The 57,671-nt window shown below is 44.2% G+C and carries 55 protein-coding genes and 1 tRNA gene (2 of these 56 only partly in view); 28 read left to right on the top strand and 28 right to left on the bottom strand.

Going from position 1 to position 57,671, the window contains the following annotated elements; all coding sequences use genetic code 11:
• The 3 genes from AC0VYA_RS12630 to AC0VYA_RS12640 form a co-directional block, all read right to left on the bottom strand.
• Nucleotides 1-934, bottom strand: the 5' end (the start) of a protein-coding gene (locus AC0VYA_RS12630) for a DUF294 nucleotidyltransferase-like domain-containing protein (RefSeq protein WP_473481112.1). Its footprint begins 953 nt before the window's first position; only the first 934 of its 1,887 coding nucleotides appear in the window; the start codon lies at nucleotides 932-934; its stop codon lies off the left edge, out of view.
• 130 nt (nucleotides 935-1,064) lie between these two features.
• A complete protein-coding gene (locus AC0VYA_RS12635; protein WP_473481114.1) occupies nucleotides 1,065-2,690 on the bottom strand; it encodes a BCCT family transporter in 1,626 nt (541 codons plus the stop codon).
• Nucleotides 2,691-2,846: 156 nt separating this feature from the next.
• Nucleotides 2,847-4,199 (bottom strand): porin, encoded by a 1,353-nt coding sequence (locus tag AC0VYA_RS12640; protein WP_473481115.1) that lies wholly within the window; start codon nucleotides 4,197-4,199, stop codon nucleotides 2,847-2,849.
• 1,165 nt (nucleotides 4,200-5,364) lie between these two features.
• Here AC0VYA_RS12640 and AC0VYA_RS12645 point away from each other — a divergent pair.
• The 5 genes from AC0VYA_RS12645 (at nucleotide 5,365) to AC0VYA_RS12665 (ending at nucleotide 8,631) form a co-directional block, all read left to right on the top strand.
• Complete coding sequence (locus tag AC0VYA_RS12645; protein WP_475488481.1) at nucleotides 5,365-6,744, top strand: tyrosine-type recombinase/integrase; 1,380 nt, start codon at nucleotides 5,365-5,367, stop codon at nucleotides 6,742-6,744.
• Complete coding sequence (locus AC0VYA_RS12650) at nucleotides 6,744-7,427, top strand: hypothetical protein (RefSeq protein ID WP_475488482.1); 684 nt, start codon at nucleotides 6,744-6,746, stop codon at nucleotides 7,425-7,427. The genes AC0VYA_RS12645 and AC0VYA_RS12650 overlap by 1 nt, the downstream gene beginning before the upstream one ends.
• A 112-nt stretch (nucleotides 7,428-7,539) precedes the next feature.
• The gene (locus tag AC0VYA_RS12655) at nucleotides 7,540-7,812 is read left to right on the top strand and encodes a hypothetical protein (protein WP_475488483.1); all 273 of its coding nucleotides are present in this window, start codon (nucleotides 7,540-7,542) and stop codon (nucleotides 7,810-7,812) included.
• Entirely contained in the window at nucleotides 7,812-8,207 is a 396-nt protein-coding gene (locus tag AC0VYA_RS12660; RefSeq protein ID WP_475488484.1) for a hypothetical protein, read from the top strand. The genes AC0VYA_RS12655 and AC0VYA_RS12660 overlap by 1 nt, the downstream gene beginning before the upstream one ends.
• Before the next feature lie 28 nt (nucleotides 8,208-8,235).
• Nucleotides 8,236-8,631, top strand: a complete 396-nt coding sequence (locus AC0VYA_RS12665) for a hypothetical protein (protein WP_475488485.1) — start codon at nucleotides 8,236-8,238, stop codon at nucleotides 8,629-8,631.
• A gap of 655 nt (nucleotides 8,632-9,286) precedes the next feature.
• Here AC0VYA_RS12665 and AC0VYA_RS12670 read toward each other — a convergent pair.
• Nucleotides 9,287-9,472, bottom strand: a complete 186-nt coding sequence (locus AC0VYA_RS12670; RefSeq protein ID WP_475488486.1) for a DUF3950 domain-containing protein — start codon at nucleotides 9,470-9,472, stop codon at nucleotides 9,287-9,289.
• Nucleotides 9,473-9,569: 97 nt separating this feature from the next.
• Here AC0VYA_RS12670 and AC0VYA_RS12675 point away from each other — a divergent pair, with 97 nt between their 5' ends.
• From AC0VYA_RS12675 to AC0VYA_RS12700, 6 genes are all read left to right on the top strand, one after another.
• On the top strand, nucleotides 9,570-9,854 hold the full coding sequence (locus tag AC0VYA_RS12675; protein WP_475488487.1) for a hypothetical protein: 285 nt from the start codon (nucleotides 9,570-9,572) through the stop codon (nucleotides 9,852-9,854).
• Nucleotides 9,855-9,925: 71 nt separating this feature from the next.
• On the top strand, nucleotides 9,926-10,186 hold the full coding sequence (locus AC0VYA_RS12680; RefSeq protein ID WP_475488488.1) for a hypothetical protein: 261 nt from the start codon (nucleotides 9,926-9,928) through the stop codon (nucleotides 10,184-10,186).
• A gap of 428 nt (nucleotides 10,187-10,614) precedes the next feature.
• Nucleotides 10,615-11,064, top strand: a complete 450-nt coding sequence (locus AC0VYA_RS12685; protein ID WP_475488489.1) for a hypothetical protein — start codon at nucleotides 10,615-10,617, stop codon at nucleotides 11,062-11,064.
• 1 nt (nucleotide 11,065) lies between these two features.
• Nucleotides 11,066-11,791, top strand: a complete 726-nt coding sequence (locus tag AC0VYA_RS12690; protein WP_475488490.1) for a head maturation protease, ClpP-related — start codon at nucleotides 11,066-11,068, stop codon at nucleotides 11,789-11,791.
• Nucleotides 11,784-12,110 carry a hypothetical protein gene (locus AC0VYA_RS12695; protein ID WP_475488491.1) on the top strand — a complete coding sequence of 109 codons (327 nt, stop codon included), beginning with the start codon at nucleotides 11,784-11,786 and terminating at the stop codon, nucleotides 12,108-12,110. The genes AC0VYA_RS12690 and AC0VYA_RS12695 overlap by 8 nt, the downstream gene beginning before the upstream one ends.
• Before the next feature lie 2 nt (nucleotides 12,111-12,112).
• Nucleotides 12,113-13,129 (top strand): phage major capsid protein, encoded by a 1,017-nt coding sequence (locus tag AC0VYA_RS12700; RefSeq protein WP_475488492.1) that lies wholly within the window; start codon nucleotides 12,113-12,115, stop codon nucleotides 13,127-13,129.
• A gap of 746 nt (nucleotides 13,130-13,875) precedes the next feature.
• Here AC0VYA_RS12700 and AC0VYA_RS12705 read toward each other — a convergent pair.
• The 3 genes from AC0VYA_RS12705 to AC0VYA_RS12715 form a co-directional block, all read right to left on the bottom strand.
• Nucleotides 13,876-14,214 carry an HIRAN domain-containing protein gene (locus AC0VYA_RS12705; RefSeq protein ID WP_475488493.1) on the bottom strand — a complete coding sequence of 113 codons (339 nt, stop codon included), beginning with the start codon at nucleotides 14,212-14,214 and terminating at the stop codon, nucleotides 13,876-13,878.
• Between the two features lie 76 nt (nucleotides 14,215-14,290).
• Complete coding sequence (locus tag AC0VYA_RS12710; protein ID WP_475488494.1) at nucleotides 14,291-14,815, bottom strand: hypothetical protein; 525 nt, start codon at nucleotides 14,813-14,815, stop codon at nucleotides 14,291-14,293.
• 202 nt (nucleotides 14,816-15,017) lie between these two features.
• A tRNA-Val gene (locus AC0VYA_RS12715) sits at nucleotides 15,018-15,094 on the bottom strand.
• A 326-nt stretch (nucleotides 15,095-15,420) separates the two neighbouring features.
• On the opposite strand from AC0VYA_RS12715, the gene AC0VYA_RS12720 reads away from it, so the two are divergent.
• The 3 genes from AC0VYA_RS12720 to AC0VYA_RS12730 all read left to right on the top strand — a co-directional run bounded on the left by AC0VYA_RS12720 (nucleotide 15,421) and on the right by AC0VYA_RS12730 (nucleotide 17,850).
• Complete coding sequence (locus AC0VYA_RS12720; protein WP_011575290.1) at nucleotides 15,421-16,470, top strand: patatin-like phospholipase family protein; 1,050 nt, start codon at nucleotides 15,421-15,423, stop codon at nucleotides 16,468-16,470.
• A 491-nt stretch (nucleotides 16,471-16,961) separates the two neighbouring features.
• Nucleotides 16,962-17,345, top strand: a complete 384-nt coding sequence (locus tag AC0VYA_RS12725) for an ACT domain-containing protein (protein ID WP_473481142.1) — start codon at nucleotides 16,962-16,964, stop codon at nucleotides 17,343-17,345.
• Nucleotides 17,323-17,850 carry a PTS sugar transporter subunit IIA gene (locus AC0VYA_RS12730; RefSeq protein ID WP_475488495.1) on the top strand — a complete coding sequence of 176 codons (528 nt, stop codon included), beginning with the start codon at nucleotides 17,323-17,325 and terminating at the stop codon, nucleotides 17,848-17,850. The genes AC0VYA_RS12725 and AC0VYA_RS12730 overlap by 23 nt, the downstream gene beginning before the upstream one ends.
• Nucleotides 17,851-17,857: 7 nt before the next feature.
• Here the strand turns inward: AC0VYA_RS12730 and AC0VYA_RS12735 are convergent, their stop codons facing one another.
• Genes AC0VYA_RS12735 through AC0VYA_RS12765 form a run of 7 tightly spaced genes read right to left on the bottom strand, consistent with a single transcriptional unit; the run spans nucleotide 17,858 to nucleotide 25,788 of the window.
• The gene (locus AC0VYA_RS12735) at nucleotides 17,858-20,113 is read right to left on the bottom strand and encodes a molybdopterin cofactor-binding domain-containing protein (protein WP_475488496.1); all 2,256 of its coding nucleotides are present in this window, start codon (nucleotides 20,111-20,113) and stop codon (nucleotides 17,858-17,860) included.
• Nucleotides 20,110-20,610, bottom strand: coding sequence for a (2Fe-2S)-binding protein (locus AC0VYA_RS12740; RefSeq protein WP_011575294.1), 501 nt, complete (start codon nucleotides 20,608-20,610; stop codon nucleotides 20,110-20,112). Before AC0VYA_RS12740 ends, AC0VYA_RS12735 begins: the two co-directional genes overlap by 4 nt.
• A 30-nt stretch (nucleotides 20,611-20,640) precedes the next feature.
• Entirely contained in the window at nucleotides 20,641-21,276 is a 636-nt protein-coding gene (locus AC0VYA_RS12745) for a nucleotidyltransferase family protein (RefSeq protein WP_475488497.1), read from the bottom strand.
• Nucleotides 21,277-21,302: 26 nt separating this feature from the next.
• Nucleotides 21,303-22,394: an XdhC family protein gene (locus AC0VYA_RS12750; RefSeq protein ID WP_475488498.1), complete on the bottom strand. Its 1,092-nt coding sequence runs from the start codon at nucleotides 22,392-22,394 to the stop codon at nucleotides 21,303-21,305.
• A 4-nt stretch (nucleotides 22,395-22,398) separates the two neighbouring features.
• A complete protein-coding gene (locus AC0VYA_RS12755; protein WP_475488499.1) occupies nucleotides 22,399-23,760 on the bottom strand; it encodes an RDD family protein in 1,362 nt (453 codons plus the stop codon).
• A 13-nt stretch (nucleotides 23,761-23,773) separates the two neighbouring features.
• Complete coding sequence (locus AC0VYA_RS12760; protein ID WP_475488500.1) at nucleotides 23,774-24,952, bottom strand: vWA domain-containing protein; 1,179 nt, start codon at nucleotides 24,950-24,952, stop codon at nucleotides 23,774-23,776.
• The gene (locus tag AC0VYA_RS12765) at nucleotides 24,952-25,788 is read right to left on the bottom strand and encodes an AAA family ATPase (RefSeq protein ID WP_475488501.1); all 837 of its coding nucleotides are present in this window, start codon (nucleotides 25,786-25,788) and stop codon (nucleotides 24,952-24,954) included. Before AC0VYA_RS12765 ends, AC0VYA_RS12760 begins: the two co-directional genes overlap by 1 nt.
• A 412-nt stretch (nucleotides 25,789-26,200) precedes the next feature.
• Here AC0VYA_RS12765 and cysK point away from each other — a divergent pair, with 412 nt between their 5' ends.
• The 4 genes from cysK (at nucleotide 26,201) to AC0VYA_RS12785 (ending at nucleotide 29,420) form a co-directional block, all read left to right on the top strand.
• The gene (gene cysK, locus AC0VYA_RS12770) at nucleotides 26,201-27,166 is read left to right on the top strand and encodes a cysteine synthase A (protein ID WP_475488502.1); all 966 of its coding nucleotides are present in this window, start codon (nucleotides 26,201-26,203) and stop codon (nucleotides 27,164-27,166) included.
• A gap of 126 nt (nucleotides 27,167-27,292) precedes the next feature.
• Nucleotides 27,293-27,745, top strand: coding sequence for a hypothetical protein (locus AC0VYA_RS12775; protein ID WP_475488503.1), 453 nt, complete (start codon nucleotides 27,293-27,295; stop codon nucleotides 27,743-27,745).
• A gap of 100 nt (nucleotides 27,746-27,845) precedes the next feature.
• Nucleotides 27,846-29,015: a winged helix-turn-helix domain-containing protein gene (locus AC0VYA_RS12780; protein ID WP_475488504.1), complete on the top strand. Its 1,170-nt coding sequence runs from the start codon at nucleotides 27,846-27,848 to the stop codon at nucleotides 29,013-29,015.
• 36 nt (nucleotides 29,016-29,051) lie between these two features.
• The gene (locus AC0VYA_RS12785; RefSeq protein WP_475488505.1) at nucleotides 29,052-29,420 is read left to right on the top strand and encodes a DUF3703 domain-containing protein; all 369 of its coding nucleotides are present in this window, start codon (nucleotides 29,052-29,054) and stop codon (nucleotides 29,418-29,420) included.
• A gap of 27 nt (nucleotides 29,421-29,447) precedes the next feature.
• On the opposite strand, the gene AC0VYA_RS12790 is transcribed toward AC0VYA_RS12785, so the two are convergent.
• Nucleotides 29,448-29,879 carry a CBS domain-containing protein gene (locus tag AC0VYA_RS12790; RefSeq protein WP_475488506.1) on the bottom strand — a complete coding sequence of 144 codons (432 nt, stop codon included), beginning with the start codon at nucleotides 29,877-29,879 and terminating at the stop codon, nucleotides 29,448-29,450.
• 386 nt (nucleotides 29,880-30,265) lie between these two features.
• On the opposite strand from AC0VYA_RS12790, the gene rrtA reads away from it, so the two are divergent.
• Entirely contained in the window at nucleotides 30,266-30,853 is a 588-nt protein-coding gene (rrtA, locus tag AC0VYA_RS12795) for a rhombosortase (RefSeq protein WP_475488507.1), read from the top strand.
• A gap of 64 nt (nucleotides 30,854-30,917) precedes the next feature.
• On the top strand, nucleotides 30,918-31,349 hold the full coding sequence (locus tag AC0VYA_RS12800; protein WP_011575305.1) for a GFA family protein: 432 nt from the start codon (nucleotides 30,918-30,920) through the stop codon (nucleotides 31,347-31,349).
• Between the two features lie 120 nt (nucleotides 31,350-31,469).
• Here the strand turns inward: AC0VYA_RS12800 and efpL are convergent, their stop codons facing one another.
• Together efpL and AC0VYA_RS12810 are read right to left on the bottom strand one after the other, a co-directional pair.
• On the bottom strand, nucleotides 31,470-32,042 hold the full coding sequence (gene efpL / locus AC0VYA_RS12805; protein ID WP_475488508.1) for an elongation factor P-like protein EfpL: 573 nt from the start codon (nucleotides 32,040-32,042) through the stop codon (nucleotides 31,470-31,472).
• A 210-nt stretch (nucleotides 32,043-32,252) separates the two neighbouring features.
• Complete coding sequence (locus AC0VYA_RS12810) at nucleotides 32,253-34,805, bottom strand: S9 family peptidase (RefSeq protein WP_475488509.1); 2,553 nt, start codon at nucleotides 34,803-34,805, stop codon at nucleotides 32,253-32,255.
• 183 nt (nucleotides 34,806-34,988) lie between these two features.
• Between AC0VYA_RS12810 and AC0VYA_RS12815 the strand changes: the two genes are divergently transcribed.
• On the top strand, nucleotides 34,989-35,531 hold the full coding sequence (locus tag AC0VYA_RS12815) for a glutathione peroxidase (protein WP_475488510.1): 543 nt from the start codon (nucleotides 34,989-34,991) through the stop codon (nucleotides 35,529-35,531).
• A 60-nt stretch (nucleotides 35,532-35,591) separates the two neighbouring features.
• Here the strand turns inward: AC0VYA_RS12815 and AC0VYA_RS12820 are convergent, their stop codons facing one another.
• From AC0VYA_RS12820 to nirB, 8 genes are all read right to left on the bottom strand, one after another.
• Nucleotides 35,592-36,200, bottom strand: coding sequence for an FMN-dependent NADH-azoreductase (locus tag AC0VYA_RS12820; RefSeq protein ID WP_475488511.1), 609 nt, complete (start codon nucleotides 36,198-36,200; stop codon nucleotides 35,592-35,594).
• Between the two features lie 101 nt (nucleotides 36,201-36,301).
• On the bottom strand, nucleotides 36,302-37,414 hold the full coding sequence (locus AC0VYA_RS12825) for a CmpA/NrtA family ABC transporter substrate-binding protein (protein WP_011575310.1): 1,113 nt from the start codon (nucleotides 37,412-37,414) through the stop codon (nucleotides 36,302-36,304).
• Nucleotides 37,407-38,045: an ANTAR domain-containing response regulator gene (locus AC0VYA_RS12830; protein WP_011575311.1), complete on the bottom strand. Its 639-nt coding sequence runs from the start codon at nucleotides 38,043-38,045 to the stop codon at nucleotides 37,407-37,409. The genes AC0VYA_RS12825 and AC0VYA_RS12830 overlap by 8 nt, the downstream gene beginning before the upstream one ends.
• A 432-nt stretch (nucleotides 38,046-38,477) precedes the next feature.
• Nucleotides 38,478-39,563 carry a glycosyl transferase family protein gene (locus tag AC0VYA_RS12835; protein WP_475488512.1) on the bottom strand — a complete coding sequence of 362 codons (1,086 nt, stop codon included), beginning with the start codon at nucleotides 39,561-39,563 and terminating at the stop codon, nucleotides 38,478-38,480.
• 163 nt (nucleotides 39,564-39,726) lie between these two features.
• On the bottom strand, nucleotides 39,727-40,755 hold the full coding sequence (gene cobA / locus AC0VYA_RS12840) for a uroporphyrinogen-III C-methyltransferase (RefSeq protein WP_475488513.1): 1,029 nt from the start codon (nucleotides 40,753-40,755) through the stop codon (nucleotides 39,727-39,729).
• Nucleotides 40,752-43,655, bottom strand: coding sequence for a nitrate reductase (locus tag AC0VYA_RS12845; RefSeq protein WP_475488514.1), 2,904 nt, complete (start codon nucleotides 43,653-43,655; stop codon nucleotides 40,752-40,754). The genes cobA and AC0VYA_RS12845 overlap by 4 nt, the downstream gene beginning before the upstream one ends.
• A 49-nt stretch (nucleotides 43,656-43,704) precedes the next feature.
• Nucleotides 43,705-44,049 carry a nitrite reductase small subunit NirD gene (nirD, locus tag AC0VYA_RS12850; RefSeq protein WP_473481177.1) on the bottom strand — a complete coding sequence of 115 codons (345 nt, stop codon included), beginning with the start codon at nucleotides 44,047-44,049 and terminating at the stop codon, nucleotides 43,705-43,707.
• A gap of 10 nt (nucleotides 44,050-44,059) precedes the next feature.
• A complete protein-coding gene (nirB, locus tag AC0VYA_RS12855) occupies nucleotides 44,060-46,645 on the bottom strand; it encodes a nitrite reductase large subunit NirB (RefSeq protein WP_475488515.1) in 2,586 nt (861 codons plus the stop codon).
• A gap of 576 nt (nucleotides 46,646-47,221) precedes the next feature.
• On the opposite strand from nirB, the gene AC0VYA_RS12860 reads away from it, so the two are divergent.
• The 5 genes from AC0VYA_RS12860 to AC0VYA_RS12880 all read left to right on the top strand — a co-directional run bounded on the left by AC0VYA_RS12860 (nucleotide 47,222) and on the right by AC0VYA_RS12880 (nucleotide 53,146).
• A complete protein-coding gene (locus AC0VYA_RS12860) occupies nucleotides 47,222-48,103 on the top strand; it encodes a TraB/GumN family protein (RefSeq protein ID WP_475488516.1) in 882 nt (293 codons plus the stop codon).
• A 35-nt stretch (nucleotides 48,104-48,138) separates the two neighbouring features.
• Complete coding sequence (moeB, locus tag AC0VYA_RS12865; protein ID WP_475488517.1) at nucleotides 48,139-48,909, top strand: molybdopterin-synthase adenylyltransferase MoeB; 771 nt, start codon at nucleotides 48,139-48,141, stop codon at nucleotides 48,907-48,909.
• 142 nt (nucleotides 48,910-49,051) lie between these two features.
• On the top strand, nucleotides 49,052-50,296 hold the full coding sequence (gene moeA / locus AC0VYA_RS12870) for a molybdopterin molybdotransferase MoeA (protein WP_475491070.1): 1,245 nt from the start codon (nucleotides 49,052-49,054) through the stop codon (nucleotides 50,294-50,296).
• Nucleotides 50,297-51,661 carry an MATE family efflux transporter gene (locus AC0VYA_RS12875; RefSeq protein ID WP_475488518.1) on the top strand — a complete coding sequence of 455 codons (1,365 nt, stop codon included), beginning with the start codon at nucleotides 50,297-50,299 and terminating at the stop codon, nucleotides 51,659-51,661.
• A 147-nt stretch (nucleotides 51,662-51,808) separates the two neighbouring features.
• Nucleotides 51,809-53,146, top strand: a complete 1,338-nt coding sequence (locus AC0VYA_RS12880; protein WP_475488519.1) for a serine hydrolase domain-containing protein — start codon at nucleotides 51,809-51,811, stop codon at nucleotides 53,144-53,146.
• 46 nt (nucleotides 53,147-53,192) lie between these two features.
• Here AC0VYA_RS12880 and AC0VYA_RS12885 read toward each other — a convergent pair whose 3' ends face one another.
• Both AC0VYA_RS12885 and AC0VYA_RS12890 read right to left on the bottom strand, forming a co-directional pair.
• Nucleotides 53,193-53,990, bottom strand: coding sequence for a substrate-binding periplasmic protein (locus AC0VYA_RS12885; RefSeq protein ID WP_475488520.1), 798 nt, complete (start codon nucleotides 53,988-53,990; stop codon nucleotides 53,193-53,195).
• Between the two features lie 280 nt (nucleotides 53,991-54,270).
• On the bottom strand, nucleotides 54,271-55,788 hold the full coding sequence (locus AC0VYA_RS12890; RefSeq protein WP_011575323.1) for a DUF3360 family protein: 1,518 nt from the start codon (nucleotides 55,786-55,788) through the stop codon (nucleotides 54,271-54,273).
• Nucleotides 55,789-55,952: 164 nt separating this feature from the next.
• Between AC0VYA_RS12890 and AC0VYA_RS12895 the strand changes: the two genes are divergently transcribed.
• Nucleotides 55,953-56,561: a LysE family translocator gene (locus AC0VYA_RS12895; protein ID WP_475488521.1), complete on the top strand. Its 609-nt coding sequence runs from the start codon at nucleotides 55,953-55,955 to the stop codon at nucleotides 56,559-56,561.
• Between the two features lie 103 nt (nucleotides 56,562-56,664).
• Here AC0VYA_RS12895 and AC0VYA_RS12900 read toward each other — a convergent pair whose 3' ends face one another.
• Entirely contained in the window at nucleotides 56,665-57,075 is a 411-nt protein-coding gene (locus AC0VYA_RS12900) for a hypothetical protein (RefSeq protein WP_475488522.1), read from the bottom strand.
• A gap of 169 nt (nucleotides 57,076-57,244) precedes the next feature.
• Between AC0VYA_RS12900 and AC0VYA_RS12905 the strand changes: the two genes are divergently transcribed.
• Nucleotides 57,245-57,671, top strand: the beginning of a protein-coding gene (locus AC0VYA_RS12905; RefSeq protein WP_475488523.1) for an ATP-binding protein. The gene runs 1,292 nt beyond the window's last position; only the first 427 of its 1,719 coding nucleotides appear in the window; the start codon lies at nucleotides 57,245-57,247; its stop codon lies off the right edge, out of view.

Consider the following 57,671-nt stretch of genomic DNA (forward strand, 5'->3'; position numbering starts at 1 on the left):
GTGAAAAGCATGTTTGCACTTCATCCTTAAGCGCTGCGAGTTCATCAACGTTTTGCGCATTGAAAATACTTTTGACCACAAACAAACTGTTTTGTGATTCGTAACGCAGTATGTCTTGATGGCTTATTAAGCCAATGGGTTTCGATTTTCTGAGTACAGGTAAGTGCGTCACCTTGTGTTTTAACATCAGCATCATGGCTTCAAACACGTATTGGTTGCTTTGCACTATGGTGAGTTGCGTCGTCATGATGTCCGTCACCGGAGTGGATAAATCAAGTCCGTTAGCCACAAGTCGGCTTCGAATATCCACATCAGTAACGATCCCAATGACCGGCTCGTCATCTGAACTTGTATTATCGTTTAGGTACTCATTTGAAATGAGCAGAGAGGAGACCCCCTCTTCGGTCATGCGTAGTGCAGCATCTTGCACACTGGTATGCGGTGGCAAGATCAGCGGCAATTGCTCAATGAGCTTTTCCACCTTTACCGTTAACAACGCATTATTGTCTTTTTTATCTGGGCTGGATTCACGTAATCGGCTGCGATCTTCAACTTCTACGAAGTCAGCGAACTGCTCATCGTTGTCGAATAGATTATTAAATGTATCAGCGTCTATGAGGTAAACCAAGGTATCTTCAAGGGCAACGACAGGAAAACGCACCGGGCGGTTGCGCATTAGGGCCAATTCGCCAAAAAAGTTTCCTTCACCTAAACGGTTGTATAACTCGCCGTCACGACGGAACACCTCAACAGCACCGCTTCTGATCACAAACCAATGCGTGTTGTCTTGGCCAAAGGTGAGAATGGGTGAGCCTGCTTTGTAATAGGCGATTTCTACCCCAGACGCCACATGAGATAACTCAGGCGCCGCTAAGTCAGAAAACGGTTTATGTCGTTGCAAGAAGTCGGTAACTTCAACTTGTTCAGTGGCCATAGAGCAGCAATTCCTGTTGGAAATAGGCAATGAATAACAACTAACTGAGGCAGATTATACCGGTTAGTTGTATCGTGTAAAAACAACAAATCCAGCCTGATAGCTGGATTTGTATAATCAGATAAGCGACTTATCTTGGTTCAGACATCAAGCCTTTGACCATAGAGAATGCCGCAATGAGCAACACAATGGTGAACGGAAATCCCGTGGATACCGCCATCGCTTGAAGTGCAATGAGTCCGCCACCAAGTATCAGTGAAACAGCGACTAAACCTTCAAACACACACCAAAATACGCGCTGAGGTGTCGGCGCCTCTACCTTGCCACCAGCCGAGATAACATCAATCACCAAAGAGCCAGAGTCGGATGATGTCACAAAAAACACGATGACTAACACAATGGCCACAAACGAGGTGATATTGGCTAAAGGAAGCCCCTCCAGTACAGCAAACAATTGTAACGGTAGGTCAGCGTTTACCGCCGCTTGATAACCATCAACAACAACCTGCTGAATAGCAGTTCCGCCGAACACTGTCATCCAAAATACACAGGCAACTGATGGCACAAGCAGTACTGAAATAATGAACTCGCGAACCGTACGGCCTCGAGAAACCCGTGCAATAAACATCCCCACGAAAGGACTCCAGGAAATCCACCACGCCCAGTAAAAGGCAGTCCATCCCGTTGCGAAACCCGTATCCTCACGCCCTACTGGATTCGCCAATTCAGGTAAGTAACGAATATAAGATACCAAGTTGTCAAAAAAGCCCGTCAGGATGGCTATTGTCGGCCCAACAACAAGCACAAAGATAACCAGCAGCACCGCTAAGATCATATTGATTTCTGACAGTTTTTTCACGCCGGCATCAAGGCCTGCTACCACTGAAAACAATGCAAGTCCCGTTATGCCTAGTACCAACAATATTTCAGTGGTTTCACCTAAAGGTAAACCAAAAACCGAATGTAGGCCTGATGCGGCTTGAGATGCCCCTAGCCCCAATGATGTCGCTAAACCAAACAAGGTTGCCAAAATCGCTAAAATATCAATGATATGCCCAGGCCATCCCCATACTCTCTCGCCTAAAATAGGATAGAAGACCGAGCGAATGGTCAGCGGCAATCCCTTATTAAAAGAGAATAATGCCAAGCCTAATGCCATGATGGCGTAAATCGCCCATGGGTGGAGTGCCCAGTGATAAATCGTGGCAGCCATCGCCAGTTTTTGTGCTGCAACCGCGTCGCCGGCTGCACCTCCTAGCGGAGCGTAATCGGTCCGAACGCCATTCTCTAGCGTCGGTCCAGCAAAAGCAGTCCCGAAATGCCCCAATGGCTCACTAACGCCGTAATACATCAAACCAATGCCCATGCCTGCAGCAAACAGCATGGAGAACCAACCTAAGTAACTGTAATCAGGTTTCGCTTCGGTGCCGCCCAAACGGACTCGCCCTAAAGGCGAAATAACCAAGACCAAACATAGAATGACGAATATATTCGCCGCCCCCATGAAGAAGCCATCTAAATTACCCGTTAGCCAATTTCGAATGTTACCGAAAAAGGGTTCGGCTTCCGCTTGAAATAATAATGTCAGCGCCACGAATGCGATAATCATTACCCCTGACACTGCAAAGACGCGGTTGTGGATGTCTAATCCAAATGGACCAACACTGACCACGATATTGTCTTGTCCCACTTGATAATCAGTATCAATGGGGTTGACCTGTCCGTCCGGTATCATCGGATCTTTATTCTCTTTCATCGAAATGTCCTTTTTATTAACCTGTGTTTCAAAATATTTTGGAGTATGTGTAACTTATTAATATGCTTAAAATTTAATGCGTTTATCATCGTATTGATAAAAATAAACATAAACATAAACACCATCGCGCAATTATCTGTTAGATGAAATTATCTATTAGAAATAGTAGCCAATATTGATATTAAAGCGTTGCTCCGTTTCATCGGTATCACCCGCAGCGCTGCCCCCCACAAAAGGCTGATTCTTTGCGTGCACCAAATCGAAATAGGTAAATAACCCACCTGCCGCCACTGACATGCCCAACACATTCATCATGGTATCTTCGCTGTTGTCAGACTTGTCGTATACCAAACCAAAATTGTTGTAGAACTGCAGATCAGTTACAGGTCCGAAATCAACAGCCATGTCATAGGCAATGTTGAGTGTGGTTGATTTAGCATCAGCAGCAATTGAATCATAAAACGAATACGCGCCAACGGCTAAGCGGTCAGCCTCACCAATATCATAGTCGTATTGACTGTGTTGAAATTGTAAATGCCAATTTCTGTATTGACTGCTGGTATGAAACGCCCACGCCTGATAATCCCCAGCGCGATTTTCACCGTTATGAATACCGCCTTGTAACGCAGACACACCGACCTCAGTTTTCACCTCCCCGGTGGTAAAATGATAAGCAAAGCGACCTGCTAAGGTATTGTATTCCCCTAATCCTTCGGTCGGTTCATCGTAGATGCCATCACCTTGTGCTCGAATACCAACAATATCATATGAATAGCGGTCTGATCGATTGTCTACGTAGCCATCAACTCCGCCGAGCTCATCATTTTTAAAGAACCCCACATCTAGCTGCCAATTGTCAGCTACACTACGTTTAAAAACCACGCCCAAATCAAAATCATCCTCTAAACCCAAGTAATAGTTAGTGCTAAAGAAATAGTTCTGCGAATTATAAGCCTGATTACCAAATGGCACTTGAGTAATACCAGCTTGTACTTGCCAGTTCTCGCTGAATTGATAACCAGCATAGGCATATTTAACAGCTGTCATATAATCAAAAAAGCGAATTTCACCATTTAAAGTGACCCCCCCGACTTCGCCACTCATGTTGATGCGGAAAATATCAAAATCGAAGTCGCCACCTCGGTTCTTATTACCGTCATCATAAGAGGTATAACTGTAATTCGTTCGAATGGCACCGCCAAAGGTGATCCCATCGGTCGATTCAGGCTCTTCACGTTCGGTTTCAGCAGTGTTTGTTTCGACTTTCTTATCTTGCTGGGCTAAATCAACTGATTGAGTAGATTTTGCGTTGGATGATAGAGAGGGATTTGCCGCAGTATTAGTGGGCTTATTTTGGTTTTCCAGCTGTTCTAAGCGAGCTTGCAACGCTGAAATTTGTGCTTTTAGTGTCGCCAGTTCTTGTTCACTAACTTCTACAGCCGATGTGCTGAAAGAGCTCGCTATTGCACCTGATAATAGGGCTGGTCCGATACACTGTGTGAGTTTCATATTATGTCCTTTCACTATAAAAATAAATATATGTTCCTCTTTGCTAATTTTATTTTCGACGACAATTAAGCGCTGATGACCTTGTAAAGGCTGGTAATTACGAGTTCTAAGCCCTATTGCGGGTCACGCCAGAGCGGCCCAACTTTGGTCTTACCCATAACCAAGCACACGGGTTCTTTGCTTTTGTCATTTCTTATTATCGAGTGAGAGCCGCCTGCGCGGCATTTCTCTTTGTATCACTGGTCTCGCACTTTTATCGTTATTGGCCACACTACGCAGTGACCCTTAGCGATATTTACTAAACGCGAAATCCCTTTTGGCTATTCTCCTACGCCCCATTGCTTCACTGCTAGATTCCAAATAGTAGGCTTCAAGCACGAAGCTTTAAGTACTGGGCTTTTGAGAATTTTGTAATTAAAAGCTGTGCGCCATGCATTGAACGAGCAAGATATACACCACATGCTTTTGTGCTTAAATCGACCAAGGAAAATACATTGAGTTAGATCTATTAATTGAAAAAAACATGAAGTAACAAATGAGACCCCGGAAAAAATAACACTTAGTAGCAATTTAAACAGTATGATGAAAGTAGCATATCTACTTCATCCTTTTCACAGACCATATCAAAATTTCAAGTGAAATTGAAATTAAACCCTTTTAAAACAAGACTATATTCAGGTTCTCTATATTGCGTCTTATGAGGATGTGAATTTTGTTATGAACTAATGAAAGGCTATAGTGCTAATTGTAACAATAATGAAAACGTTAATACTGGAGAAATAAATTAATTAGAGCACAAATTAATATTACGAAATTAATGGCTAACAAAGTGCAGTAACCCATACAGAAAGGGCTATAACAAAATCTTACTCGGTAATAATGAAACGCGATTGTAAAATATACAAAGAAGAGAGATATAAAAACTGGAACATAAAGAAGTGGTGCGTCCGAGATGACTCGAACATCCGACCCCTACCATGTCAAGGTGGAAAACACCCCAATCAATTACAATCCACAATTACTATAAAAAACAAGATAATCGCCGAAAAGCCTTTTAAATAGGCTAAACCAGCTTAACCAAACCTCAGTCAGTTGTTGTTGATTGTTTCTCTTTGCTGCTCCATAATGTTCCCATTCTGTTCCCATTTTCAAAAAAGGTACCATTTTGGCTAAGACCGGCGATACCTCTATCACGAAAACTCAGGCTGTAAACTTTGCCCGTGACGCTACCAACATGGCTGAATTATCTTGCAACAAGATCAAAGGCTTTCATTTAGTAAAAACCCAAAAAGGCGCTACTTGGCGATTACGCTACACTGATTTTTCCGGCAAGCGGAGGAAACTAAGTTTAGGCAAACTCGTTGACGGTACCAGTGACAGAATGAAGGCTGTTGATTTAGCGCTCGAGTACAGAGGCGATTTATCAAAAGGGAAAGACCCCGTAGCAGAAATTACAAAGTTAAAAAACAAGTTTAAAACCGATTCCGAATTAAGGGAAAGTCGCTTACTTAGAACTTACCTAGAAGGGCCGTACAAGAAACACCAGGCAAAAAAGAAAGACGGAGGCCGTCATACTTTGGATTTAATCAGCCGATCCTTTTCTGATTTACTCGATACGCCGATGGATGCAATAACTAAAAAAGACCTTACAGATTGGCAAGATGGGTACCGTGTTGGTAATGATGGAAAAATAAGAGCTCACTCTACAACTGTGCGTTCGTTTTCTGCTCTCAGGACGCTGCTTAGACACGCTGTACAGCATGGCGCGATAGACTTAGACCCTACTACAAATTTTAAGCTATCTAGCGAGGCTGACGAAGATAAAGCAAAACGATTAAATGGTGACGCGCTTGTTAAAAGACGTATGTTAACCGCCGAAGAATTAACTGGTATCAGCCAGGGTATCGCTTTGTATAAGGCTGATTTAATCAGTAAGCGTGAGAACTCTAGAAAGCATGGCCAAGCAAGCTTGCCCTCTCTCGAGCATCTAGCTCACCCACACTGGTTTTTTCCCTTCTTCCGATTAGCAGCTTATACAGGAATGCGCCCTGGTGATCTCTATTCATTGAATTGGCAAGAATTGAACCTAACGTTCAGTCGATTGGTAAAAGTACCTAATAAAACGAGGCACCACGGAAACCCGAGTAAATTAGATTTACCACTTGATCAGAATATCACTGAAGTCATGGATAGCTGGCACAAGCAGCAGGGAAGCCCCGTAAACGGTCTTGTTTTCCCCTCCCCCGTTAACGGTAAAAAAATGGATAAAAAAGCCCACATAAGACACTGGAAAGCTGTTTTACAATTTGGAGGAATAACCTCTGATATCGATTTCTATTCCTTACGACATCATTACATCAGTAAACTCGTCGCTAATAGCGTTCCCCTGTTCACAGTCGCAAGATTAGCCGGCCATAAATCTACAAAGATGATAGAAGAACACTATGGTCATTTGGCGCCACACGCAGCAGCAGAGGCGCTTTCTTTAATCTCTGGCGATTTTGCAAATGACAATAATCAAAAATTTGATAAGGCGAAATTATAATGATGGATCTTTTAGATCAAAAAAACCTCTATTCTGTTTTATCAAGTGATGGGTGGGCAGACGGTGAACTCGTAATCAATATGAACGACCAATGTCTAAACAAAATAAATGCTCTGGGATTTAACTGGGATAAAAAATATGAAAGGTCTGAGTTTGACGTGATTTTTGATAAGTTAGAAGTCAAAGAAAGAGTAAACCTCTATTACACAATGAATTTGAAAAAAGCATGTGAGCGAGCTATTGGAATGCGGATTCTAGCGAGCCAAAAAGTAGAAATTTCCAAAGAAGGAGCTTTTGCAGGCGGTGCTGATAGTACAGCAATCGTCATTCACGCTCTATTACGCACTTTCGATAATCATGCAGATATGACGGCGGAAGAAAACTATAGATTGCTGAACAGCCACAAACAAAGCGATAGAGCCTTAGGTTCTATGCGTCATGCTAAGGAAATTGTGATGCAACAAGCTCCAGATTTAATGGAGAGAGTCCATACAGACGGTTGCAACCCATCTTTTAATGAGGTTGCTGAATACCTTCAAAGTTTACTGTTGAACAAATTTAAACCTGATGATACTCCAGAATTAGCAACTCTCAGGGATTGGGTGCGACAATGTAAACCTGAAGGCCACAACCCTAGAATAGGCAAGAAACCAAAAGGGTACAAGTCAATATTTGACGCCTAATAGGTCGCTCACCGGCTAATACCCTATTAGCCGTAATCCTCAATTTTTATCAACAACAAAAAACGTTGTAATCACCTCAACATCAATAAGCACATAATCAATAGGTGATTACATGAAACAGCAAAACCAAAATACTTTTACATACGACGAAAGACTTCAGTCATTTAAAAAGCGCCATAACTTACAGGAAGTAAACACCAGTAAAGAAGCTGCTTTTGCACTACGAGTATCTGATTTCACAATGAGGCTATCCCGTTCGACAGGGATGTTACTTGGAACTAATGCCCCAAAGCATTCTAAATATGGACGCGCAGTCAGATACCACGCAGGTGACTTGATGAATTGGTTTGAACAGAATGAAAACCAAGATAGCGAGGCAGCATAATGAAAAAAGCCGCTATCCAAAAATTGAATAACGACTCCCATCTAGTCACTGACGAGTCTAAAGCAAAACGCCCCCCGTTCAAGCTTGAGGAAACCTTACTTTGTTTCTTTAAGTTTGGTGCCGCCGGACTAATACAGCCTGAAGCATATAATGAATATAGGGAGTCGTGCTTACATACTTCAGTAAGCAAGTTACAGAACGAATATGGAATTCATATATTTAGAAAACCAGACGAGCCTTACAGCAAATATAGACGCCCTTTTACTCGCTATTGGCTTGCCGATTCCGAGCAAGCAAGAAAGGCAGTGAATCTGCTTAATCATTGCCGCGCTAAACGAGGTTTAACGCCTCTATCAAACCTAAACACTTATCCTTTCCAAACAATCGCAGCATAGCCCTTCGGGGCTGCTTTAGGGCTACGCTATGGCAAAACCACAACCATTTGCAGGCATACCGAACAGGGTTATTGATCATCCTGATTTCAATAAATTGTCTGGCAATGAAATACGTTTGCTACTCTGGTTTGCGTATCAATATAAAGGCAAAAATAACGGGAAGTTGTGCGCAGTTTGGTCGCAAGTAAAACACCGCGGGTTTAAATCTCAAACGACACTTAGCAACGCCATAAAGGGGCTGAGGCAAAAAGGGTTTATTGAATTAAGTAAAGGTAACGCACTCACTCAAAACGGCAGGACGCCAAACTATTATGCCATTACGTGGGAAATGGTAAATGACATACCAGGCTTTCAAATGGATTTAAAGCCAACTAAAACCGCACTGAGGACGTTTATTGATGTTATCGATAAACATAAACCTTAAATTTTCCATACTCCAGTTTATGGAGGATAAAGGCTGTTTGTACTCCAGTTTATGGAGTATGCGAAACTTTTATACTCCACTTTCTGGAGGATGCGAAAAAAACCAAACTCAGTAAATACAATAACTTACCGATTTATCAACCAATCTCGCATACTCCAGTTTCTGGAGACCTTAATAGTTAGCCATACATACAGTTTATTTAAACTGATTCAGTCTTTAAAAAAGCAATTCTTAGAGGCTATTTATAATCGAGCACATTTAACAGGCTGAATTACCCGAAAAAGGGTAAGCGGTTACCCTAAAAGGGGTATTTGAGTTTTAAACTTTTACCTCACGGCATGTGCTCACAGGCCAATCAGTCATTACTATTCAATAGTGATTCAGATTAAAACCGTTAGCTAAACCGAAAGAAAAACCGATTCAAAGTCACGCACAGCATGAGGTACAGGCTAGAGCTAAACCGATAAACAAACCGATGTCTAAACCGTTAGCCCCTGAAAGATAGTTACCTAATCAGGCAACTAAAGTTGTCTAATCGGTTAACTTTATCCACTAAGGAATTAAACAAGTAGCTATGCAAGCCTTGTAATTACTGAGTACTAGCAAAATGCTATCCACCGACCAATTTCAAATAACAGTCGTTTTTGACTAAAAACTAGTCGTTTTTGACTGTTTTGCCTAGTTTGGTCCAGCAAGCATCTTTGACCCACTCTGAAAAAGGCTGATCACTTCGAACGGCATCAATTTTTTCTATTAATTCGTTCTCAAACCGCATGTTCTTTTTTGTAGAGGTAGTTCGTTTATCTGACCTTGGAGAATTATTTTTATTTTCTTCTTGCATTGTGGTGCGCACCCATATTATATTCATACCAACTGGTGCGCACCATGTTACAACAAATTTATGAACTTACCTAACCTTAATACTGGAGCAAATACCTATGAATAACAGAACAAACGCCATCAATGATTACAGCAACACGATTTCTAATAATGTAACGAAAGCCTACGCAATTTCTGTAGTGCTGCAGGCAGCAATAGAGCAAAAGGATCCTCCTGGTCAAGAAATTTTATCGAACGCGACATGGGCGTTAATTGATTTATTAGGGGAAGCTGATCAAGCAAGTGAACGCATCTTAGAAATAGAGCACGGCCACAAGCGCGGCGAGAAACCTCAAACTACTGACGCGTCAACCACGCGTGAAAGTGGCGTGAAAGCCGCGTGAAGGTAGTAATAAACCTCAAGTCGAATTATCAGCTTTGAATTAAACCTAATGCTTATTGGAGCAGAAATATTATGAACACTAATACTTACTCAGTTAATCAGAACAGCCTACAAGATGCTTTTATCAACTTAAATCAAGTTTCAGCAATGCTCAGTATGCTTGCGCAGAACGGCGAAGGTGAAACAGGATTCAGTTCACATGATGATGCAATTCAGGTTATCTACAGTTGCCGCCAGATGATCAACGACACTAAGCTAAACCTAGAAAGTAACGCCGCAGCAAACACATCAGGTCACGCAGCTATGGACGAACTGCCAAGCTCGGGAATGTAGTTAAAACAAGCAAGTCACATACAGGGGCCGCATTCATGGCCCCTACTCTATCCCAAGTGAACAACAAACCGAACAACCAATCGAACAGCCGAAAGCCGCAATAACACTGGCCTGATTAGGTAGTGGCGAACAGCCGATCGAACAGCAAACCGAACAGCTAAAATCGTAATTAAAATCGAAAGCGCCTCAATCACTTCAAGGCCTAGGCTGCTAATGGAAATCGATACAAAAATCGCTAGATAAGTGACCGACAAACCGACCGGTGAAACAGTATAAAAAATTGAATGGCCCCAGAAATAGAAGCGCATAAAAAGTCACTATCAAACTTAAAGACAATCAGAAATTTCGCATTGATTAGAATTAATTTACCCCATCAACAAAAGTAAACATTCCACTACGTTTCACCAATTCTTAACCGGTGAGACTATGTGAATACATTAATTGCATTCATTAAGCTCATGAATTTGACAGAAACAAAATTCACTAAATCGGAAGTACTAGAAAACTCCTACGTATCAAGTGCTCAATTCAATAACTGGGTGATTAGAGGGTTAGTACCTCGATTAGAGCTTGGCTTTAAATTAGAGAGTTTAACCCGGGCTAAATACTCACTCTTAGTAATTGCCTATTGCCGAGTACTTGCTTATCACACGGGACCTCGTAAAGGCGAATACGTAAAGATATTAAAGCAAGTGTTTAAGCAAATAGCTCAGACTGGTGAGTTTAATCCAAATTTTGTAATAGCCATTGATGGCTTCGGAAGAGGTAAAGATTGCGGAGCATTTGAAAACTCTGAAATTGCAAAAAAGCTGTTCTCTCGTCAATGCGCGATCGTTCCAGTAGGTAAAATTTTAACTAACTATATTGAGGCTCTTTAATATGAGTAACCCCAGTGAATTAAACGCGTTTACAGGCGTGAACAAATTGTACATCGATGATGACATTGGTAAGGACGGTATCACCGCTAAAAAATTCAAGGACGAGTTAAACAAACAGCGTGGAGCCATCGAAATTCATATCAATTCTGCTGGCGGTGTCGTCACGGAGGGAATAGCAATATACAACTCCTTAAAAGCTTACACAGGCAAGAAGACCGTCATTATCGATTCTCTTGCCGCATCAATGGCCTCTGTAATAGCAATGGCCGGAGACGTCGTTCAAATGCCAAGCAATGGCTTAATGATGATCCATAACCCTTGGGGCGCATCTTCAGGCCAAGCCAAAGAACATCGCAAAACGGCTGACTTATTGGACGTAATGAAAGAGGCAATGCTAGCAGCTTACACGTTAAAAACCGGTTTGGATGAAATCCAGTTATCAGAATTGATGGACGATGAAACTTGGATGAATGGCGAAGACTGTTTGAAATTAGGCTTCATCGATACGCTTACTGATTCAGTCAACGAAAGCAAGATAACAGCGCAGTTTCACCAAGTTTGCATTGCCAGAACGCAAGAGATACAGCGCAGTGAACAAGCAATCAGCGCGGATGTAAGAGAAACAGCTGCCAAAATTTGTCACCACAGAAAGATGCCACAACCGGCCAACCTTTTAAAATCACAAAACGATAAACCTACTCATTATAGCGAGATCAAGCATGTCTAATATCGAAACACTTTATTCAAAAGAATTTAAAGGTAATGAAGCTAATTTCACCTTTAAGGCCAAATCTAAAAAACTTCACCTCATAGTTGAAGAACGCGAAAACGTATCTTCAATAAGTATTTCTCTTAAAGGTAAGAAAAGAGATGTTAGCGTGTTCCACATCCACTCTCAAAACAATACAGTTTGCGAAATTCCAACATTCAAAGATGAAACATACTGTGTGGTTTTCAACTCAGCAGGTCAATTAGGGCGAGACGCTAATGGTAAGCAGTTCGAGAGGTCATCGAACGCTACGATCTCAGCCATTTGGGAGGCGTAATAATGACTAATATTGTCTCCCTACAAGCCAAGGCACACCAGTTCTTAGCAGAGAAATATAAAGGCCAAACTGTTCAGCCCTTTGCCAGCCTAATCAACCCATTGTTGGCACAATCAGGTATTCAGTTGAATTACAACGAGCCTAAAGAAAGACGCGAAGCGCTCAAAGCATTTTTAAATCATATGGATTTTAAAACAATTCTTGTTGATACGTTGAACAACTTATTGATTGATAAATGGTCAGCGACAAGCGAAACATGGCGCATTTGGGTAAACAATTACGGATTAACCGACTTTAAACCGACTCAGGTAACAGCGGTCAGCGTTGTGCCAAAGCCCGAGATAGTCCCACCAGGAGCAGAATATCAATTCACTGAATTACATGGTGAACAGACAAGTGCAAAACTTGATACGTACGGAAATTTAATCAACATTGAACGCCAGACAATATTCAGTGACGACATATCGGCTATTAACTCATTTTTGGGCGGAGTGGCAGCAGCTTATGATCGCCAGATTGGCAACAAAGTGTATGAGTTCTTAATTGAAAACCCAGTTTCATTTAATGGTAAAGAGATTTTTCACGCAGACCACAACAACATTATTACAGCTACATCTGATTTCACAGCCAACCTAGGCGCAGCATTAGAGTTAATGTGCGGTCAGAAAGTCCACATCAGCGGAAACTCTCAAGAAGCGGTAAGGATCCAACCTAAGTACATAATTGTTCCACCAAGCAAGGCCATCACCGCCGCAAAGATAGTAGGTGAATATAACCAAGCAGTTATTGAACAACAAAAGCTTGTAGTGATTGTGGAAAGTAGACTCATTGGTTTCGATGGGTGGTTTGTTGCTTGTGATAACCCGTTCGCCAGCATCGCCCTATTCACGCTTAGAGAGCGCACCATACCGGAGATATTCACTAGCTCGTTGATCACCAACGATGGGCTCCAGGTAAAACACAGAATGGATTATGACGTTGCCCCCACCGATTACCGTGGGCTAGTAAGAGTCAGCTAAGTTTATGAGCTCACCTTACCAGCTGTGCTTTTCTTAAGTCAGCAAGGATTTGGTAGTCACTTGTCTGGCCCCGGTTGGAAGCGCACTGGTAAGCGTGGGTTTATTTTAATAAGTTTATGGGCTCACCCTACTGTTTGTTTAGGTGTATTTAGTCGATGACGGTTCTTGCCCCTCCTTCTTGAGCTGTCATCAATAACGTCTATCTATACATGTCGACTAAATAAATAATTTGTGTGAGCCCTCCCAATTCTAAAAAGATTTGAGAAAAGTTGATCATCATAGGCTTAACCTCTTAATGAGCTTATAAATTAACGGGTCCTTCTGAGCGTTGGCGGTACGGGTACGCAGCTGCGCAATAAACGCAGTGTGCGAGCATTTTCAAACTCAACTTTTTGTTTATTATGGATAGTCATCAAACTGGCCGCAAAAGCAGTACTGGCATACATTCTAGGCTGCTCACCACAGATGCTCAGAAGTAAAGTTCAGATCAGTGGGCCTTTACTTCTGATGGGTCGGCATTAATACAAAAAAAATCAATTAACCCTGAAGTACAAGAGTTCGTTGGATGGCTTTCAAGCTTTGTTATATCGAACCAAATACACAAGACAGAACTAAACTTGGCTTATTGTGAACATTGGGAAATGAGTAAAGAAGATGCGCCACTAAGCTTGCTTAAAGCAGCAGCTATACTTGGAAGAAAAACAGACCTAGGTAAATTGAAATTAGCTTAACTCTGGTACTAACAGTCAGGACTCTATAGTTATATTCACGCCTAAAGATTTACCATGATTACCGCCAGTTACATTCTTTATATACGCATAAACCTCTTTACCTTTCTGTATTTCCTCAGAAAGGCGAGAGGATATTTCAGTAGATATATATCCAATGTGATAGCGCTTACTTGAAATTAAACCATTTATGGTAACCCAAACTCCAATAGCGTCTGAATCATACTTGTTCAGTGGTTCGGGAATTAGTTCGAGTTCCATCTCTTCTTTACAAAACTTACCGATTATTTTTTGACGGTCTGTTCCATCCGGAGCTTTGTGCTTAACGCCTACTAGCTTTGTATGAAATATGCCCATATCCGTTGCCTGTTAAGTAATGTTCATTTTAAAACAAAGAATTTTGTTAGCAATGTGATATTCAATTGAATAAGCTTTAAAGAGCATCGCCTCCAAAATTATCCCAAGCCTTTGTAAAACCTTCAGCGCTAAAAAAGATGGTTAGATCATAAAACTCAAATTTTACGACTTTTTTCTTTTGAAACTCTCTTATTAGAAAATTGTCACCCGCTGCGCTTAAAGCTGATAAATATATGTTTGTTCCATTACACAGTTGCATGAACCTAACGTTCTGGCCATTAGCTTTTAAAGTTGATATGTCGTTAGTTTTATTAATATCGGAACAATCTATAGGAAGCCCTATATAAACTCTCTGTTTCGAGTCATTACCGAGGCCAATATAAGCGGAGTAAATATCAACCCAATCTTTATCATCTATATCTACTTTGAATCCGACTAGGCTTAATTTACCATCGGTATCATCAAAATTAAGATATTTCATAGCTTGATACGCTGGGTATTGATCTGCAGCACTAACTAAATCCGGATCTGTAAAGTCAAAAGTCATACCTGCATTACTTTGAAATGTTACAAATGCTAATAGCGCTAAAATATTTTTCACAGTCAAAACTCCCCTGTATAAAATGCATATCCCTTTATACGCCAATATTAACAACAGCTTAGACAAAACGTCCAGTATTAGGATAAAGTTATTAGTAAGACCGAACACGGCTATTCAGAAAATCTAAAGTTCCCGAAAGGTTCCCTTCATTCTAAAAATTATTTTTTGTTAGTGTTTACTATCGGCTGAGTGCCTTAAGAAGTGGTGCGTCCGAGATGACTCGAACATCCGACCCCTACCATGTCAAGGTAGTGCTCTAACCAACTGAGCTACGGACGCACTGTGTAGAGATTGCCTGAGGAATCCCTCGAAGCGGCGCGTATAATAACGATGCTATTGATTGACTGCAAGCGGTTTTTCATCGTAAATGATCATATGCTGAATTTATAGACAAATAAGATAACAGCGGTGCTATCAGCCTATGCTTTTCATCAATTCCAGATGCGTAGTGAATTAAAATGTTACACCAGCAAGTCGAAATTCCAACTTGTTTAAGGCGATAACCAGCCAGAAGATGTAACAGGTATATTACAACTTTGTTCAGCAATATCATCCCAGTTTCGGTAAGCTAGCTACATATTTTTGATTACGCTTTAACTTTGATTATGTTAGATATTTACGCAGGAAAGTCAGCCTTAGCGCTGATCGAAAAAGAAGGGTTTCAACAAAGTATTTTCAGTTCTTTTTTGGGCGCTAGCGGCGGTCCTAAGTGGTTCAGTTTATTTGGCTTAGATAAATACCTATTCGGTGAGTTCTTTGCTAATCGGACTGACCCTTTGAACCTAATCGGTTCATCGGCAGGTGCTTTTCGTGCAGCTTGCTTTGCACAAAAGGATCCCGTTGCCGCTATTACTCGTTTAGCAAAATATTACTCTGAAACGTCCTATGAAGATGATGTCACCCCGCTAGCGATCAGTAACAGTGCTCGTGCGCTGCTTGATAGAGTTTTCAATGAGCACGGTGCTCAAGAAATCATAGAGAACCCCATATTCAAAGCACATTTCTTAGTAGCTAAATCAAATGGATTGGTTGCCTCTGAGCGTAAGCCACTACAAATTGCTGGTCTGGTTAAAAGTTATGCTTTAAATAGAATGAATCGGCGTCTACTGACTAAACAGTATGAACGTTTTGTTTTCCAAAATGCTAACAGTACACTGAGTATTGAAGACGAAAGTGGTTTTCTGACTCATAAAGTGCCCTTAACTCAAGCCAACATTAAAGAATCATTATTAGCGTCTGGCTCAATCCCCATGGTGATGTTAGGTATTAGGAATATTCCCGGTGCCCCAAACGGTATGTACAGGGACGGCGGTATTATCGACTACCATTTCGATATATCACTAAAAAATTCCCCTAAGTTAACCTTATATCCGCATTTCAATGCTCAACCTAAAGCGGGTTGGTTCGATAAATCTCTTAAACGCAGGGTCAGCGCCCTAAATTATGATAAAACGGTGATGTTAGTGCCATCTAATGCATTTATCGCTTCTTTACCGTTTGGCAAGATCCCTGACAGAGAAGATTTCACCAAAATGCCGACCCAAGACCGTATCGAATACTGGCAACAGGTATTACGTCAAACAGAGGCACTGGCAGACAGTTTCAGTGAATTTACTAAACAACAGGATTTTTCACGTATCAAATTGATAAGCTAACTATTTGGTAAAATCGCGATCGACCCCGATCGCAGCCAGTATGATTAACATTTAAACGATTAAAACTAATCAAAAAAGTGGTATTAACTATTGCAAGTTATCAACATAGATGCTCTACAATTAAAACTGTGCGTTTTACAACCAACTTGAAAATTGTTAGTCATATCAAGCGATTAACGCATAATATCAAAGAACTCAACAAGGTTATCCACAGATTCAGTGGATAACACCGGTATAATTCACAGTTAATGTGAATAACAGACCACAAATTTGTGAATAAGCAACAAATAAAATGATCGACTGTTTGGCCATGCGATCAGCAAACGAACGATCAATGCCGAATATATAGCCATGGTCCAACCAGAAGTCACCTGTCACTGACTTTTATGCTCTTGACGATATCCAATGCAATAATAATCAATTAGAAATACTTGCGTTGTTCGCCAAAGGCCGCAAAATAGACGCCATTATCAGTTGTAAATGGACTCTTCATGCCTAAACAGACGTTAGCCCTTCACCCAGCACGTTTTTGTATCCACAGCTTAGATCACGACTCCCCCATACCCAGTGAAGTTCTCCAGTCCCCTATCTTCTTTATCAGTAAAACTGAAGATGAGTTAAGCGTAGTGGTGCCGGATGAGGTAAAAGTGCAAAGTGAAGCCAGTGACGCTAATTGGCGAGCGTTAGAGGTGTTAGGCCCGCTTAGTTTGTCTATGGTAGGGATAATGGCACAGTTAGGCTCGGTATTCGCTAAAGTGAATGTGAGCATTTTTGTGGTATCAACCTTCGATACGGATTACTTCTTGATAAAACACAATGATTTAAAAGCCGCCGTTGATGCTTTGCGCGCCGATGGCTACAAAGTCACAGAGTAAGGCGTTGTTTAAATCCATCGTTGCACCATCGCCCCCAAAAACGTTTAAAAAAGCCTTGCCGGTACAATCCCCTTTGTCAGGTAAGATATCGCCGATTGTAAATGCTCCCAACGCGCTTTTTAGTCAAGGGATGCACGGTGACGGAGTGGCGATAGAGCCTTCTGGTTATCAACTGTTTGCACCTTACACTGGTATTGTGACCGCTTTACCTGAAACCGCTCATTGCATAACCTTAGTTGCTAACAATGGCCTGCGTTTATATATTCAATTGGGTATGAACAGCCACACCATGATGGGTGAAGGCTTCAAACGTATCGCTAAGGTGGGACAACAATATGCAGCTGGTGATGTATTGTTAGAATTTGATTTGATTAAAATGCGCAGACGACTTGATAGCACTCTGTCAGCATTTACAGTGCAAAACCCGCAAAAACTATCAGCTATTCAAGGCCATTACTATCAGGCCATAGCAACACAAGATGTTGCTATGACCTTATACATTTAATCTAATGTTAAACCGAGTACACTTTACTTACGGGTAAAGCGCGAATGCGCTTACCAGAAGCCTGATAAATCGCATTGGTTACCGAAGCGGCCACAGGCGGCACGCCAGGCTCACCCACGCCACCTGGCGCGGCGTCTGACTGAATAATGTGGGTCACAATTTTTGGACTCTGGTGCATACGAAGTACAGTATAATCATGGTAATTAGACTGCTCAATTGCGCCTTCTTTTATCGTAACTTCCCCCATTAAGGCAATTGATAAACCAAATATCATTGCCCCTTCTTGCTGTGATTTTACTCGGTCAGGGTTAATCACCCTCCCCGCATCAATAACAGAATGCATTTCAAGCACGGAGACTTTGTCGTTTGCTACTTTCACTTTAGTGGCCACCGCCACATAAGATACAAAGCTACGATGAACACTTATTCCCCAGCCTTCATTGTCGGCTGTAGGGTTATTCGCCCCCGACTTCGCCATCAGTTCGTTTAACACATTCTTCAAGCGCTTCGTTTCGATAGGAAAATTATCGTAAGACTCACCATAATTCTCATATTCAAACCCTTGGGTTTTCGGATCAACTATTCGATCATCCCCGATGAGGTTTAGCCACATCTGATGCGGGCTAATCGAAGATTTTGCCGCTAGTTCATCCACAAACGAGCCAATCGCAAAGCCGTGTTGAATATTACTCACTGAACGTATCCAACCAATACGCACATGGGCCGGCGCTTTATGAGTTTCACAAGACAAGTTTTCGATAGCAAAAGGAAGATCACCAAAACCAAGGGATAATTCCCCCGTTTGCGGCTCGTCAGTGGTGCCGGTAAATGTCCAACTAATACTTGGAAACGCAGTACGTTGAACCCAACTAGTGACTTTACCGGCCTCATCTAGCCCAGCTTGGAAATGTTGGGCACTGATCGCATGATAATAGCCATGGCGAATATCATCTTCACGGCTCCACACCACTTTTACTGGCTTACCGGTTTTCTGCGCCAATACCGCTGCTTCTACTGAAAAATCAGGTTTAGATTTACGTCCAAAGCCTCCGCCCAACAAAGTAACGTTCACTTTCACCTTACTCTTATCAATCCCTAGGGCACCGGCAACATTCTGCTGGGTGGATTGCGGCGTTTGGGTACATGCCCACACTTCACAGTGGCCATCTTTAAACACTGCGGTGGCCGCAGGTGGCTCCATGGGGGCATGCACCAAATAAGGCACAGTGTAAGTTGCTTCAAGTTTCGTTTCTGCCGTATCAAATGCTTGATACGCATCACCCACACTTCGAATTGACTTGCCCTTGGTGACTATGCGCTTCTCAAGTTCAGCTAAATAAGCATCTGAATCGTGACTTTGGTTATCGCCTAAATCCCAGGTGACATTCATCGCCTTGCGACCTTGTAGTGCTGACCAAGTATTACTGGCCAATACCGCAACGCCATTCAAATTCTTAAACAATACTGGAAAACTTTGCTCGGGCATTTCAATCACGTCAACCACATTTGCCACGCCGCGCGACGCTTCTTTATCGAATGTTTTTACCGTCCCACCGACAACTGGGCAACGCTCAATGCTCGCGTAAAGCATGCCGTCCAATTGCACATCCTGACCAAACACCGTGTCTCCGGTCAGTACTTTAGGTAAGTCAACTGATGTCACTGGCTTGCCAATCAATGTAAAGTCTTTTGGCGATTTGAACGTTAAATCTTTTATCTCTGGAACGCTTTGCTGGCTTGCCATCTGTGCTAACTCACCAAAGCTCAACGACTTGCCTGAGCTTTTATGCACTACAGCACCGTTTTCGGCGAAAACGTCACTAACAGGAATGCCCCATGTCTGAGCTGCAGCATTTTCAAGCATGGTTCTGGCGGTCGCGCCCATTTCGCGCATCGTGGTATAAAAGCGGCGAATTGAGCGAGAGCCATCGGTGTTTTGGCTGCCGTATGCTTCGTCACCGAGTCCTTGCACCACATTCACTTTTGACCAATCAGCGCATAACTCATCAGCGACTATCTGTGGAATCCCCGTGCGCACACCTTGTCCCATTTCGCTACGATGACAAACGATGTTGACGGTGCCGTCATTATCAATGCTGACAAACAAGTTCAACGTATTTGCAGTATTTTCAACATTTGATGAAGCCCAAGCGGGCGTTATGCTAGGCAGCAGCGTGCCCAAAACCAGAGCACCGCCAGCAACACTGGTATAGCGTAAGAAGTCTCGGCGACTGACTGATTTTATGTCATTACGAGCGCTCATGCCTGACCTCCAACTTCTTTAGCTAAAGTGTAATCGAAAGCAGTTTGCTTATTTTTAGCAGCGGTTTTAATGGCGGCTTTAATGCGTGGGTACGTACCACAGCGGCAAATATTTCCCTGCATATAGGTATCGATCGTTTCATCATCTGGATTTGGGTGTTCCTCTAACAACGCCACAGCACTCATGATTTGCCCCGACTGACAATACCCACATTGAGGTACATTGTGCTCAAGCCAAGCTTGTTGAACCGGGTGTTCGCCGGTCGCTGACAAGCCTTCAATTGTGCTAATGTCTTTATCAGCGATAGCAGATAATGGCATGACGCATGACCGTATAGGTTGACCATCAAGGTGTACCGTACATGCACCGCACTGGGCCATGCCACAGCCAAATTTGGTGCCCGTCATGCCTAACACGTCACGCAACGCCCATAATAAAGGCATATTTGGGTCGGCGTCGATTTCTACTGGTTTAGTGTTTAGGTTAAAACGAATCATTTAATGCTCCATTTAGGTGATTATCTTTTGCTAATGAGCGCTGTTGTTCGCTAGCGTTTCTTGCCAGTGAGCAAGGTCAATTTGTGTATCTATGTCATGCTGTGCATCAGCCATGTCTATTGCCAACACATCATATTGGTGTTGCTGCAGTATTTTACGTGCCCCAGCGTCGGCGTTTAATGCCATTAGTTGCGCGAAGTAACGGCGAGGAAAAACAACCGGCGCACCCAGTACACCCTTATATCTAGCGGCAATGATCTTTTCGGGCGAAGCAATACAATGATGCAACATTGTGGCTATATGCTCACGCGTTAAAGCGACCTGATCAGCTAAAGTCACCAATAAATGGGATGACTCGCGGTTTACTTTTTGCACGCCAAACGCCAGTGTCGCTCCCATTCCTTTTTGCCAATGATTAAATATATGGGATGTTGCATAAGCAGGTACCACTGAAACAATATCTGCGGCGTTAGCCCCTAAAACGACATTCAATTCAGTCAACTTTTCAAGCAAAGTCCCGTTGGATGTCAGATTATCAAGGGTATGATGCAACATGGGCTTGCCATTCACATCAGCCAATTGCTTGATGCCATTAAAGCGCTTACTTTGCCCAGCGGCCAACATGAGCGCCGCTATTGAAGGCGCTTTACCATGAGTTTCGTTCATTGAGGAAGCGTTTATTAAGGAAGCGTTCATTGAGGAAGAATACCGCTGATCGATAACCCATTTTGCTGCTCAATAAAGGCGTGGGCCTCAGATAGCATAGATAAAGCAATGGATTCAGGTAGCTCTCCGCCTAGGCGTAAGCCAACCGGATTAGCCAAGGGTTTAACGAGCTGTTCGCGGGTGGTGGGGATCAAATCAAGCACCCTATCAGTCCGATGAATCGGACCAAGCATACCCACATACTTTGCACTGCTTTTCTGCACTAGTGCTAACGATTGGGCATCTAATTTAATATTGTGGGTCATAATGATGGCCATATCGATTTGCTGTAACCATCGACTTTGCTCAAGCGACTCAATGGCCTCGCGCACCACGTTGACACTGTTATCGAAATGGCCGTTTCTTGCGTAACTGGTGCGTGGGTCGACCAAGGTGACTTGCCATCCAAGTTGCGTCGCTATAGCCACCACTGGGCGAGCGTCTACACCGCCACCAAATACGGCTAAATGAGGCGCGGGTTTGAGGTATTGTTTGAAAACCCCCTGCTGCGTTTCAGTCTTCCGGTCGGTGTCAGCCTTTTTTAAAGCCCCTTCAATTGACTTTGCTTGTTCTGGCGCAGCTTCCTCTGGCGTAACTTGCTTTGACGTGAGTTGCTTTGACGTGAGTTGCTTTGACGTGAGTTGCTCTAACGTATTAAGCGGGGCTTGCTCGTTAATGACTTGGCAATATTCAGCAGTTTGATTGTTTTCTAATAGTGCGTACAACGAATCAAGCTGCAAATACTGATTCGCCTCATCCACTGGTTGCAACAATATGCGCACCATACCACCACAGCCAATGCCCAGTTTCCACGCCAGGTCTTCTTCTTCTCGCATATCATATTCGACGATACGATTGCGCCCAGAATCCCAACAACGACGCGCTTGTAACATAATATCGGATTCTAAACAGCCGCCACTTAGCAAGCCAAAATATTGCCCTAAATCGTTGATCATCATCATCGCACCGGCTTTTCGATAGGAAGAGCCGTCAGTTTCTATGATGGTGGCTAACACCCACTTTTGCGTATCTTTATTGCTAAGCCACAGCTTTAACAATTGATTTAATCTATTTGCCACTTAACTACTCGTTGTCAGTTGATTTATTTGATGTCGATTTAACCGATGATTGCTCGGGTACGGTATGAGGATGCACAAACTCCACTCGCTCGTTGCGTAAGTCGATCACTAGCGTTTCAGAAATTTTGTCTTGGATTGCTTGGCGGTTAGGATCCCAGTAAATTTGTAAAAATCCCAAGAGCCCTGTCGCGATCCCTGCGCCATAACCACCATAGCGGCCAAAGCTTTCCCATAAATTCAAACTACTACCATCCAGCTTAATGACCTGAATACCCAGCACACGTTTACCTGGCGTTTGACCGTGCCACCAAGCAGTGAAAATACTAAAATAAAAGGCCGCCCAGCCAAACCCAAGGCCAAGATCGGCAGCTATTCCTTGTACCCAAGCTAAAAGACTCGGTGGCGATGAGCCCTGTGCACGTGGGCCCTCTATTTCGCTCAAGGTGTCAAAAAAAGATTGGGCGTTTTCTTTTTGTTCAGCGCTTTGGCCAGCTTTTTTACTTTCATCGTTAGTATCAAGGTTATCAGGGAGAGCCTCACCTTCAGTACGTGCTTTAACGGCGTTTTCAAAGTCAATATTGTTCACCTCACTTTGATCAATTTCGCTTTGTTTTGTATCGCTTTGCGAAAGGTCGCTTTTGCTATACATGCGCTCATACGTTTGTGTCATGGCAACCTCTAGCTGGCTTTTTTGCTGAGGAGATAAATCGTCACTGACTGCATCGCGATACCCACTAAATAGATTTTCAGCAACCTTTTTATCTATGGGCATAGTCGCTAAATCCGTCGCGAGTTTTTCACCTACAGTCGTCCAGCAAACTAACGGCTCAATGCACTTACCGTATTCGATGTCTTTAGCCACGCTTTTGGTTTCAAATAGATATTTCGCGGTTAATCCTATCAAAGCTAAATTTTCGACCTTGTCCAACTCTACATCGCCGAGTACATCGTCTTCGGTTAATTCTGAGCGTATTTTTTTATTTTCGTCTGGGGTTTCTATTACTTCCTGCACGAACTCAATACTTTGTGCAGCAATTAAAAACAGTAATATGGCCGTGACAAATCGCAGCGAAATTCGCGCGACATTAAAGCGTTTTTTCTTCTTTAAGCGATTTCCCGCACGAAAAAAGGTCACAGCGGCAATAAGTGCCAGCAAAATGTTACTTGCCTGACTTAATAAGCCAATAAGTGCGGCATCTATCAGCAGTGCAAACGCGCGTTTGATAGGGCGCGCTAGGGGCGTACCGAAAAGGGACTTAGAAACATGAAACGCATAGGGCGTGACCATATTGCGTGTTTCTTTTTGGGTTAAATGAGCGGGATTTACGGGCGCGTCTTGTGTAGCTGATTGTGTTGGTTCGCTCACGCGCCCACCTTTTTTATTTCTTGTGTAGCGCTTTTATTGCCTCCCCTAAGCCGTCGATCGTCAAGGGATACATGCGCTGTTCCATAATGTCCTGCATGATACCGATAGAGGCATAGTAATTCCAATATTGTTGAGGCTGCGGATTTAACCAAATACCATGTTTGAAATGCTCCAAAATACGTTGCATCCAAAGGGCACCAGGCTCTTCGTTCCAGTGCTCTACACTGCCACCAGGATAGGTAATTTCGTAAGGGCCCATGGTGGCATCACCGACGAAAATCACTTTGTAGTCAGCGCCATATTTGTGAATAACATCAAACACTGACATGGTTTCCTTGCCCCGGCGTTTGTTGTCTTTCCACACGCCCTCGTACACGCAGTTATGAAAATAGAAATACTCTAAATACTTAAATTCCGTGTGCGCCGCCGAGAATAACTCTTCACACTCTTTAATGTGGGCGTCCATTGAGCCCCCCACGTCAAAAAACATCAACACCTTGATGGCATTGCGCCGGATAGGCATCATTTGAATATCAAGCAAGCCTGCGTTTTTAGCTGTGCCCTCTATGGTGTGAGGCATATCTAGCTCTTCGCTGGTGCCACTTCTGGCAAATTTACGTAGCTTACGCAAGGCAACCTTTATGTTCCTAGTGCCCAGTTCAACATTGCCTGCTAAGTCTTTGAACTCACGCTTATCCCAAACCTTGGCTGCCGAAAAATTACGATTTTTGTCTTGCCCTATCCGCACACCTTCAGGATTGTAGCCATTTGCCCCAAAAGGTGATGTGCCACCAGTGCCAATCCATTTATTGCCACCTTGATGGCGTTTCTCTTGTTCAGCAAGGCGTTCTTTTAGGGTTTTCATCAACTCGTCTAAGCCACCAAGGGCTTTGATTTTAGCCTTTTCTTCTTCACTAAAATGACGCTCAATTTCTTTACGTAACCATTCTTCTGGAATGTCTTTGCCGAATAAGTCGATTTGCTGCACACCTTCAAAGTAATCTGCGAAGGCTTTATCGAATTTGTCATATTGGCTTTCATCTTTGACTAAACACAAGCGGGCCAAATAATAAAATGCTTCAATATCGGCAAACACCACGCCAGCTTGTAAAGCACGCAATAAGTCCATGAGTTCACTTAAGCTGGTTTTGAGCTTGTACTCTCTTAGCTTAAAAAAGAAATCAACCAACATTAGCGGCGCGCCATAAATACCAGTTTTTCAAAAAGATGAATATCTTGCTCATTTTTAAGCAATGCACCGTAAAGAGGAGGGATGAACTTTTTGCTGTCTTTGTCTTTTAGGGCCTCAGGAGAAATATCTTCTGCCACGAGTAGTTTCAACCAATCGATCAACTCAGAGGTAGATGGCTTTTTCTTTAAACCCGGAATATCACGTAAGTTAAAAAATGACTCTAGCGCTTGGCTCAGCAGGTCTTTTTTGATGTCAGGGAAGTGAACATCCACCATGCGGCGCATTTCTTCTTGATCTGGAAACTGAATGTAATGAAAGAAACAACGACGCAAAAATGCATCAGGCAGTTCTTTTTCATTATTAGAGGTAATGATCACGATCGGGCGTTGCGCCGCTTTTATCGTTTCGCGTGTCTCGTAAACAAAGAACTCCATCTTATCCAGTTCTTGCAGTAAATCGTTGGGAAACTCGATATCGGCTTTATCAATCTCATCAATCAGTAGTACGGGTCGGTTGGTGTTTTCAAAGGCGTGCCACAGCTTGCCTTTAACGATGTAATTTTTAATGTCGTGTACTTTGTCATCACCGAGTTGAGAATCACGCAATCGGGACACGGCATCATATTCGTATAATCCCTGTTGTGCTTTAGTGGTCGACTTGATATGCCATTGAATCAACTCAGTGCCTAAACTTGCCGCGAGCTCCTCTGCTAGCATGGTTTTGCCTGTTCCTGGTTCTCCCTTAATCAATAATGGGCGCTCTAATGTGATCGCCGCATTCACTGCCAGTTTTAGCTCATCGCTAGCAATATAGTTACTCGTTCCATTAAAAGACATCAATACCTCGGTTTATTCGTTGGGTTAATTGACCACTGCTTTTAGAAGCAGTAAAGCCATAGATACATTATTTATTAGGGGAATTACGCCCGATTTGAACTGCCTACAAAGACGAGTGTCATTACTTACGCAACTTTATTTATGCAATAGTTAAGCGTGAGCGCAGGTCAATTACCAATGAATAATGCTTAGAGTTAACTATTTCCATAAGATATAGCTAAAAAGCACTTTGAATTTGGTCACTTCGCCTTAATCTAAGTAACTTGGCCCTAGGTGTTAGCAAAACCTAAGGCGCGACACAGTTTAAAATTCTCAGACAGAAAGTGCCATTAACGAATAAGTATAAACTTATGTCAGCTTAACGACAGACGTAACAAATTAGGCACTACCCAGACCCCAGAAAGGAAAATTTATGCAAGTTTATGACGACAATTCCCTCGCTATCGGTAAAACCCCGCTGGTTAAATTAAACCGTGTTACTGGTGGTAACGTCTATGCAAAAATCGAATCCCGCAATCCGAGCTTCAGCGTAAAATGTCGCATTGGCGCCAACATGATTTGGGACGCTGAAAAACGCGGAATATTAACCAAAGACAAAGAATTGATTGAAGCAACCAGTGGTAATACTGGGATCGCATTGGCATTTGTAGCGGCTGCTCGTGGCTACAAAATTACCTTAACCATGCCAAGCTCTATGAGCCTTGAACGTCGTAAGTTGCTAAAAGCACTGGGGGCGAATCTCGTACTAACCGAAGCTGCTAAAGGCATGAAAGGTGCAATTGCTGCTACTGAAGAGCTTATTGCGTCAGCGCCGGGCAAGTATGTACCGTTACAACAGTTTGAAAACCCAGCGAACCCCGAAATTCATGAAAAAACCACAGGCCCAGAGATTTGGAACGACACTGACGGAAAAATCGATATCTTCGTAGCAGGTGTTGGCACAGGCGGTACCATTACGGGTGTAAGCCGTTACCTTAAAAATACCCAAGGTAAAGCCATTACCTCTGTTGCGGTTGAGCCAACTGATTCTCCCGTTATCACCCAAGCGAAAGCTGGTGAGCCATTAACTCCAGGCCCGCATAAAATTCAAGGCATTGGCGCGGGTTTTATTCCTGGCAACCTTGACTTGGATATTATCGACGCCGTTGAGCAGGTAACCAACGAAGAAAGTATGGAGATGGCGCATCGATTGATGAAAGAGGAAGGTATTTTAGTGGGGATTTCCTCAGGCGCCGCAGTCGCAGCGGCCAAACGCTGGGCAGAAAAACCAGAAAACGCCGACAAAGTTATCGTTGTATTACTCGCAAGCGCCGCTGAGCGTTACTTGAGTAGCCCACTTTTCGCGGGCGAATTTGGTGATACCGAAGAAGTACAATAGGCTCAAGCTATACTGCGTAAACTCAGCGCTTAGAAGAAAGTAAAAGGGAGGCATTTTTGCCTCCCTTTTACTTTCTAGATATCGCAGGTACACTCAACATTGTTATTTTCAACATGTAGAACATTTATGCATTTATCACGTTCATTCTCTTTCATCGCCCTGCTACTCAGCTTTTTTGCACTTAGCGCCTGTGACGACACCACTAAAACGGGGGCTGGTAAATACGGCATGATGGACACCAATATACCCGAATACGCTGCAGTGCAGTTTTTCAGCCATATCTATGAGGATGACAATATAGATGGCGCGCTTGATTTTGCTAGCCCTAAACTGGCTCGATTAATGAAGTCTTATCGTATTAATCGCAACGTTCAGCGCCACGTACTCAATATGGCATACGACAAAGTTGAAATTAAGCCCAACGCAACCAATGCAGGGCGCAACGAGTTTGCAAAAGAAGCCAGCGTAGCCTTGTTCTTTGAAGGCACACTTAATGGTGAGATTGTTAAAGATTTGCGCACGGTAAAACTTGTTCGCATCAAAAAAGCATGGAAGGTAGACGAAGTCAGTGTCGAATGATGTGCATGTGCTTGCACCGATTCTCCTGCTTTGCTTACTGCTGAGCCATTTAATCGGTAAGTGACTTCTATCATCGACAATTTACTCAGATGTATAAAATATGCTTGAGTCTATTTCGTTGCAGCAAGGGCGTAAACTTGTATTGCACGCCCAAGGCCTGCCAAGTAAAAGCCGCTCTGGCGATCCGCTAACCCATTCTTTACATGCCCTAGAAGCCCTGGGGTATGTACAAATTGATACCATTAGCGCTGTTGTGCGCGCCCACCATCATACGTTATGGAATCGAAATCCCCGTTACCATTGTGACCATCTAACACAACTGATTGCCAACAAGCAGGCATTCGAGTATTGGTCCCATGCGGCTGCGTACCTTCCTATGAAAGATTACCGCTACAGCTTGCTGCGCAAAAATGCGCTGGCAAACGGTACGCTTGATCATTGGTATCCCAGAAATCCTAAATTAATGGCTCAAGTGCTCAGGCGCATTCACGCTGAAGGGCCTTTGATGGCTAAAGATTTCGAGAGTCCAAGTACGGCGTTCAAATCAAAGCCAAAAGACTGGGAGAGCAAACCTGCCAAACAAGCGTTAGAGTACTTGTTTATGCAAGGGGATTTGATGATAAAAGAGCGGGTTAATTTTCATAAAGTATATGAGTTAACCGAACGGGTTTTACCCAGCGATGTGGATGTACATCCCCCCAGCGAACAAGACTATTGGCGTTTTTTGATAACCCGATTTTTACGCGCAAACGGGCTAGGACAAGCGAGCGAAATAGCCTATTTGCGCAAGCATACCAAGACGGGAATAAAACAAACTATAAATACCATGTTAGAAGCGGGCGAACTCATTGAGCTTGATGTAGCAGGTCTCCGCTATTATGCGTTGCACAGCCAGCTAGACGCCCTTAATACCCCTATAAAACGCAGTCAGCTGCACATCTTGTCGCCGTTTGATAATTTGCTTATTCAACGTAAGCGTATGCAAACCCTGTTTACATTCGACTACTTATTAGAATGCTATGTACCTGCCCACAAGAGGCAGTTTGGTTATTTTTCTCTACCTATTTTATGGGACACCAGGCTCGTTGCCAGAATGGATTGTAAAGTCGATCGAAAAGGCAAGGTCTTGCACATTCATCATTTAGTGCTTGAAGCGAGTTTACGTAAGCTCGATGCGTTTCATCAGGCGCTGAATAAAAGCTTGAGAGCATTTATGGCATTTAATCACTGCCAAACCTATCTCTTGCATAAGACTACCCATTTATCCTAACCTTGCATTGACCGCCCAGTAGATAATGAGCACAAAATGAAAACTAACTTTAGAAAAAACATTCGATTTGTAGTGCTAAAAGAATTGGCGCGAGCATTAGACGCACGGCGTAAAGGCAACTATTTACAGGAATTCGCCCATCTGGAACATGCTCATGTGCTGGGTCAGAATTCAACGTATTGGCATACTAAAGTTCATTGTTTGATGTTTGCTTGGGCAAAACGCCAAGCAGATAAAAAAGAATGTATTGGGCAGTTATTGCGCATCGCAGGTGCCGTGGGTAAAACGGCAGTGGGCGCCCTGCCCCAAGGCAACACTGGGGGGAGTAATATCAGCCCTTTTAAATCACTTCCATTACAGGAACGTCACGCAAGAGCAATCGCGCGTGCCCAGGCGCCTCGTTAACGACACGCTAGTTCACTGATAATGACATTATTGCTTGCGATGAGATTTCTCTAACTGGTTATGCTCAATAAATTTAAAAATATCACGCCAACTTAAGATCCCGATGGGCTTGTTATTTATATTGACGATAGGTAAGCAAGAAATTGAGTATCGATTGAAGGCTTTAATCGCCTCCAGCAAGCCACTTTTTGGAGATAAACAAACAGGGTCGCGAGTCATGATCTGATGAGCAGGCTTTTTCAAATAAGCTAAGTCTTTACTTGTCTCTGATGCCGTACCGACAGCAGGGCTGATGGCTTTAAGTAAATCGCGATCTGAAATAATGCCAACTAACTGGCCATTGTCTACTACCAACAAATGATGAAATCGATGATGTTCAAAAAGTACCCTTACGTGAGCTAACGTATCGTCCATATTGATACTCACCACTTCTACTGACATTAACTTGTCTACTTGCATGCTCCGGGTTCCCTATTTATGAGTATTGGCATTCTTTGTAACGGGTGATAGTCATCATAAGCCTCACACTGTCGGTGTAAGCCACTGCTTGAGCGGAAAGTTTTCATTATTTGCCAAGATGATCATCGCTATTTAGGATACGCCAATTAAAATGGGCTTGACAATATTTGCGCTGTCGTCCCCTAATTTGCTAGACATGTGAAACAAGATAGGGCTAGAGCCGTTCTGGTTTTATTGAAGTACTGCGAAGAATTATTTAATGCGACAGCAAACGAATTAGTCAAAGACGTCGACCTACCATGACTTGCTTAGCGCTTGTGAGTAAGATGTCGCACTTGTGCCGAACGAAAATGCCTATTTACTTAAACCCCAGTTGAGAGTCCTTGATGTTACGACTACCCTACGCTTTGCCCCACTCCCTTGGGCCAATCATAATTTGTGTCATCGCGACCATGCTTTTTATCGCTGAGCCTTCCAGTAGCACCTGGTTAGCATTCGACCGTGAGTCCATAAACCAAGGTCAATGGTGGCGGGCACTAACGGGTAACTTTTTACACACCAATTTTAATCACCTCCTGCTCAATCTGGCGGCCGTGGTTTTGCTCTGGTCACTCCACGGTCAGTATTATCACACCGCTCATTACTTGCTAATGTTGGGGTTGTTTTCGCTCGGCGTCAGTGCGGGGATTTATTATTTTGAACCAGAAATGCAATGGTATGTCGGGCTATCAGGCATTTTACACGGTGTTTTTGTGTGGGGCGCCTATCAGGATATCAAGTACGGCGTCACTAGCGGCTGGATCTTAATGGTCGGAGTATGGGCAAAAATAGCAAACGAACAAATCGCAGGCCCAAGTGGGAGCATCGCCGAGCTTATTGATGCAAACGTAGCCATTGATGCACATTTATTTGGGGCTTTTTGTGGTCTCTTAGTCATTATTTGTTCACTTATCAAACAGCAAAAAAACGGCTAAGCTTGTGGTTTCATTCGCAGTGCCCATTAAAGTATTGCACTAGGAAATAGCATAAGGAACGTACATGAGCCAAGCGATAAACCTAACGGGACATTGCCTATGCAAGGCAATAAAAATAGCAGTAAGTGATGTCAAACCTCATATGGAAGCCTGTCACTGTTCGTCATGTCGTGCTTGGGGCGGCGGCCCGCTGTTGGGCATTGATTGCGGCACACACGTCACGCTAACCTCTGAGGATGACGTTAGCGTGTTTGACTCATCCGAATGGGCACAACGCGGGTTTTGCCGCCACTGCGGTAGCCACCTTTTTTACCGCTTAAAAGAAAACCAACAATACATCATGCCAGTGGGCTTATTCGACATACCAGAGGGAGTCAAAGTTGAGTTTCATTGCCAAATTTTCAGTGATGAAAAGCCCAACTATTACGACTTTGCGAATCAAACTAAAATGATGACGGGTGAAGAAGTGTTTGCCGCGTTTGCACCGAAAGAGTAGCTGTTTTATGGCCTAAAAAATACCGCTAAGCTGTGAGTCGAGCTTGGTGCTTATTTTTCGATAAAAAGCCCACTGAACATATGTTCAACGGGCTTTCTCACAACTGAATTTATAAGCGGGTTACTTGTCAGCGCGGCTGACAAATTTATGCTCGCTGGTGCTAATCTTAATGCGCTCACCACTTGAGATATACTCAGGCACTTGCACCGTTAAGCCTGTGCTTAGCGTAGCAGGCTTGGTCCGAGCACTGGCTGAGGCACCTTTAATGGAAGGGTCAGTCTCGGTGATCACCAACTCTACATTGGGTGGAAGCTCTATGCCCACAGCAGAGCCGTTCACTATCATCACTTGCAACCCTGTAGTGTCTTCGGCAATGAATAATAACTCTTCTTCAATGGTTTCTTTATTGATGTTGTAAGGCGTGTAATCTTCCGAATTTATGAACACGTACTCATCGCCATCAATATAAGAGAAAGTCACCGGTTGGCGCACAAAATCAGCGGTTTTGATCATTTCATCGGCTTTAAAGCTCTCGTCTGCTTTTGCGCCAGTGGTTACTTCGTACAAACGCATACGGTAAAGGCTCGCGCCGGCGCGGCCGCTTGGGGTTAATTTATTGATATCTTTAACCACATAGACTTTGTCGTTATGTTCAATGGCGGCGTTCTTTTTTACTTCACTGGCTTTTGGCATGTTTTTTCTCTGACGTTTAGTTCTGCTAATGGGCTCTGATAATCGGTTTTACTGTTCGACACAGGCAAACCATCAAATAAATTTGGCATCGAAATTACCAGAAAGCCCGTGTAAGGCAAGCAGATTATCAGTCTGCCTAAAAGTAAAAAGCCCAGACAGTCGTGCTGGGCTTTGAGATAACCACTCTAGGTAAAGGCGTAAGCTACAGTGTTACAACGTCGTTTCAAACAACTTGTAGATGCGGCGATATTCGTCAAGCCATGAGCTAGGTTGCACGAAACCATGTGATTCCACGGGATAAATCGCTGTTTCAAAATCTTGTTTTTCAAGTTCGATTAAACGTTGTACCAGACGCACCGTGTCTTGAAAAAACACATTTGAGTCCACCATAGGCGCATTGATCAGCAATGGCTTTTCTAAGCCTTCTGCGAAGTACAGCGGTGAGCTGCGCTCATAGGCAATAGGGTCCACGTTTGGCATGTTCAATATGTTTGAGGTGTAACCATGATTATAATGAGCCCAGTCAGTGACTGGACGAAGGGCGGCACCAGATTGAAACAAGTCTGGCTGAGTAAAGAGCGCCATAAAAGTCATAAACCCACCGTAAGAGCCCCCATATGTGCCGATGCGTTCACGATCCACATTAGCGTTTTCTACTAACCAATTAATGCCATCGCGTAGATCATCAATCTCTGGTTTACCCATATGGCGATAAATCGCTGTACGCCAGTCTCGCCCATAGCCTGCTGAGGCGCGATAGTCCATGTCCATTACCACATAGCCTTGTTGGGCCAACATGTTATGGAACATAAATTCACGAAAATAACCTGACCAACCTAAGTGCGAATTCTGCAAGTATCCTGCCCCATGGTTAAAAATCACTGCTCGGCGTTTTTCGCCCTCGTTATTCGCATTTCCTGCCGGTTGATACACCCGTGAAAAGATTGGCTGAGTAGTATGGCTGGATTTGACCGGCACAATATCCGGTGCCGCAAATCCCATGGCCAAAAACGCTTGGCTTATGGTGTGCGTCAAACGCGTTATTGGTGCGCCAGGTGCGGCGTTTTGAACGTACAGTTCAGGCGGCATTGTCAGCGTTGAATGAGTCAGTAAAAGTTTGCTTTCATCAGGGCTGAGTTGGTAATCAGTCATGCCATTTAAGTCAGTCAAGGCTTCGATTTTCCCGCTACCTATGTCAACACGGTAGATTTCATAAATGCCTGGGTGCTTCTGATTGGCTTTGTAATAAAGATACTCGTCGTTTTTTGTGAGGGTCAGGTCATTGACTTCGAAACGCCCTGAGGTCAATGCTGTTGCGTTTGCGTTTAGTGGCTTGACATACAAATGCGCATAGCCCGACTTTTCAGACAGATAATACAATTGTTCAGTATGGTGCAGCCACCCGAAGCTATTAAAGCGATAGTTAATCCATGCCTCATCGTGTAAACGCTCTTGATTAACTAAGCTATGCTTCTTCAAATCGACAGTCGCAAGCCACCGGTCTTTGTTGTCCCACGCTTCAACCATAATGGCGACCTGTTCGCCACTTTCATGCCATTGAATAGCGCCTTGGGTCCACGACCAATCACTCATCAGTACAATATCACGTGGCAAGCGGTTGCTTTGATAGCGTTTGCCTGCAGCGTTCGCATTCTCCTTTTTAACCTCAGCTAGCACGTCTTCGTTGTAGCCAGGCAAGTTTTGGTAGCTCAGGGCATGTTTTTTGTGATTTGTTAAGTCTAGTAACCACAGTTGATGATTAACGGGTTTGGCATCTGCAACACGTTGGCGAACTTCTTTGCGCTCAATGCGCCCGTCTTCACCGATGTAAGCAGGCATCAAGTCATTGTCGCTACGTGTTTTTTGCGTAGCCGTCGTCGCTAACAATGCCCATTTCCCATTGGGGGACACGCTAGCCGACACGAGTTCATCCCCGTCGCTGAAATAAAAAGCCTCTGGTGCCAAGGTGCTGTTGTGCTTTGCAAGTGCAGCTTGCTGCGCAAACTTAGCTTGTCGCTCGCTGCGCTTTTTAGCCACATAATCAATTAACGCAATTTGCTGCTCGGCGATGTAATCAGCTGGTTTTTCGTTGGCGATTGGGGCTTCGCTGAACTGCCAAGTGGCTAGCTTTTGCGAGAACCCATTGCTGGGATCTAAGCTGATCAAGTTGTTGCCTCGCTGGTAAGCAAGGCGCCCATCGTTTAAAAATTGGATCTGCCGTGGGCCATCTCCGTCTTGGGTTAATTGGCGGACCTGATGTTGCTCGCTGCCGCTGAGGGATTTAATAAAAATATTGCCCTCAAATACCCAAGCAGAATAGGTGCCTTGTGGATTAGTAACACGATCGCCATCGCTAACCTTGTGCAATTGTGCTAATTCAACTTTTTTCGCGTCATCGGGACTCGTACCTTGCGACAAAGTGCTGCCCTGAACCCGCCACAAGTGCGTCACTGGTGAGCCTTGCTCTTTACGGGTATAAAAAACCGATTGGCTGTCATCCCCCCAATAGCTGCTTAATGGTTGCCTGCCTATCCAATCTGGGTCAGCCATAATCTGTTCAAGGCTAAGAGTATTGTCACCCGTAATACTGTGTTTACTCGCAATCGTACTTGGCGACGGCTCGGTCAACGCTCTGTTAGCGATGGGGGCTTGAGCATCATTTTTATTACTGATTGGCTGTGTATCTGTCGTGTAGGTGGCACTGCAAGCGAACACGCTGGTAGAAATTAATACCACCAGCAGTGTTTTAGAAAATTTATACATTATTGTTTTTCCTGCGAATTTTTTTAATTTTTTTGAATAACAATTTACTTTAAACGCAAAATCAATCAAATTAAACTGCTATACAGACACACTTACAAAATAGTCAGCGCTATAATAGACATGATAATAAGTAAACCAAACGTACTAGATATGCTGACTATGTAGAAAACACTCGAGGTCTCCATGAAGAAGTTACTTGCTATTACCTGCCTAATGTTCTTTTGTAACATGGCTTACAGTGCACAATGCCCTGATTTATTAAAGTTTGTTAAGCGTAAACTCAACTCCCAAGACACGGTCAATCTGTGTGAAACCTATGCAGGCAAAACGGTACTCTTCGTTAACACCGCGAGTTACTGTGGTTTTACCCCGCAATTTAAGGGCTTAGAGGCGCTATACAGTAAATACAAAGATCAAGGTTTGGTGGTTTTGGGCTTTCCGTCACATGATTTCAATCAAGAAGACAAAGATGAAAGCAAAACAGCTGAGCTTTGCGAGCTCACATACGGTGTCGAATTTCCTATGTTCGAAGCCATGCCTGTGCGCGGGCGTGATGCTGACCAACTCTATCGTATGCTGGCGAAGAAGTCCGGCACGACCGTTAAGTGGAACTTCTATAAATACTTGATGGATAAAAACGGCAATTTGGTCAACGCTTACGCCTCGTCAACCAAGCCGACAGATCCAGCATTTATTGAAACCATTGAAAACACCTTAAAACGATAAACACCCTTTACTACATGTTAAAAAGCCCGATTTACTCGGGCTTTTTTAGCTATTAAACGTTTAAACGGTTGCAGGTAGCAGCGTTGTCAGACTTTCTCGGGCTTGTTGCCATGATGTTTGCGCATACTCTTCTCCCATATTCAGTCCTTCAAGATAAACAAAGTTCACATCTGTTATCCCCATAAGACCAAAGACAAGTTTTAAGTAAGGCGTCTGCGTATCGTTATCAGTGCCTTGATAAATACCGCCCCGCGCAGCGAAGATATACACTGTTTTGCCTTGTAGATGACCTTTAGGGCCTTCTGAGGTGTAACTAAACGTACGCCCTGCTCTTGCGACTCGGTCAATCCACGCTTTAAACGTAGACGGAATGGTAAAGTTGTACATGGGCATGCCCACCACTATGACGTCGCTGCGCTCTAACTGTGCCAATAAGTCGTTTGAATAAGCAGCAAGAGCAGCTTGATCATTGGTCATATTGTCGCTGAGCATGCTCCACGTTTGCATCTCTTGAGCGCTTAAATGCGGCAGATTCAAGGTGTTTAAATCAACCTTTTCCACCTTGATACTTTCAGTTTGCTGTAGTTGTGTCACAAACTCACTCGTCAATTGACTTGAGTTGCCGTTCTCGCCTTGTAAGCTGGCATTTAGCACTAATACGTTTTTCATTTAAAACTCCCATTGCTGACTGATTTGAATGCAGTATATGGTTATTTAAGCGAATGAAAATTGCATTATTTAGCGAATTTAGTTCTATTTATTAGAACTTACTAACCTGAGCGGCGATAAAACTGCACGCCTTGATCTTCAATCAGCAAACGCATTTTTTGGTAAATATCAGGCCTAAAGACCTTAGCGACCAAGTCAAGCGGTATTGTCACATGTGGCGGTATTTGCCCAGCACTGACCATATGCTTTATTAACCACTCTCCGCGCACCAACTCAGGCTGGTTAATGCAACCATTATTGCTTACAGAAAATTGATTGTAAGAAGGAATGCTGCGCGGCGGCAGCGACTTGTGCGTTAAACAACTACCGAGCAATGACGGTGCTATTACATCAAGTTCAGCATTTAAGTATTCTTGTCGGCAAAGTAATCTAGCGGCTTCAAAACGATTGGGCACAGATTCGAGCCAAGCACAGGCTTGCTTAAGGGCTGCACATAACGCTAATACCGTATTAGGATGTTTTTTGTTGAAACTATCTAGCAGGCCCAATACCTTCTCAGGTGAGTCTTGCCAGATATCGAACGACGTTAGCGCCGTCATGCCGATGCCTGCGCGAACCGCTTTGGCGTTCCATGGGCCGCCGACACAAAAGCCATCAATATCACCGTTTTTCAAACATTCAACCATGCTGACAGGTGGCACAACTAACATTTCAACGTCGTCTAAACTTACTTTTGCCGCTTTAAGCCAATCTCTTAGCTGGTAGTAATGACAGCTATATGGAAAAACCGTAGCGAATTTCAGTTTAGATAACCCCTGACGCTTACGTTTCTCGACCACGTGTTGTAATAAGTAGCCTGCCATCGGTAGCGTGACATTGGTTAGATCATTTTCTTTGAGTATTTCTTGCAACAAACTTTCTGAAAGGGTGATGGCATTGCCATTTAAACTGAGTACTAAAGGCGTGATCACATTTGCTGGCGGCGCCCCAAGCCCTAATGCGCTGGCAATTGGCATAGGCGCCAGCATTTGTGCCGCGTCTAACACACCTGCATGGAGCTTGTCCCTGAGAGTGGCCCATGAGTTTTGTTTTTGCAACGTTACGCTAAGGCCCCATTGTTCGAAAAAGCCTAGCTCTTTGGCGACAACAAGGGGCGCGGAATCGGTGAGCGGGATAAACCCAAGCGTAATATTTGGTTGTTCTGGTTTAATCATTTTCATTACCTTTTTCAAATGAGCGCAGCATGGAAACGATTGTCTTGGCTACATCTTCGAGCTTCTGGCCTGTGTCCATAGCGGTTTTGCGCATACTATGGAATGCCTGCTCTTCACTCATTTTATTTGTCTTCATCAATAAACGTTTTGCTAAATCGATGCTTTTGCGCGATTCAAGTTGATGCTTGGTATCGTTCAATTCATCTTTAAGTTTGTGAAAGGCTTTAAACCGAGCCACTGCGGCATCCAAAATCGGTTTAACACGCTCGGGATCTATGTCTCCAACCACGTAGGCACTCACGCCAGACTGCACCGATAGATTAATCGTTTCTGTGTCTTGCTGTGATGAAAACATCACCACAGGTTTAGGGTTATAGTGAGAAATTGTGTGTAAGCTTTCTAACATATCGCGATTCGGAGACTCGATATCAATCACTATGATGTCAGGCTGAATTTCGTCTACCTGCTTCAAAAGCCCAGCCTGAGAACAGGCCAGATGGCTGACCTTGTAACGGGAGTTTCCAAGCGCCGTCACGATGGACTCAGCGCGCTGAACATTCTCATCTATCAACAAGATGTTCAGCTGCTCGTGATGCGATATTCGCGTTTGGCTTTTTGCTGTAGATATCAACGGAGATTCCTGAATGAGTTACATGCTGACCTAAGTCAATAACTGTGTGCAAAGCTTGCGCCAAGATAAAAAATCAATACTATCAATTAGTTAGATGATGAATTTTGATCTAAAATGAGATTGCACGTACGAAAATGGGCAGGCGCACCATCAAAGTGCAATGGCTTGCACAAAAAATGAACGAGCAATAAATTACTCGAAGTCTTTCCTGTCACTACTGAAGTAATGTAGGTTGCACTAGGGCTAAGTGCCTCGACGTACAAGGCACTTTCAAATGTATGGCAAAACGTGCTGCCCAGAGCATTTCTGAGCCTATCGCTAATGGGATCATGCAGAGTAAATTGCGCATGTAAATGAATAGGATGATGGTGGATGTGAGGGCATCGAATCAGCTCTTATCCCTCACTTGTTCATTTCGAGCGGCACATAAGCTCAGTGCGCTTTATGTGTCCCCGCAGTTTGATAACTAGCCGTGTCATTTTTAACAGGCAGGGTAAACGACCACTTTTTGTTACGCCCTTGCCAGCATTGCTCCGCGCGATGTTTAGCATCTTCAAGACTGAGATTCTCAGTGAGTATCAACATTAAGCTCAAGCTACCCAAAATAGCTTGAGTGCCATATGCATTGTCATTGCTGCCTTGCCACACCTCTACTAACTGTTTCACGTCCAGTGTTTTCGGCTTAGTCACCCACTGAGACAAAAATGCCGGAACCTCTACGGTGGTTTCTCGTCCAGATTGACAAAGATGTAAGGTTACCTCGCGCTCAGGGTTGTACTCCACTTCCCCTCCTTCACCGCGAAAACACATGATGCTGGTTAGAACAGTCGGATTTTGCTCATACACTAGCTTGGCACAGTGACTATGCTTAATGTCTACCCCTCGGTGAAAGACGCCTTGAAGGCTACAGGGGGCTTGACTGGCATTTAACATACGAGCAAGCGTATTAGCACATGAACGCAGCCCAAACTGGCCGCGTAATTGGATCATGTCATCGAGCTTGGGATTTATATCGGCTAAGTCCATATAACTAAAACCCAATGCTTCAAGTTGCTCACCCGCATGAACAGCATTTCTGGCCGGCTCAATCCCTAGCTGGGGTAATACATCTTTCAAATATAACCGGTTTGAATCTGGCTCATGGGTACCGTGTAAAAACACTTTTTTACCTTGCTGGCCTAGGGCAATGACCGCTAGCAAAAACCAAGGTAAGTGTCGGCGCTTCCCCGCATAGCAACCTAAATCAATATCAATCGGCAGGGCCGCTATCTGTCGGTCATTCACTTCACGAAAGGCTTGAATGAAACCGGCCAATTCTTCTGCAGTTTCTTCACGTACCCGCAGTAGCATCAAAAAAGCGCCTTTTTGCTCAGGCGTGATCTCATCATTGATCAGCATTTTCATGGCTTGGTACGCTTGCGCCTGACTTAGGGTGCCACCAGCGCGTTGGCCGCGGCCAATAATACGAATAAACTCTTTAAATTCTGTGGGATGTTGCGTGCTGCTGTTTGTTCTCATGGATGTAAAAATGCCTACAGGCTCGTTATGCCTTTATCAATGCGACGCGTCAATGTCTGCTAATGGTGTTTCAAGTGGATTGTACAATCAGCGCTGAGGCTTTGCTTTCAGGGCTAATCAAAGGCTCACTGCCATGTACTTTACACTCCAAGCACCATTAACGTTATAAAGACTGTGCAAGCGCATCGTTAATTTCATTATGTGTTTGGCATTGTAAACCGTCTTGTTGGTGATAAGAAACGACTCTTTGACGCTTACTGACCACTTCACCCACGATGATAAGCGCAGGCCCAGTAAATTGGCGACATACTAAGCGCTGTGCGATGTTTTTTACCTGCCCTATGCACACCTGCTGCTGAGCACTGGTGGCTTTATCGATTATCGCCACTGGCAAATCAACAGGTAAACCATGTGACTGCAGCTGCTGCATAATCGATTCAACCCGTCGCAATCCCATATAAAATACCAGGGTTTCAGCGTTTTTACCTTTGGCATCTGGCATAGCGCCATTAACCAAGCTTTGCCAATCTGGCTGTAACGCAGGATCTTTTAAATGCGCAGTAATAAAGCGCACTGACTGAGCGCAATCCCTGTGGGTTAACGGTATTCCCGCGTAAGCAGACGCGCCAGATGCCGCGGTAATGCCAGGTACTATGCTAAATGGGATCTGATGCTTGGTCAGTAAGTCACATTCTTCAGCCGCTCTAGCAAATATGGCAGGGTCACCGCCTTTTAAGCGCGCAATGGTTTTACCCTCTTTAGCCACACTAACTAACAGTTCGCTTATCTGTGTTTGGGTCATGCTATGTTCGCCGCACTTTTTACCCACAAAACGACGCTCTACCTGTGCTGGGATCATGTCTAGAATATCCGGATTGACCAGCCAGTCGTACATAACCACATCAACACTTTGCAGTAGTCGATAGGCCTTAACCGTCAGTAATTCTGCATCACCAGGGCCAGAGCCAATAAGGTGAACATGCCCTACACCATGTTGGGCATTAGCCTTATTTGCGCTGTCATTTAGGTTTTTAAGCCCAGTGCGTAACCCTGCATTTAGTCCTTTAAGCGCATCCAATGAGCGCGCTTGTGGTGAGTTCAGATTGATTTTAAAAAGTTGAGCCACAAATTGACTCAATGCCTGTGGCAAAAGACTATTTACATGTGAAATAACGCTGGTTGGCGTGTTCATAATTGGGTCTCCACAGCGATACGTTCACCGCTAAATGTCATCTGGTTTTGTTGGGTATTCTCTGAGGGCGAAGCGCCATTCACTGTGGCTAAAACAGGCGTGTAGCGGGCGCTATTTGCATTGTCATGCTCGTATTCGTGAGCATTGATCAACTGTTGTAACTCGCTTTTACACGACCCGCAGTTTGTACCGCATTTTAGCGTCTCGCCTAATTCATCAACGCTGTTACAGCCTCTGGCTATTGCTTCATTGATCGGGTTGATGCCCACTTTAAAGCAGCTACAAATTAAACGTCCTTGGTTAAATTGCTCGTCTGGCTCGCCACGCAGCAAGGCGGTTGTTTGCTCTACGCTCAAGCTGTCAGCTGCGAGTAAAGCACTTAGCCATGGCGCGTTATCCTCTAGGGTATGTACGTCACTAAATGCAGCAAACTGTAATTTATCACCCATTAATGCGTAAGCGCTTTGCTGAGTATCGCCTTTACGCGCAGCCCAAATATACTTATTGCTGATACTTGTCTGAATAAACTCTTTTAAATCAAAGGCCAGACTGTCGTTTTCAACCCGCGGCGAAGGAATTCGACCGTGAGCAAACGTCAGCATCTCACCGCCCTCTATCTTGGTTAGGCGCCAATAATCAAATGTCGAGCACAGCTTGCTTATTACGGCTTGGCGTTGCTCATGGCTGCCCTGAAGGTGCTGCGTAATAAAGATGTGACCATGATGGAAAAACTCGACTTTTAGCGCGTTAATCGCAGCGTGTTTTAATTCAGGTTGGCCAGAAATAGGGTCGTTGGCGTCTGTGTATAAATGGCTGATATTCGCGGCCGAATGGTTTTGCTCGCTCCAGTGAATGGGTGCGAAAAACTCACCGTTACGCTGACCTTCATCTATTTTGACCGGTAACATCACTTGACTAAGACTGGTGCTGACTCGTGAGGATAAGGCCAACAAATCGCCTTCTTTTACCTGTAATTTAGAAGCATCAACACTGTTTAGTGCCACGCTAGCATGGGCCACGTGGCTGGTTAGATCGGCACTGGCACCTGTGCGCGTCATGGTGTGCCACTGATCGCGAACCCGCCCGCTGTTAAGCACAAACGGAAATTCGGTTGTGGTGGTTTGTTCAGGGGCTTTAGCCTCAATAGCAATGAACTGGGCTTTTTGACTCGCGGTGAAAAAGCGACCATCGGTAAACATGCGCTTTACCCCATCAGGGTTGGCTTTATTCACCGGCCATTGAATGGGAACAAGGTTGTCGTACTGTTTTTGCGTTAGCCCGCATAAACCAGATAAATCAAGATCTCGGCTTCCGTTATTCTGCTCTGCCGTTAAGCCGCAATACTCGTCGAAAATTTCACTCGGGTCTGTGTAATTAAAACCGTTGCTGAAACCCATTTTTTTCGCCACGTCACAGATAATCTGCCAATCATGACGTGCTTCCCCTGTGGGCGGTAAAAAACCCCGCTGGCGGGAAATTCTGCGTTCTGAGTTAGTAACCGTACCGTTTTTCTCTGACCAACCTGTAGCAGGCAATACCACGTCAGCCATAGCGATGGTGTCATTGTTAGCCACGCAATCTGAAACCACCACCATTTCACATTTGTTTAAAGCGGCTTTAATTTTATGCCTATTGGGCATGCTCACCATAGGGTTCGTTGCCATTACCCAAACGGCTTTAATCTTGCCTTGCTCGATGGCATCAAACATATCCACCGCTTTTAAGCCAATATTAGGCACGATGGTGGGTGACTGCCAGTAGTTTTGCACTAGCGCTCGATGCTGTGCATTACCAATATCCATGTGACACGCCAACATATTGGCAAGCCCACCCACTTCACGACCGCCCATCGCGTTTGGCTGGCCCGTGATGGAAAACGGTCCGCAACCTTCACGACCTATTTTGCCCGTGGCAAGATGGCAATTGATAATCGCATTGGCTTTATCAACACCGCTGCTAGATTGGTTTACACCCATTGAATAAAAGCTGATTGCTGACTCACTGCCAGCAAAGAGCTGATAAAACTGTTCAATCAAGGTTTGATTAACATCACAATACTCGGCAACAGCCTTAAGAGTCCAACTTTCACAGGCGGTAATGGTGGCATCGAATCCCTCGGTGAAAGCGGCAATGTAATCTGAATTGAGGTGTTTATGTTGCTCAAGATAGTGAACTAGGCCATTGAATAACGCTACATCGGTGCCTGGTTTAATGGGTAAGTGTAAGTCTGCGGCCTCACAACTTGCGGTGCGCCGCGGATCAATGAACACCAAACGCATATTCGGGTTGAGCTTTTTCGCCCGCTCAATACGTTGAAACAATACTGGATGTGTCCAAGCGGCATTTGAGCCCACAAGCACCAATAATTCTGTTTGCTCTAAATCTTCATAGCTACAAGGTACGGTATCAGCACCAAACGCACGTTTGTAGGCAGCCACTGCAGATGACATGCACAAACGTGAGTTGGTATCTATGTTGCCGCTACCGATATAGCCCTTCATTAATTTGTTGGCGACGTAATAATCTTCGGTCAATAGTTGCCCTGACACGTAAAATGCGACTGAGTCTGGTCCGTGCTCCTCAATAAGGCTGGCAAATTTGTTGGCTACGGTGCTGATAGCAGCATCCCATGGAGCCCTCTGGCCATTAACCATAGGAGTCATGAGTCGACCTTGCTTAACGTTGGTTTGGGCCAACTTACTGCCTTTAACGCATAAGCGCCCAAAGTTAGCTGGGTGGCTAGCCGTGCCCTGAACGCTAACAAGTTGTTCGCTGTCACCCTCGACGTTACTGGTAACGTCTACACCACACCCTACTCCGCAATAAGGGCAAGTTGTGGTGCTTAGCTTTGAACACGCTCCTTGAACTGAGGACTGAGAAGCGCTTGTTGGGTTTATCATGTAGTGGGGCCTTTTGAAAAATTAACTTATAGGCTGCATCAAGGTGGCATTACGCCACCGCTAGCTGCACCTTGTCGCCCTCAACACGCACGTCATAGACACTGACTTTACGCGCTTCATCGTCTAGGCATTCACCGCTTGTTAAACAGTAACGCTGTTTGTATAAAGGCGAAATAATCACGGTTTTATCTGCCACCGAACCAATCAAACCTCGATACAACACATTTGCTTTACCAATAGGATCCCAGTTACTGATGGCATAAAAGTGTACTTCGCCTTTCTCTCGTACTTTAAAAATGGCCACTTGTTGCTCTTTCACTAACGCACACACGCCTGAGTTATCAACCAAATCATTAAGGTGACAAATATCTGTCCAATTTTGTTCTGTGCTCATAACTGACTCCTTACGCCAACTCAACAACATCGATAATTTGCTCTGTGCCTTTGCCGGATTTAGCAAGGGTCTCTAGTTCCGCTTCCGTAGCGGGTCGAATTTGCGCACGCTCTTGTACAAACACGACATTTTTATCGCTCTCTTCGCTGTTGACGAATTGACGGAAACGTTTGCGTGAAGACTCATCTTCAATGGCTGTTTTCCACTCACATTGGTAAGTATCTTTGATGTGTTGCATTTGTTTCTCGAGCTCTTCGCCTAAGCCTAGGGAGTCGTTGATCACCACATCTTGTAAATACGCTAACCCGCCTTCTAGATTCTCTAACCATACTGAGGTGCGCTGTAAACGATCCGCAGTTGCCACGTAAAACATCAACACGCGGTCAATATATTTAACTAAGGTGGCGTCATCTAAATCAGTGGCAAACAAATCCGCATGGCGAGGTTTCATTCCACCATTACCACATACGTATAGGTTCCAGCCGTTTTCAGTAGCAATAACCCCTATGTCCTTACTCTGGGCTTCTGCGCACTCGCGAGTACAACCTGACACACCGAATTTTATTTTGTGCGGCGCACGTAGACCTTTATAACGGTTCTCCAGATCGATAGCCTGACCCACAGAATCTTGCACACCGAAACGACACCAAGTACTGCCTACACAAGACTTAACGGTACGCAGTGATTTCGCATAGGCATGACCGGTTTCAAAACCGGCAGCAATAAGGGCTTCCCAAATAGGCGGAAGTTGTTCAACTCGCGCGCCGAACAAATCGATACGTTGGCCACCTGTGACCTTGGTATACAAGTTGTATTTTTTCGCAACTTGACCCAATACAATCAGTTTATCAGGGGTAATTTCACCGCCGGCAATACGTGGCACGACCGAGTAGGTCCCGTTTTTCTGCATATTGCCTAAATAAGTATCATTGGTGTCTTGCAAGGCTACGTGAGGCTTTTCTAACACGAAGTCATTCCACACCGAGGCCATAATTGAGCCCACAGCAGGCTTACAAATTTCACAGCCTAAACCGTGACCGTGTTTTTCAATCAACTCGTCAAAGCTTTGAATTTTGCCGACTTTAACCATGTGATAAAGCTCTTGGCGCGAATAAGCAAAATGCTCACAGATGTCTTTTTTCACTTCTACGCCGCGTTTGCCCAATTCACTGTCGACCACGGTTTTCAGTAACGCCGAACACCCACCGCAACCAGTGCTGGCTTTAGTGCATGATTTAACACTGGCTAAATCGCAGGCTCCGCCATCAAAAGCAGCAATAATGTCGCCTTTTGATACGTTGTGACATGAGCAAATGGTCGCCGTTTCAGGCAGCGCGTCTGCGCCTAAGCCACCTGCTGGCGCATCACCTGAGGCAGGTAAAATCAAGCTTTCAGGGTGTTCAGGTAAATCGATGCCATTTAACGCATATTGTAGAAGCGTGTCGTAGTCACTGGTGTCTCCGACCAAAACGGCGCCAAGCAGCACACTTTGCTCATGGTTAACCACCATTTTTTTATACACGCCATCAGGCTGATTTTCATAAATGTAGGTTTGCGCACCAGGTATGCGAGCATGTGCATCACCAATAGAGCCCACTTCAACGCCCATCAGCTTGAGCTTGGTGCTCATATCTGCGCCTAAAAATTCTACATCGCCACCTGTTATATGACTCGCTGCAGCGCGCGCCATGGTGTAGCCTGGGGCAACTAAGCCAAAAATAAAGTTATTCCATAGGGCACATTCGCCAATAGCATAAATATCTGGCTCCGACGTTAAACAGTGATTATCAACCACGATACCGCCGCGTTCACCGATTTTAATCTCATATTGGCGTGCTAGGGTATCCTGTGGCCGGATACCTGCTGAGAACAGGATCATGTCGGTCTCTAAAAAATCCCCATCGGCAAAACACATGCGATAACGACTTGTTTGACCCGCTTCAATACGCTGTGTGGCTTTTTGGGTGTGAACTTGCACGCCTAGGGCTTCAATCTTGTCTTTTAATAGACGACCGCCGCCTGTGTCGACTTGAACCGCCATTAATTGCGGAGCAAACTCCACAACGTGAGTTTCAAGACCAGCCTCTCGCAATGCGTTCGCCGCTTCTAAACCCAATAAGCCGCCCCCCACAACCACACCGGTTTTGCTCACTTTAGCTGAAGCGCTGATATCCTCTAAATCTTCAATGGTGCGGTACACCAAGCAATGAGGTTGATCGTTCCCCTCAATTGGTGGCACAAACGGATAAGAGCCAGTGGCCATGATGAGTTTGTCGTAAGCGAAAACCTGGCCGGATTTGGTTTTAACAAACTTACCTAGCTTGTCAATATCGACCACTGCGGCATCAAGGTGAAAATCAACACCTAATGCTTCATAGTGTGCTGGCGTGGTTAACGCGAGATCGTCCGCTGTCTTGCCTGAGAAATATTCCGACAAATGCACTCGGTCGTAAGCGAGTCTTGGCTCAGCTGATAACACAGTGACTTTATAAGTAATAGAAGGGTCGGTTTTGCCGTGGTTAGTGATTTGCTCAACAAAATGGTGGCCCACCATTCCGTTTCCTACCACGACTATATTGACTGTATTTGCTGACATGTTGGTCCCCTGAACGAAGTGTTTACTCAACTAATTTTGCCCATAAAAAAAGCCCACGCGACTGAGTGCTAACAGTCTGAGTGGGCTTCTTTGCCTGTTCCATGCTTGGCGCTAATTGCCGGCACAGTACATAAATGTATTTATCGCGAACGGTATTCGCTATCTAAAACGAGTTCAGTTAAATTAATGCAGGATCATTGCCAAGTATTAATTCCTTATAATTCATATGGTTATAATTCACGATTTGGGATTTGCATTTTATGGCGCTTAATTTTGGTGCAAAGTACCTAAAATGGAGCAAACACCATGGGCTGCTTTACGTTAAGTTGTGTACAGAACACCGCGACTCTCGGATTAGATCATTCCCGCGAATTGCTGTTAAGTATCGATGGATTGCACATTGTTTGCCCAAACAGCCGTAAACAGCGGATTTTTGGTTCCTTTGTCTGCTTAAAAGCGGCACACTGAGCGATTAACAAATAGGTTATTTGTACTCATTAAGCGCTTTTTTGACTCAGTAAGCCCGACGAGTCCTAAGAAGCCGATTATTTATCTCGTAAAGGAAGACTATTGAACATGTCATTATTTCGCTCGGCTTTTTACTCAGTTTCTGTACCACTCATTGCGGCCATCTCGATGTTCACCACCACGGTGGACGCCGCTTCAGTATGGAAGGTCACCTCTGGCGACAACAGCTTATATATTGGCGGCACTATTCATATCTTGGCCCCAGAAGATTACCCCTTACCCAGTGAATATGAAACGGCCTATCAAGACGCTTCCACCCTAGTGTTTGAAACAGATATGACGGCGGTAAAAAGCGTTGAGTTTCAGCAAAAAATGTTAGGTATGATGACTTACACTGATGGCCGATCACTCAAAGACGACTTATCACAAAAAAGTTACCAAAAACTCGAAACGCATTTAGCCCAGCGGGGTATACCGATTGCGCAAATGGCGGCAATGAAGCCGAGCCTTATTAGCATTACCCTGAGTATTATCGAACTGCAAAGCCTAGGCTTTACTAGTGAAGGCGTTGACCAATTTTACTCTGACAAAGGCACTCACGCGGGTAAAACCATTCAATGGCTTGAAACCCCAGATGAACAATTGAGTTTTCTCGCCAATTTGGGTGGTGACGATAACGACGCACTGATTGAATACACCTTGCGAGACATTAAGAAAATGCCCGTTTTAATAGGCGACATGCGCACCAGTTGGCGCGAGGGCGATATGCAAAAAATGGCGGACATCAGTATCGTGCCTTTTAAACAAGACTATGCACAAATTTACCAAGATTTGATTGTCACCAGAAACGCTAATTGGATGCCACATATAGAAGACATGCTAAAAACATCGAACGTAGAATTTATTATGGTCGGTGCCATGCACCTTGCGGGCGATGACAGCGTATTAAAGCAGTTAAAAGCGCAGGGCTACCGCGTAGAAAAATTATAGCGAAGCAGAAAACGGCCATTATTTATCAGGACACTATGCCCTCTATTACGCCCCCGACACTAACCAAAGCGCTCGCCTTGCGTTACGCGAGGCAAATTTTATTGCCAGCTATCGACCTTGATGGCCAAGAAGCCCTCATGGGTTCCAAGGTATTGATTATTGGTGTAGGCGGTTTAGGCTGCGCTGCTGCGCAATACGTTGTTAGTTCTGGTATTGGCGAAATCACCTTGGTGGATGATGACAAGGTTGAGCTGTCTAATTTACATCGCCAAGTTCTTCATCATGAACAAGACGTGGGCGTTAAAAAAGTCGATTCAGCGAAGACGAGTTTACTGGCCAATAATAGCCTGTGCGTTATCAACACCATTGATGAGCGCCTTGATGATAATGCGCTTAGCCAACACGTCAGCCAACATAATGTGGTACTCGATTGCACTGACAACTTAGCCACTCGCCAGCAAATTAATAAACTGTGTTTCACTCAGAAGGTGCCCCTTATAAGCGGCGCTGCAATTCGCTTTGAAGGTCAAGTGAGCACCTACCTGATGGATAACCACAGTCCTTGTTACCAGTGCTTAAGTCAGGTTTTTCCAGAGCAGCAACTCAGCTGCATGGAAGCTGGCGTGATACCTCCGTTAGTAGGCGTTATAGGCAGCATGCAGGCATTAGAGGCGATTAAATATCTAACAGGGGCTGGCGAACTTCTCAATGGTATTTTGCAACTGTTTGATGCTAAATCTTCGCAGTTTCAACGCTTTTCTATCCCTAAAAACCCGCAATGTAGCATTTGTTCTAAAACGGGCTAATACAGCTCAATACACACAACAGCATTATATATTCATATACATAGCTGCTTGCAGTTTTATTTTATGTTTGGCCTTTCGTTACGTGGCCCTTGTCAGTAATATTGGTCGGCTAAGAAATTCCTCGAATAAGTAGTCTTTTATGATGATAACCAGTTGCGACACTCCGGGTTTGTTACCTTTATCACAGGCGCTAGATGCGATGCGCAGCGTTATTTCAGCCGTGACAGAGCATGAACAATGCGACTTAATGCAGGCTCGAGGACGTATTTTAGCCGAGGACGTTATTTCTCAGGTAAATGTTCCCCCTAGCGACAACTCCGCCATGGACGGTTATGCCATGATAGCTGCAGACTTGCAGCAACAAGACACCCTAGAATTAGTCGGCACTGCCTTCGCAGGTATCCCTTATGAAGGCACTGTGAATCCAGGTCAATGCGTGCGCATTATGACCGGCGCCATTATGCCAAGCGGGGCCGATGCCGTAGTGATGCAAGAAAATACCGCTGCGCTTGATGACACCCCCCAACGCATTCAGTTCATGCAATCGCCTAAAGCCGGTAACAGTGTGCGAAAGGCAGGAGAAGATATTAGCCGAGGTGCGGTGGTACTCAACGCTGGCACACGCTTAACTCCCGCGCATTTATCTCTGTTGGCTTCTGTGGGAATTGCCACTGCGTCCGTAGTTCGTAAACTTAAGGTGGGCTTAATTGCCACCGGTGATGAATTGGTATCACCTGGCAATACACTCAATAGCGGGCAAATTTACGAAAGCAATCGTTATGCCCTGCACGGGATGCTAGAGGAGTTTGGCGCGCATGTGATTGATTTTGGCATAGTAGAAGACAAACCTGAAAGCCTACAACGCACCTTTGCAGAGGCTGACACGCGCTGTGACATTGTGCTTTCTTGTGGCGGCGTGTCCGTCGGTGATGCTGATTATGTGAAAGACGTTTTGCAAAGTATAGGCAGTGTTAATTTTTGGAAAGTGGCTATCAAGCCAGGCAAACCCTTCGCGTTTGGTCAATTAAGCAAAGCGTGGTTTTGCGGCCTTCCAGGCAACCCTGTTTCATCTTACGTTACCTTCGAGCAATTGGTGAAGCCGGTGCTTGAAACGCTAAGCGGGCAAACGCCGAGCATGGCTATGTTATTAAATGCCACCGCAGACTGTGATATACGCAAAGTCCCTGGGCGCGCTGATTATCAGCGAGGTATATACCGTTCGGGCGAAAACGGCCAATTGTTCGTCAGCCCCAATGGCAAACAAGGCTCAGGCGTAATGAGCAGTATCGCTCATGCTAATTGTTACATCGTGCTGGCGCAAGATGCTGGCAGTATAGAACAAGGCAGCACTGTACTTATTCAACCCTTTACCTCATTGGCTTATTAAGTGACCCTAAAAATCGAATTCAAAGCCCTTGCCCATTTGGCTTGGCCCTTATTAATTGCCCAAGTAACCCAAACATTAATGGGCGTATCTGACACCATTATGGCGGGGCGCTTTTCCGCTACCGATATGGCCGCTGTGGCCATAGGTTTTAGCTTTACTATGCCTATGCTCGTATTTATTCAAGGCCTAACGTTAGCACTGCCGCCCATTATTTCGCGCTTTAACGGAGCAAAACAACTAGATAAAGTCGCCAATGCCAGTTATCAAGTGATGTGGCTAGCACTGTTTTTTGCCCTACTGTCCTTGGCGCTCAGCACCTTTCTGGATTTTTTCTTTTCGCTAATTGAAATGGAAGCAGACCTTCGCGTGATCACTATCGATTATGTGCGATATGTACTCTACTCCATGCCGGCTTTTGCGTTATACCAAGTGTTACGCAATGTGTGTGAGGGCCTGTCTATCACCAAACCGAGCATGATCATTATGATTATTGGTTTGCTGGTGAATATCCCTGCCAATTACGTGTTTATTTACGGCAAACTCGGCCTACCCGCTTTTGGCGGTGCAGGCTGTGGTATTGCGACTGGCTTGGTGTTTTTGGCCATGATGTTTGCCACGTGGGTGTACACCCTCAATTCTAAAAAGTTACAACAATATGCGCTTTACACGCGTATTTTTGCTCCCAACGTTAAAGACATGTGGGCTAGCCTCAAATTAGGTTTACCCATTGCCTTGACTATTTTATTTGAGGTCACACTTTTTACTGTCGTCGCAATCTTACTGGCGCCTTTCGGCTCTACGATTGTCGCAGCGCATCAGGTGGCTCTGAATTTCTCATCGTTGATGTTTATGATCCCATTAAGTTTAGGTATGGCGACCAGTATCCGAGTGAGTCATCTACTGGGTGAAAACAATCCATCACAAGCTAAGATGGCTACCCGCGCAGCACTATTAATGGGGTTAACCTCTGCCACACTGACTGCCACTATGACCTATTTGGCCCGGGTTCATATTGGTGAGCTTTACAGTAACAACGCTGAAGTCATAAACATGGCGGCAGGCCTTATGTTACTGGCAGCCCTATTTCAGTTTTCAGATGCCATACAAGTGGTTTCAGCTACTGCGTTGCGCGGTTACAAAGACACCGCAGCCATGTTCTATCTTAGTTTTATTTCCTACTGGGTAATCGGCATGACGATAGGCTGCGTATTAGCCCTCACTGATTGGATAGTCCCGCGCATGGCCGCAGCAGGATTCTGGATAGGCTTTATTTGCGGGTTAACCTCAGCGGCAATTTTGCTGGGCCTTAGGTTGCGCCACGTGCAGCGCCGCCAAGAAAACATGCCTGTTGAAATAAGCATTTAACCCGTTCTACAGCCACCTATTGTTACTCACTTTAGGTGGCTGTGATGATAAGGAAATACAATACCCGCTATCGTGAATAGTTCCCCATTGCATCGAATTGGCTTAACGATTATTGTTTAAATAATCGCCCATCCACTAAGCCCCGTCATGAAAAACCTCTTTAGTCTGTTCATACTTACCTGCGTTTTCAGCTCAGGCGCACTCGCTTTTGATAAAGCCAAGTTAGATAAAGACATAGAAAGCCTAGATACCCATGACAAGGCCATGTTCAGTGTGGCTATGGTGCAAAATGGCCAACCTATTTATCAAAAATCCATTGGCTATGTAGATATCGAAACTAAGCAAGCCGCCAATAAGAACACTCAGTATCGTATTGGCTCTATCACGAAAGTATTCACATCCACAATGATTTTTCAGCTTATTGATGAAGGTAAGCTTGCATTAGATACCAAGCTCGCAACCTTCTACCCGCAAATCAAGAACGCCGAATTGATCAGCATGTCCATGCTACTTAACCATAGAAGCGGTATTCATAATTTCACCGATACCCCTAATTACGAGCAATACATGACTAAAGCTAAAACCAAAGCTGAAATGGTAAGCTTGATTGGATCTTTAGACAGCGATTTTACACCAGACAGCGCGGCCAGTTATTCAAACAGCGGCTACGTACTACTGGGGTTTATCATTGAGGGCATCACAAATGATAGCTACGAAAATCAGTTACATAAGCGAATTACCGCTAAAGTAAACCTGAACAGAACGACATTTGGCGGACCCGTTAAGACGTCAGATAATCAAGCTCACTCTTATAAACATGCAACAAGCGAATGGGTCGCACATTCAGAAACTGACATGAGTATTCCATATGGGGCCGGCGCTATTATCTCTACTTCGACTGAAGTGGGGATATTTATCGAAAATCTGATGACTGGCAAGCTTACCTCAGCAAACTCACTGGCGAAAATGAAAGAGCTTAATCAAGGTTATGGGCGCGGACTGTTTACATTTCCGTTTCATGAAAGAATCGCTTACGGACACACAGGAGGAATTGACGGATTTACCTCTCACACTGGCTACATTAGTGGCGATGAGGTTGTTTTTACCTTGACCTCTAACGGTATGAACATGTCAATGAACGATATCAGCATTGCCATTTTAAGCACCTACTATGATATGCCGTTTGATTTACCTGACTTTGATCAAAAAGCCATTACCTTAACCGAAAGAGAATTAAGCCAATACCAAGGTGTGTTTTCGTCAAAACAAATAGCGCTTTACATTACCCTCAAAACCGATGGGGCTATTCTGACAGCGCAAGCCACCGGTCAGAAAGTATTAAACCTAACGTCCTATTCCAGCACTGATTTTCGTTTCGATCCGGCGGGAATAAAAATACAATTTGCCACTCAAGGGGAAAAGGTTGATTACACCACCTTTGCGCTCAAACAAGGGGGCGGTAAGTACACGTTTATCCGCGAGTGATGCCCTAACAACGAAAGGGAAACTCAGAGAAGAGCAGTACTAATCATTAATTTTGGCGAGCTTGAGATAAGTAATGTTCTCGGCGAATGGTCGCAAATTCATCATCCTTAATCGCTTTTCGCACGGCGGCTTCAACCAAGTGTTTATGCTTAAATAACGGCGAATTTTGGCTGATGGTTACATAATAATTATTCACTTCAATGGGTTGATACTGGGCTAAAACAATATCATTTTGTAGGCCCATATCATTGATCCGTGGTAACGCACTTTCTTGAAAGTGGATAAAGGTATCAATTCTGCCTTTCTTTAACAGTTCTATCTTTTGTAAAAGCGTCGATACGGGAACCATTACCAAGTCTGTTTCTTGGTTAAATCTCTCAAAATATTTTGCATTTCGAGTCACGCCAATATTCAGCTTTCTCAAATCTGTAAAACTCAGTAGCTGGTTTTCATCACTTTTGCGAACAAAAAAAGTGTGTCTCAGGGTTTCATAACTTGGTTTGATATAAACGACTTCGTCTTGCTCACCATCCACACGCCGTAACCCGACTAACAGATCTAAATTTCCTTCCCGTAATTCTCTTATTCTTCTGGCAAAAGGCATGGGAATGATTTCAATTTCCATGTTCATATGTTTAGCAATATTTTTAAGATATTTGACTTGTAACCCGTTGATGAACTCCTTAGACACCGAGCTTTGAATGACATATTGCCCATAGGAAATCGCGGGAAATAATCCAAAAATCAAAATGAAAACTAAGATAAAAAAACGCATGTCTGAACCAGATAAAACAGATAATGAATCGTCATTATCACCCAGCATGGGGTTTAAGCCAATAGCCACATACTACCTTTACGCGCTCTGACATCGGATTTCAATTAGCCGCAGAGGCAATAATCCTGTACGGAGGTATCAAGCACGGTGAATGAGTAAAGGCGTGGCCATCCATCTTTGGATTTGTAGACAGCGAAACGTTGCACTGACTACAAACTGCTCGTTCAAAACGGTTTATAGACTTTAAAAAACCTAAAACGAGCAAAGCATATTCTAACTCGAGCTTATTTAGATACAGCTCAATCAGATAATCTTATCCCATTGAGCTGTCACATTCTGAGCACTTTTGTTAATGCCTAAAACTGCTAAGCAGTGCCGGAATACCCGGTAACATTCCCACCATCGCCATGACGCTGGTCAATATAATGAACATTACCAATGGGATGATCCAACGACTCATGTGTGTTAGTTCTGCGCTTCGCTCTTTGCAGCCGATTAGGCCTAAGTTATCCAGCAGCATGGTTAATGACCAGCCAAATGCGGGGTTCACCAGTGATGACGCAAACACCACTATCGCCGCAGATTGTGTGGTTTTGCCTTCTCTGGTCATTTCCATACCTGCTTCAAGCAACGGAATAAACACCCCTACAATCAACGCCACACACAATACGGGTTGCCAAATAGCGAGATCCATTGGATACCCCCACACACCAGCAATGACACAAAACAGCGCGGTTAAAATAGCACCGGCAGGTATCGGGCGCTTGGCAATGGCCGCCGGCACAATGTAGGTGCCCCAAGACGAGGTGAAATTGGCACCGCCAAAAATAGAGCCAAAGGTTTGCCTTACCGATGCGCTCAGCATGGTGTCATCAATATTCATTTGTACTTTTTCGGTTCGCTGCGGATAACTAATTTTTTGAAATACTTGATGACCTAAAAAGTCTGGTGACCACATAGCGACCGCCAGAATAGCAAACGGCAATACCACCATAAAACTTTCTACGGTTGGCATGCCAAGCATCCAGCCGGTATTTTCGCCCCACCAGTACATGGGGTTCATATTGGGTAAACCGGGTGCAGTGTGGAATTCAAAAGGTGCACCTAGCAAGAAAGCAACAACACCGCCCATAAGGCAGCTTAGTGGTACTGCCAGCCAGCGCTTTTTAAAGTGCTCTAATAAGGCATACAACAAAATGGTCGCAAGAATAACGATAAAGGCAATGTGCGTCATTTGGATGCTTTCTGCCCAAGCAAACAGTTTCTTCACTTGGGAAATAGTGCCTATAAAGCCTAAATACAGTAATAGCCCGCCGCACACACCTTTGCTGGTAAGCCTTGCGAGTAAACTACCGCCCTTGCTAAATGCCAATATCAAACCAAAGGCCCCGATTAACAAGCCAAACGCCATAGGATGACCACCTGCAGCCACCACAATGGGGATCAAAGGAATAAGTGGCCCGTGGGTGCCTGCGAGATTGGCGGTGGGTAGAATAAACCCAGAGAACAACACAATAAAAACCGAGACGATGAGTAGCTCGTAACGAACATTCTCAAGCACAAAAGCATCACTTAACCCTAGGGTACCTGCAAAGGTAGCGGCAATAGCACTGACCATAACCACCTTGCCAATTGTTCCGGCCAGTGCCGGTATCGTATCTTCTATCTCGAAACGATAATCCCTAAAAGGTAAGTTTGCTCGCCAGCGTTTAGGCTGCATAATTTGCAGTTCATGTTCGAGGTATTCATCTCTAGTGTTGAACTCTGAGCTGGGTCTGTGCAGATCTTCGTAACTGCCTGAGGGAGAAATCTGCTCTGTTGTCTCAGATGGTGCAGAGCCCGCATCGTCGTGTGTTCTGGTATTCATGTGTCTCCTAAAAGCGAGTGAATTGCTGAAAATAAAAATCGCTTTCGTTTAAAGCAAAATTGAACAGAAGCGAAGAATAAATCAAATACCGACGGCTAGCGCATAAGCAAAAGGTCTTATAGAGTAAGTAGAATTTTGCTAGGGAGATAACGTGGAGAGGATTTATGGGTGAATACAGCTTTTTGATCAGTATAGGAATAGTATTTATGCTCGGTACCATGAGTCCTGGCCCTAGTTTTATATTGGTCGCAACAACCGCGGTCAGCAAATCAAAAATGCAAGGATTTGGTGTGACGCTAGGCCTCGCCATAGGTGCCGCTATTTTCGCGCTTTTAGCGATATTTGGCTTGTACGCTATTTTACAGGCAGTGCCATCTATGTATGTTGCTTTAAAAGCGCTTGGGGGAGCGTATTTACTATACCTTGCTTATAAGATGTGGAAACACGCTAGTGAACCAATGAAGGTGGTAGCACATGAGGAAGCAAACACAAAAAATTTTTTAAAAGCGGTGCTATTGGGGTTAACAACCCAGTTGAGTAACCCGAAAACAGCCATCATCATTGGTAGCATTTTTGCCGCTCTCTTGCCAAATGAAATCCCAGTATACGGTGAGGCACTACTGTGCTTACTCGCGTTCACTGGGGATGTTGCTTGGTACTCCTTGGTCGTACTCTTGCTGTCGACGAAGAGAGCTCAACATACTTACTTACTTACGATTCAAGCAACACATAGACAGATTAGCAGGCGGATTATTGGGGCTATTAGGCATTAAACTCGTCATTGATTAACGTTTCCAGAAAATCATAAAAGTCCATAAAACGAAGAGCAACATGCAAGCTGAGTAACCGAATAAACACGTCCCCCTAAAGCAAGGCTTACTTGCTATCGTTCTGCACTTTTTTTGCTTTTATCGATTCTGCTATCGCCTTAAATTCATAGGTTGGGTAGATATCCGTGTCAAAAATGCCCCATGCTGATTTTTCAATGGCAAGGTTAAGGGTACGTAAATCTTTTGGGTGAATGTTAACCGTAATCACCTGCCCTAATCCCATCATCACATACCAAGATTCAACCTCTATGCCTTTAGGTGGAAACGACTGCCAGAAACGATTTTCATCCATTTTCTGTTGTAATTCAGCCAAGCTCTTGTCTTGCTGATGTTTCAGTACCACAGTCACAAGGATTTTATCGCTGTCGATGGTATAGTCTTCATTCGCAGATGCCGTTAAAAACACGCCGTAAAAACAAAAAACGGCCATGAGTACAGACCTCAGATATTTTTTCATAGAGCAACCTTGTGAGTAACGTGAGATGGCAACTTGTTATGTTGCCAGTGATATGGGGAATTCGGATTTGCTTAGCCAAATGCCTTTATCCTACTTAAGTATATGACAACAATAAGTAAAGATTCCTCTAATATTAAGCTTTTATATCAGTATGAAGTGATCAATCAACTTGAACCAAGAAAGGCTAGAAGCCAAACAAATTGACTCCAACACTAGCCTACTAAGGCCCGTGGCCTATTTTTTTGGTTTTCTTTATGCTGTTCTGACTGTGGCGCATTTCTTCTTATTAGAAGAGCCTTTTAAGTGGATTTTGTTCTTAGCTGCGCTAGCCACAGCCGTAATTAATACCGCCGTTGGTTTTCGAGCGAATGATATCGATCCCCCGCGTAAAGAAGTTGTCCTTTTACTGCTTATATTTTTAGCCAGTGCAAATAGCTTTTTGCATCTTTGGTTGTCTCAAGCGCCCGAACAAACCACCAATATATTCGTTACCATCATTGCCTCTGGTATCGTTTTGTCGCATCGAGCTCTGTGGTGCAGCGCAGTGCTGTTTAATTGGATTGGGTGGATAGTCATCAGTAACGTTTTACAAATGG

The organism is Paraglaciecola sp. QJM3NY_14 (assembly GCF_056173245.1).

What these genes read in the sequence shown, in the direction of transcription:
- AC0VYA_RS12635 (WP_473481114.1), bottom strand. Translation starts at nt 2,690, where the DNA reads ATGAAAGAGAATAAAGATCCGATGATACCGGACGGACAGGTCAACCCC.
- AC0VYA_RS12640 (WP_473481115.1), bottom strand. Translation starts at nt 4,199, where the DNA reads ATGAAACTCACACAGTGTATCGGACCAGCCCTATTATCAGGTGCAATA.
- AC0VYA_RS12650 (WP_475488482.1), top strand. Translation starts at nt 6,744, where the DNA reads ATGATGGATCTTTTAGATCAAAAAAACCTCTATTCTGTTTTATCAAGT.
- AC0VYA_RS12655 (WP_475488483.1), top strand. Translation starts at nt 7,540, where the DNA reads ATGAAACAGCAAAACCAAAATACTTTTACATACGACGAAAGACTTCAG.
- AC0VYA_RS12660 (WP_475488484.1), top strand. Translation starts at nt 7,812, where the DNA reads ATGAAAAAAGCCGCTATCCAAAAATTGAATAACGACTCCCATCTAGTC.
- AC0VYA_RS12665 (WP_475488485.1), top strand. Translation starts at nt 8,236, where the DNA reads ATGGCAAAACCACAACCATTTGCAGGCATACCGAACAGGGTTATTGAT.
- AC0VYA_RS12670 (WP_475488486.1), bottom strand. Translation starts at nt 9,472, where the DNA reads ATGCAAGAAGAAAATAAAAATAATTCTCCAAGGTCAGATAAACGAACT.
- AC0VYA_RS12675 (WP_475488487.1), top strand. Translation starts at nt 9,570, where the DNA reads ATGAATAACAGAACAAACGCCATCAATGATTACAGCAACACGATTTCT.
- AC0VYA_RS12680 (WP_475488488.1), top strand. Translation starts at nt 9,926, where the DNA reads ATGAACACTAATACTTACTCAGTTAATCAGAACAGCCTACAAGATGCT.
- AC0VYA_RS12690 (WP_475488490.1), top strand. Translation starts at nt 11,066, where the DNA reads ATGAGTAACCCCAGTGAATTAAACGCGTTTACAGGCGTGAACAAATTG.
- AC0VYA_RS12695 (WP_475488491.1), top strand. Translation starts at nt 11,784, where the DNA reads ATGTCTAATATCGAAACACTTTATTCAAAAGAATTTAAAGGTAATGAA.
- AC0VYA_RS12700 (WP_475488492.1), top strand. Translation starts at nt 12,113, where the DNA reads ATGACTAATATTGTCTCCCTACAAGCCAAGGCACACCAGTTCTTAGCA.
- AC0VYA_RS12705 (WP_475488493.1), bottom strand. Translation starts at nt 14,214, where the DNA reads ATGGGCATATTTCATACAAAGCTAGTAGGCGTTAAGCACAAAGCTCCG.
- AC0VYA_RS12720 (WP_011575290.1), top strand. Translation starts at nt 15,421, where the DNA reads ATGTTAGATATTTACGCAGGAAAGTCAGCCTTAGCGCTGATCGAAAAA.
- AC0VYA_RS12725 (WP_473481142.1), top strand. Translation starts at nt 16,962, where the DNA reads ATGCCTAAACAGACGTTAGCCCTTCACCCAGCACGTTTTTGTATCCAC.
- AC0VYA_RS12730 (WP_475488495.1), top strand. Translation starts at nt 17,323, where the DNA reads ATGGCTACAAAGTCACAGAGTAAGGCGTTGTTTAAATCCATCGTTGCA.
- AC0VYA_RS12735 (WP_475488496.1), bottom strand. Translation starts at nt 20,113, where the DNA reads ATGAGCGCTCGTAATGACATAAAATCAGTCAGTCGCCGAGACTTCTTA.
- AC0VYA_RS12740 (WP_011575294.1), bottom strand. Translation starts at nt 20,610, where the DNA reads ATGATTCGTTTTAACCTAAACACTAAACCAGTAGAAATCGACGCCGAC.
- AC0VYA_RS12745 (WP_475488497.1), bottom strand. Translation starts at nt 21,276, where the DNA reads ATGAACGAAACTCATGGTAAAGCGCCTTCAATAGCGGCGCTCATGTTG.
- AC0VYA_RS12760 (WP_475488500.1), bottom strand. Translation starts at nt 24,952, where the DNA reads ATGTTGGTTGATTTCTTTTTTAAGCTAAGAGAGTACAAGCTCAAAACC.
- AC0VYA_RS12765 (WP_475488501.1), bottom strand. Translation starts at nt 25,788, where the DNA reads ATGTCTTTTAATGGAACGAGTAACTATATTGCTAGCGATGAGCTAAAA.
- cysK (WP_475488502.1), top strand. Translation starts at nt 26,201, where the DNA reads ATGCAAGTTTATGACGACAATTCCCTCGCTATCGGTAAAACCCCGCTG.
- AC0VYA_RS12775 (WP_475488503.1), top strand. Translation starts at nt 27,293, where the DNA reads ATGCATTTATCACGTTCATTCTCTTTCATCGCCCTGCTACTCAGCTTT.
- AC0VYA_RS12780 (WP_475488504.1), top strand. Translation starts at nt 27,846, where the DNA reads ATGCTTGAGTCTATTTCGTTGCAGCAAGGGCGTAAACTTGTATTGCAC.
- AC0VYA_RS12785 (WP_475488505.1), top strand. Translation starts at nt 29,052, where the DNA reads ATGAAAACTAACTTTAGAAAAAACATTCGATTTGTAGTGCTAAAAGAA.
- AC0VYA_RS12790 (WP_475488506.1), bottom strand. Translation starts at nt 29,879, where the DNA reads ATGCAAGTAGACAAGTTAATGTCAGTAGAAGTGGTGAGTATCAATATG.
- rrtA (WP_475488507.1), top strand. Translation starts at nt 30,266, where the DNA reads ATGTTACGACTACCCTACGCTTTGCCCCACTCCCTTGGGCCAATCATA.
- AC0VYA_RS12800 (WP_011575305.1), top strand. Translation starts at nt 30,918, where the DNA reads ATGAGCCAAGCGATAAACCTAACGGGACATTGCCTATGCAAGGCAATA.
- efpL (WP_475488508.1), bottom strand. Translation starts at nt 32,042, where the DNA reads ATGCCAAAAGCCAGTGAAGTAAAAAAGAACGCCGCCATTGAACATAAC.
- AC0VYA_RS12810 (WP_475488509.1), bottom strand. Translation starts at nt 34,805, where the DNA reads ATGTATAAATTTTCTAAAACACTGCTGGTGGTATTAATTTCTACCAGC.
- AC0VYA_RS12815 (WP_475488510.1), top strand. Translation starts at nt 34,989, where the DNA reads ATGAAGAAGTTACTTGCTATTACCTGCCTAATGTTCTTTTGTAACATG.
- AC0VYA_RS12820 (WP_475488511.1), bottom strand. Translation starts at nt 36,200, where the DNA reads ATGAAAAACGTATTAGTGCTAAATGCCAGCTTACAAGGCGAGAACGGC.
- AC0VYA_RS12825 (WP_011575310.1), bottom strand. Translation starts at nt 37,414, where the DNA reads ATGATTAAACCAGAACAACCAAATATTACGCTTGGGTTTATCCCGCTC.
- AC0VYA_RS12835 (WP_475488512.1), bottom strand. Translation starts at nt 39,563, where the DNA reads ATGAGAACAAACAGCAGCACGCAACATCCCACAGAATTTAAAGAGTTT.
- cobA (WP_475488513.1), bottom strand. Translation starts at nt 40,755, where the DNA reads ATGAACACGCCAACCAGCGTTATTTCACATGTAAATAGTCTTTTGCCA.
- AC0VYA_RS12845 (WP_475488514.1), bottom strand. Translation starts at nt 43,655, where the DNA reads ATGATAAACCCAACAAGCGCTTCTCAGTCCTCAGTTCAAGGAGCGTGT.
- nirD (WP_473481177.1), bottom strand. Translation starts at nt 44,049, where the DNA reads ATGAGCACAGAACAAAATTGGACAGATATTTGTCACCTTAATGATTTG.
- nirB (WP_475488515.1), bottom strand. Translation starts at nt 46,645, where the DNA reads ATGTCAGCAAATACAGTCAATATAGTCGTGGTAGGAAACGGAATGGTG.
- AC0VYA_RS12860 (WP_475488516.1), top strand. Translation starts at nt 47,222, where the DNA reads ATGTCATTATTTCGCTCGGCTTTTTACTCAGTTTCTGTACCACTCATT.
- moeB (WP_475488517.1), top strand. Translation starts at nt 48,139, where the DNA reads ATGCCCTCTATTACGCCCCCGACACTAACCAAAGCGCTCGCCTTGCGT.
- moeA (WP_475491070.1), top strand. Translation starts at nt 49,052, where the DNA reads ATGATAACCAGTTGCGACACTCCGGGTTTGTTACCTTTATCACAGGCG.
- AC0VYA_RS12880 (WP_475488519.1), top strand. Translation starts at nt 51,809, where the DNA reads ATGAAAAACCTCTTTAGTCTGTTCATACTTACCTGCGTTTTCAGCTCA.
- AC0VYA_RS12890 (WP_011575323.1), bottom strand. Translation starts at nt 55,788, where the DNA reads ATGAATACCAGAACACACGACGATGCGGGCTCTGCACCATCTGAGACA.
- AC0VYA_RS12895 (WP_475488521.1), top strand. Translation starts at nt 55,953, where the DNA reads ATGGGTGAATACAGCTTTTTGATCAGTATAGGAATAGTATTTATGCTC.
- AC0VYA_RS12900 (WP_475488522.1), bottom strand. Translation starts at nt 57,075, where the DNA reads ATGAAAAAATATCTGAGGTCTGTACTCATGGCCGTTTTTTGTTTTTAC.